General features: G+C 38.4%; 51 protein-coding genes and 4 tRNA genes (2 of these 55 cut by a window edge). 32 read left to right on the forward strand and 23 right to left on the reverse strand.

Annotation, left to right across the window (positions count from 1 at the left end):
* The 4 genes from AC0IWT_RS02205 to AC0IWT_RS02220 form a co-directional block, all read left to right on the forward strand.
* A protein-coding gene (locus AC0IWT_RS02205) for a family 20 glycosylhydrolase (RefSeq protein WP_471795797.1) crosses the window boundary here: on the forward strand, positions 1-2390 show its 3' portion. It extends 175 nt beyond the left edge of the window; the window shows 2390 of its 2565 coding nt (coding positions 176-2565); its start codon lies off the left edge, out of view; it ends in the stop codon at positions 2388-2390.
* 277 nt (positions 2391-2667) lie between these two features.
* Positions 2668-4545, forward strand: coding sequence for a beta-galactosidase (locus AC0IWT_RS02210; RefSeq protein ID WP_471795798.1), 1878 nt, complete (start codon positions 2668-2670; stop codon positions 4543-4545).
* A 293-nt stretch (positions 4546-4838) separates the two neighbouring features.
* Positions 4839-5675, forward strand: coding sequence for a helix-turn-helix domain-containing protein (locus AC0IWT_RS02215; RefSeq protein WP_471795799.1), 837 nt, complete (start codon positions 4839-4841; stop codon positions 5673-5675).
* A 44-nt stretch (positions 5676-5719) separates the two neighbouring features.
* Positions 5720-6868 carry an FAD-dependent monooxygenase gene (locus AC0IWT_RS02220; protein ID WP_471795800.1) on the forward strand — a complete coding sequence of 383 codons (1149 nt, stop codon included), beginning with the start codon at positions 5720-5722 and terminating at the stop codon, positions 6866-6868.
* Positions 6869-7175: 307 nt separating this feature from the next.
* Here the strand turns inward: AC0IWT_RS02220 and AC0IWT_RS02225 are convergent, their stop codons facing one another.
* Entirely contained in the window at positions 7176-9050 is a 1875-nt protein-coding gene (locus tag AC0IWT_RS02225) for a carboxypeptidase regulatory-like domain-containing protein (RefSeq protein WP_471795801.1), read from the reverse strand.
* Positions 9051-9276: 226 nt separating this feature from the next.
* Between AC0IWT_RS02225 and AC0IWT_RS02230 the strand changes: the two genes are divergently transcribed.
* Positions 9277-9570, forward strand: coding sequence for an EamA family transporter (locus AC0IWT_RS02230; RefSeq protein WP_471795802.1), 294 nt, complete (start codon positions 9277-9279; stop codon positions 9568-9570).
* Between the two features lie 583 nt (positions 9571-10153).
* Positions 10154-10891 carry a LytR/AlgR family response regulator transcription factor gene (locus AC0IWT_RS02235; RefSeq protein ID WP_471795803.1) on the forward strand — a complete coding sequence of 246 codons (738 nt, stop codon included), beginning with the start codon at positions 10154-10156 and terminating at the stop codon, positions 10889-10891.
* A gap of 15 nt (positions 10892-10906) precedes the next feature.
* Here the strand turns inward: AC0IWT_RS02235 and AC0IWT_RS02240 are convergent, their stop codons facing one another.
* Positions 10907-11056: a hypothetical protein gene (locus tag AC0IWT_RS02240; RefSeq protein ID WP_471795804.1), complete on the reverse strand. Its 150-nt coding sequence runs from the start codon at positions 11054-11056 to the stop codon at positions 10907-10909.
* Between the two features lie 99 nt (positions 11057-11155).
* Between AC0IWT_RS02240 and AC0IWT_RS02245 the strand changes: the two genes are divergently transcribed.
* The 7 genes from AC0IWT_RS02245 (at position 11156) to AC0IWT_RS02275 (ending at position 20575) form a co-directional block, all read left to right on the forward strand.
* The gene (locus tag AC0IWT_RS02245; protein WP_471795805.1) at positions 11156-12274 is read left to right on the forward strand and encodes a sensor histidine kinase; all 1119 of its coding nucleotides are present in this window, start codon (positions 11156-11158) and stop codon (positions 12272-12274) included.
* Between the two features lie 456 nt (positions 12275-12730).
* Positions 12731-14311: a cysteine peptidase family C39 domain-containing protein gene (locus AC0IWT_RS02250; RefSeq protein ID WP_471795806.1), complete on the forward strand. Its 1581-nt coding sequence runs from the start codon at positions 12731-12733 to the stop codon at positions 14309-14311.
* Positions 14312-14322: 11 nt separating this feature from the next.
* Positions 14323-15024, forward strand: coding sequence for a glycosyltransferase family 32 protein (locus AC0IWT_RS02255; RefSeq protein ID WP_471795807.1), 702 nt, complete (start codon positions 14323-14325; stop codon positions 15022-15024).
* A gap of 65 nt (positions 15025-15089) precedes the next feature.
* Complete coding sequence (locus AC0IWT_RS02260) at positions 15090-15329, forward strand: hypothetical protein (RefSeq protein ID WP_157274876.1); 240 nt, start codon at positions 15090-15092, stop codon at positions 15327-15329.
* Between the two features lie 62 nt (positions 15330-15391).
* Positions 15392-16834, forward strand: coding sequence for a TlpA family protein disulfide reductase (locus AC0IWT_RS02265; protein ID WP_471795808.1), 1443 nt, complete (start codon positions 15392-15394; stop codon positions 16832-16834).
* 208 nt (positions 16835-17042) lie between these two features.
* Positions 17043-19229, forward strand: coding sequence for a peptidase domain-containing ABC transporter (locus AC0IWT_RS02270; RefSeq protein ID WP_056870621.1), 2187 nt, complete (start codon positions 17043-17045; stop codon positions 19227-19229).
* A gap of 8 nt (positions 19230-19237) precedes the next feature.
* Complete coding sequence (locus tag AC0IWT_RS02275; RefSeq protein WP_471795809.1) at positions 19238-20575, forward strand: HlyD family secretion protein; 1338 nt, start codon at positions 19238-19240, stop codon at positions 20573-20575.
* A 206-nt stretch (positions 20576-20781) separates the two neighbouring features.
* On the opposite strand, the gene AC0IWT_RS02280 is transcribed toward AC0IWT_RS02275, so the two are convergent.
* Positions 20782-21210, reverse strand: coding sequence for a hypothetical protein (locus AC0IWT_RS02280; protein WP_056870619.1), 429 nt, complete (start codon positions 21208-21210; stop codon positions 20782-20784).
* A 635-nt stretch (positions 21211-21845) separates the two neighbouring features.
* Between AC0IWT_RS02280 and AC0IWT_RS02285 the strand changes: the two genes are divergently transcribed.
* A complete protein-coding gene (locus AC0IWT_RS02285; RefSeq protein ID WP_471795810.1) occupies positions 21846-22169 on the forward strand; it encodes a hypothetical protein in 324 nt (107 codons plus the stop codon).
* A gap of 33 nt (positions 22170-22202) precedes the next feature.
* Here the strand turns inward: AC0IWT_RS02285 and AC0IWT_RS02290 are convergent, their stop codons facing one another.
* Together AC0IWT_RS02290 and AC0IWT_RS02295 are read right to left on the reverse strand one after the other, a co-directional pair.
* Positions 22203-22496, reverse strand: coding sequence for a hypothetical protein (locus AC0IWT_RS02290; protein WP_471795811.1), 294 nt, complete (start codon positions 22494-22496; stop codon positions 22203-22205).
* A gap of 216 nt (positions 22497-22712) precedes the next feature.
* Complete coding sequence (locus AC0IWT_RS02295) at positions 22713-23105, reverse strand: hypothetical protein (protein ID WP_471795812.1); 393 nt, start codon at positions 23103-23105, stop codon at positions 22713-22715.
* Between the two features lie 559 nt (positions 23106-23664).
* Here AC0IWT_RS02295 and AC0IWT_RS02300 point away from each other — a divergent pair.
* Complete coding sequence (locus tag AC0IWT_RS02300; RefSeq protein ID WP_471795813.1) at positions 23665-23847, forward strand: hypothetical protein; 183 nt, start codon at positions 23665-23667, stop codon at positions 23845-23847.
* Between the two features lie 288 nt (positions 23848-24135).
* On the opposite strand, the gene AC0IWT_RS02305 is transcribed toward AC0IWT_RS02300, so the two are convergent.
* On the reverse strand, positions 24136-25098 hold the full coding sequence (locus AC0IWT_RS02305) for a GlxA family transcriptional regulator (RefSeq protein ID WP_471795814.1): 963 nt from the start codon (positions 25096-25098) through the stop codon (positions 24136-24138).
* 132 nt (positions 25099-25230) lie between these two features.
* Here AC0IWT_RS02305 and AC0IWT_RS02310 point away from each other — a divergent pair, with 132 nt between their 5' ends.
* The 5 genes from AC0IWT_RS02310 (at position 25231) to AC0IWT_RS02330 (ending at position 28246) form a co-directional block, all read left to right on the forward strand.
* Positions 25231-25725 (forward strand): DinB family protein, encoded by a 495-nt coding sequence (locus AC0IWT_RS02310; protein WP_471795815.1) that lies wholly within the window; start codon positions 25231-25233, stop codon positions 25723-25725.
* Positions 25726-25728: 3 nt separating this feature from the next.
* Positions 25729-26229: a DinB family protein gene (locus tag AC0IWT_RS02315; protein ID WP_471795816.1), complete on the forward strand. Its 501-nt coding sequence runs from the start codon at positions 25729-25731 to the stop codon at positions 26227-26229.
* Between the two features lie 89 nt (positions 26230-26318).
* Positions 26319-26696 carry a DoxX family membrane protein gene (locus AC0IWT_RS02320; RefSeq protein ID WP_471795817.1) on the forward strand — a complete coding sequence of 126 codons (378 nt, stop codon included), beginning with the start codon at positions 26319-26321 and terminating at the stop codon, positions 26694-26696.
* 90 nt (positions 26697-26786) lie between these two features.
* The gene (locus AC0IWT_RS02325) at positions 26787-27218 is read left to right on the forward strand and encodes a DUF2147 domain-containing protein (RefSeq protein ID WP_056870562.1); all 432 of its coding nucleotides are present in this window, start codon (positions 26787-26789) and stop codon (positions 27216-27218) included.
* An 11-nt stretch (positions 27219-27229) separates the two neighbouring features.
* On the forward strand, positions 27230-28246 hold the full coding sequence (locus AC0IWT_RS02330) for a WD40/YVTN/BNR-like repeat-containing protein (RefSeq protein ID WP_471795818.1): 1017 nt from the start codon (positions 27230-27232) through the stop codon (positions 28244-28246).
* An 18-nt stretch (positions 28247-28264) separates the two neighbouring features.
* Here the strand turns inward: AC0IWT_RS02330 and AC0IWT_RS02335 are convergent, their stop codons facing one another.
* Together AC0IWT_RS02335 and AC0IWT_RS02340 are read right to left on the reverse strand one after the other, a co-directional pair.
* A complete protein-coding gene (locus AC0IWT_RS02335; protein WP_471795819.1) occupies positions 28265-29845 on the reverse strand; it encodes a hypothetical protein in 1581 nt (526 codons plus the stop codon).
* Positions 29846-29860: 15 nt separating this feature from the next.
* Positions 29861-30712: a dienelactone hydrolase family protein gene (locus AC0IWT_RS02340; RefSeq protein ID WP_056870559.1), complete on the reverse strand. Its 852-nt coding sequence runs from the start codon at positions 30710-30712 to the stop codon at positions 29861-29863.
* A gap of 183 nt (positions 30713-30895) precedes the next feature.
* Between AC0IWT_RS02340 and AC0IWT_RS02345 the strand changes: the two genes are divergently transcribed.
* On the forward strand, positions 30896-31489 hold the full coding sequence (locus AC0IWT_RS02345) for a 2OG-Fe(II) oxygenase (RefSeq protein WP_471795820.1): 594 nt from the start codon (positions 30896-30898) through the stop codon (positions 31487-31489).
* On the opposite strand, the gene AC0IWT_RS02350 is transcribed toward AC0IWT_RS02345, so the two are convergent.
* The 8 genes from AC0IWT_RS02350 to AC0IWT_RS02385 form a co-directional block, all read right to left on the reverse strand.
* Positions 31486-32424, reverse strand: a complete 939-nt coding sequence (locus AC0IWT_RS02350) for a helix-turn-helix domain-containing protein (protein ID WP_471795821.1) — start codon at positions 32422-32424, stop codon at positions 31486-31488. The genes AC0IWT_RS02345 and AC0IWT_RS02350 overlap by 4 nt on opposite strands.
* Positions 32425-32448: 24 nt before the next feature.
* On the reverse strand, positions 32449-33546 hold the full coding sequence (locus tag AC0IWT_RS02355; RefSeq protein WP_471795822.1) for an efflux RND transporter periplasmic adaptor subunit: 1098 nt from the start codon (positions 33544-33546) through the stop codon (positions 32449-32451).
* A gap of 13 nt (positions 33547-33559) precedes the next feature.
* Complete coding sequence (locus AC0IWT_RS02360) at positions 33560-36844, reverse strand: efflux RND transporter permease subunit (protein WP_471795823.1); 3285 nt, start codon at positions 36842-36844, stop codon at positions 33560-33562.
* A gap of 12 nt (positions 36845-36856) precedes the next feature.
* Positions 36857-38245, reverse strand: a complete 1389-nt coding sequence (locus tag AC0IWT_RS02365) for a TolC family protein (protein WP_471795824.1) — start codon at positions 38243-38245, stop codon at positions 36857-36859.
* Between the two features lie 176 nt (positions 38246-38421).
* Positions 38422-38847, reverse strand: a complete 426-nt coding sequence (locus AC0IWT_RS02370; protein WP_471795825.1) for an SRPBCC family protein — start codon at positions 38845-38847, stop codon at positions 38422-38424.
* A gap of 84 nt (positions 38848-38931) precedes the next feature.
* A complete protein-coding gene (locus AC0IWT_RS02375; protein WP_471795826.1) occupies positions 38932-41520 on the reverse strand; it encodes a PAS domain S-box protein in 2589 nt (862 codons plus the stop codon).
* Between the two features lie 204 nt (positions 41521-41724).
* Positions 41725-41808, reverse strand: a tRNA-Leu gene (locus AC0IWT_RS02380).
* Between the two features lie 67 nt (positions 41809-41875).
* Positions 41876-41951: transfer RNA gene (locus AC0IWT_RS02385), tRNA-Gly, on the reverse strand.
* A 225-nt stretch (positions 41952-42176) separates the two neighbouring features.
* Between AC0IWT_RS02385 and glgP the strand changes: the two genes are divergently transcribed.
* From glgP to AC0IWT_RS02410, 5 genes are all read left to right on the forward strand, one after another.
* A complete protein-coding gene (gene glgP, locus AC0IWT_RS02390; RefSeq protein WP_471795827.1) occupies positions 42177-43823 on the forward strand; it encodes an alpha-glucan family phosphorylase in 1647 nt (548 codons plus the stop codon).
* Between the two features lie 610 nt (positions 43824-44433).
* Entirely contained in the window at positions 44434-44868 is a 435-nt protein-coding gene (locus tag AC0IWT_RS02395) for an RDD family protein (RefSeq protein WP_471795828.1), read from the forward strand.
* The gene (locus AC0IWT_RS02400; protein WP_471795829.1) at positions 44766-44996 is read left to right on the forward strand and encodes an RDD family protein; all 231 of its coding nucleotides are present in this window, start codon (positions 44766-44768) and stop codon (positions 44994-44996) included. The genes AC0IWT_RS02395 and AC0IWT_RS02400 overlap by 103 nt, the downstream gene beginning before the upstream one ends.
* Before the next feature lie 40 nt (positions 44997-45036).
* Positions 45037-45816: a hypothetical protein gene (locus AC0IWT_RS02405; RefSeq protein ID WP_471795830.1), complete on the forward strand. Its 780-nt coding sequence runs from the start codon at positions 45037-45039 to the stop codon at positions 45814-45816.
* A gap of 29 nt (positions 45817-45845) precedes the next feature.
* Entirely contained in the window at positions 45846-46487 is a 642-nt protein-coding gene (locus tag AC0IWT_RS02410) for a hypothetical protein (RefSeq protein ID WP_471795831.1), read from the forward strand.
* Here AC0IWT_RS02410 and AC0IWT_RS02415 read toward each other — a convergent pair.
* Positions 46479-46742, reverse strand: coding sequence for a hypothetical protein (locus AC0IWT_RS02415; protein ID WP_471795832.1), 264 nt, complete (start codon positions 46740-46742; stop codon positions 46479-46481). The two genes, AC0IWT_RS02410 and AC0IWT_RS02415, sit on opposite strands and share 9 nt — an antisense overlap.
* A gap of 250 nt (positions 46743-46992) precedes the next feature.
* Between AC0IWT_RS02415 and AC0IWT_RS02420 the strand changes: the two genes are divergently transcribed.
* The 4 genes from AC0IWT_RS02420 to AC0IWT_RS02435 all read left to right on the forward strand — a co-directional run bounded on the left by AC0IWT_RS02420 (position 46993) and on the right by AC0IWT_RS02435 (position 51271).
* Complete coding sequence (locus tag AC0IWT_RS02420) at positions 46993-47595, forward strand: hypothetical protein (RefSeq protein WP_471795833.1); 603 nt, start codon at positions 46993-46995, stop codon at positions 47593-47595.
* 40 nt (positions 47596-47635) lie between these two features.
* Positions 47636-48331: a DUF6630 family protein gene (locus AC0IWT_RS02425; protein WP_471795834.1), complete on the forward strand. Its 696-nt coding sequence runs from the start codon at positions 47636-47638 to the stop codon at positions 48329-48331.
* A gap of 292 nt (positions 48332-48623) precedes the next feature.
* Positions 48624-49364 carry a LytR/AlgR family response regulator transcription factor gene (locus AC0IWT_RS02430; protein ID WP_056870544.1) on the forward strand — a complete coding sequence of 247 codons (741 nt, stop codon included), beginning with the start codon at positions 48624-48626 and terminating at the stop codon, positions 49362-49364.
* Between the two features lie 71 nt (positions 49365-49435).
* Positions 49436-51271, forward strand: a complete 1836-nt coding sequence (locus AC0IWT_RS02435) for a sensor histidine kinase (protein ID WP_471795835.1) — start codon at positions 49436-49438, stop codon at positions 51269-51271.
* Positions 51272-51533: 262 nt separating this feature from the next.
* Here the strand turns inward: AC0IWT_RS02435 and AC0IWT_RS02440 are convergent.
* The 3 genes from AC0IWT_RS02440 to AC0IWT_RS02450 all read right to left on the reverse strand — a co-directional run bounded on the left by AC0IWT_RS02440 (position 51534) and on the right by AC0IWT_RS02450 (position 52320).
* Positions 51534-51617, reverse strand: a tRNA-Leu gene (locus tag AC0IWT_RS02440).
* Between the two features lie 49 nt (positions 51618-51666).
* Positions 51667-51739: transfer RNA gene (locus tag AC0IWT_RS02445), tRNA-Gly, on the reverse strand.
* A gap of 92 nt (positions 51740-51831) precedes the next feature.
* On the reverse strand, positions 51832-52320 hold the full coding sequence (locus AC0IWT_RS02450) for a regulatory protein RecX (protein WP_471795836.1): 489 nt from the start codon (positions 52318-52320) through the stop codon (positions 51832-51834).
* Positions 52321-52381: 61 nt separating this feature from the next.
* Here AC0IWT_RS02450 and AC0IWT_RS02455 point away from each other — a divergent pair, with 61 nt between their 5' ends.
* Together AC0IWT_RS02455 and AC0IWT_RS02460 are read left to right on the forward strand one after the other, a co-directional pair.
* The gene (locus tag AC0IWT_RS02455; protein ID WP_471795837.1) at positions 52382-54841 is read left to right on the forward strand and encodes a bifunctional UDP-N-acetylmuramoyl-tripeptide:D-alanyl-D-alanine ligase/alanine racemase; all 2460 of its coding nucleotides are present in this window, start codon (positions 52382-52384) and stop codon (positions 54839-54841) included.
* A gap of 167 nt (positions 54842-55008) precedes the next feature.
* Positions 55009-55599, forward strand: coding sequence for a DUF502 domain-containing protein (locus AC0IWT_RS02460; protein WP_471795838.1), 591 nt, complete (start codon positions 55009-55011; stop codon positions 55597-55599).
* 79 nt (positions 55600-55678) lie between these two features.
* Here AC0IWT_RS02460 and AC0IWT_RS02465 read toward each other — a convergent pair whose 3' ends face one another.
* The 3 genes from AC0IWT_RS02465 to AC0IWT_RS02475 form a co-directional block, all read right to left on the reverse strand.
* A complete protein-coding gene (locus AC0IWT_RS02465; RefSeq protein ID WP_471795839.1) occupies positions 55679-56176 on the reverse strand; it encodes a hypothetical protein in 498 nt (165 codons plus the stop codon).
* A gap of 355 nt (positions 56177-56531) precedes the next feature.
* On the reverse strand, positions 56532-57239 hold the full coding sequence (locus tag AC0IWT_RS02470) for an LOG family protein (RefSeq protein WP_056870537.1): 708 nt from the start codon (positions 57237-57239) through the stop codon (positions 56532-56534).
* 19 nt (positions 57240-57258) lie between these two features.
* Positions 57259-57671, reverse strand: partial view of a sodium:solute symporter gene (locus AC0IWT_RS02475; protein WP_471795840.1) — the final stretch only. It continues 1096 nt past the right edge of the window; the window shows 413 of its 1509 coding nt (coding positions 1097-1509); the start codon falls outside the window, past its right edge — the gene reads right to left on this strand; its stop codon occupies positions 57259-57261.

The following is a 57671-nucleotide window of genomic DNA, read 5'->3' on the forward strand; positions in this document are numbered from 1 at the left end:
TCACCGATGGTGGTGAATGGTCGGCTTTGTTCAGAAATATAAATGTTTTGAATTTTGGCATAAGTGGAGAAACCAGTGCAGGCATATTAAACCGCATGCCCGAAATTGCAAAGCGGCATCCACAGAAAATTTTTTTGATGATTGGAATTAACGATCTGGCGAAAGGAACATCCGTCGATAGCATTTACTTCAACATCTCGCTAATTGTTAAATACCTTAAAGAGAACACCTCCGGAACAAAAATTTTTATCCAAAGTCTACTTCCCGTGAATAATAGTTTTAAAACATTTACTGGTCATACAGATAAAGGAGATTCTGTAATTAAACTAAATCTCAAATTGCGTCAAGTTGCTGCGGAATCCGGATGTACATTTTTAAGCCTCTATCCCTATTTTACAGACGCGAAAGGTAAGCTGAAAGCTGAGTTTACCAACGATGGTTTGCATTTAATGGGTGAGGGTTATGCCATGTGGAAACATTTGATTTATCCATATCTGTTTGATTTGGAGCCGGAGGCCGCCTTAATTCCATTTCCAAGACAATTAACAAGAAAGAACGGTCAATTTCCGCTATATAAATTAAAATATATTCAATATCCGGCTGATTCACTCTTGGCGGAGGCAGAAGCGCTGAAAGAACAGTTGGGCAAAGCAGGACTGATTGTCCATCTGACTAGAAAGTTAGAAGCATCCGCGCAAGCTTACATACAACTGTTAATTGACGAGGGATATAGTGCCGACCCTGAAGCATACAGATTGCAGGCTTCGACTGAGCGGATTTCGATAACCGCGGCAGGCAAAGCAGGCCTATACTATGGCATCCAAACTTTAACCCAGCTGGCACGAGACGGTGAAGTTGTTCAGGCAGTAGATATTGAGGATTCACCCGCTTTCAAATGGCGCGGCTATATGGTTGATGTCGGTAGAAATTATCAGTCAATTGCTCTTTTAAAAACGCAGATTGATAAGATGGCTTTCTATAAGTTAAATGTTTTTCACCTGCATTTAACAGAAGATGTAGCATGGCGTCTCGAAATTAAGCGATATCCTGAGTTAACCCGTCCACAGTTCATGGAACGAAATAAAGGGATGTACTACACTCAAAGCGAAATCAAAGACCTTATCAATTACTGCAAAGCGAGGCATATACTTTTGGTACCAGAAATCGATATGCCCGGCCATAGTGCCGCCTTTTCAAGAGCCTTGAATATAAAGATGCAAAGTGATTCGGGTTTAGCTGTAACAAAAACTATGCTGAAGGAGATCTGCGATACCTACGATTTGCCATATATCCACATCGGCGCAGACGAAGTCAAAATTACCAATAACAACTTTCTTCCCGCCGTTTCGAACTTCCTCAGCTCGCGGAATAAAAAGATTATAGGATGGGAACCAGGGGGAAATTTTTCGCCCTCAACAATTCGTCAGCTTTGGATGGATGATGCAGCAGTGACATCTAATCAAAATAAAATTCAGTTCATAGACTCCCGTCATTTGTACCTAAATCACATGGACCCTTTGGAAAGTGTTGTAACTATCTTTGACAGGCAGCTCGCCGGAGTAGACAAAGGCAATCAACAAGCACTTGGTGCAACCCTTTGCCTCTGGCCAGACAGAGCTGTTGCTCAACAGGAAGACCTAATTACAATGAATGGTGTTTTTCCCGCAATGCTCGCTTTTGCGGAGCGCTGCTGGCTTGGGGGTGGATACAAGCAATGGGTCGCAAATGCTAATTTAAACGGCGAACAAGCCTTTAAACAGTTTAGTGAGTTTGAAGGTCGGCTAATGGACCACAAGAAAAGTTTTTTCAGTTCTTTGCCATTTCCTTACGTAAAACAGTCAGCAATTCAATGGCAGCTTTATGGCCCCTATAACAACGAGGGGCAGCTTAACAAGGAATTCGCTCCTGAACGCAGGGGGTTTAAGTCTAATATCCCACGTCAATCAGCTTATGGAGGAACAATTGTTTTACGTCACTGGTGGGCACCAAAAATTTTGGGCACATTGAAAGCTCCAAAAGAAAATACAACGTGGTATGCAAGTCGTAAAATTTGGTCGGACAGCGACCGAGTGGCAAATTTTTGGATCGGGTTTAATAATTTTTCAAGGTCGCAAGCCACAGATACACCGCCACTTGGCCACTGGGATAATCATCAGTCTCAATTATGGATTAACGGTGAATTAATTCCACCACCAATCTGGAGACATGCAGGACAAGAGGGAAACCTTGAAATGCCGCTAGCAGATGAGGGTTATGAATACAGAAACGCAACACCAGTAAAATTGCGCAAAGGCTGGAACTCAATACTTATAAAAGCACCAATAGGAAAATTTGCTGGTAAAAATTGGAATAATCCTGAGAAATGGATGTTTACTTGCGTTGAGTTGTAGGTCCTTTGAGCAGTTCAGATTGTAAGGTCCGGACAACAACTTTATAGTTTCATTCGATAAAACATTTAATTAGGATAAATTACGTCTGCGATTGGACTTAGAATCTCCCTTTGCACAACGGTCTAAACAATTGCCCGAAATGACCTTGGATAATTGCCATATTTAACAATGTTGTACTTTCCGGTAACGTTGGTGATAATGAATTTAAAATATTAACAAAGCTCTTCTGTCATCTGGGAAGTATGACAAATAAATTTTAATAATCAATATTTGATAGATGAAAAGAAAACAAATTTCAGACACTGGCGTCGCTTTATTTATTGTATTTCTGGGTTTCTGCATAAATGTTAAAGCACAAGCGGTGAAAAAACAGCAGTCACATGATTTCGAGATACGGGATGGTAATTTTATGTTGGACGGAAAGCCCATTCAAATTCATAGCGGCGAAATGCATTATGCCCGAATTCCAAAACCCTATTGGCGTAATCGTTTAAAAATGATGAAGGCAATGGGTTTAAACGCAGTGGCAACCTACGTCTTCTGGAATTACCATGAAACTGCCCCGGGAGTTTGGGATTTCAAATCAGATAATAAAAATATTGCTGAGTACATTAAAACTGCACAAGAAGAAGGGCTGTTTGTAATCCTTCGTCCAGGGCCTTATGTATGTGCAGAGTGGGAATTTGGCGGCTACCCTTGGTTTCTACAAAAAGTTCCCGGAATGCTTATCAGGGGAGATAACCAGCAATACCTTTCTGCTACTAAAGCCTATTTCACCGCCCTGTATGGTCAAGTCAAAAACCTTCTGGTTACTAATGGAGGTCCAATTATCATGGTTCAGGGCGAAAATGAATTTGGCTCATACGTTTCCCAAAGAAAGGACATCCCGCTAGAACAACATAAAAAGTACAGTGCCGCAGTATTTCAGCAGTTAAAAGATGTTGGCTTTAATGTCCCATTTTTCACCTCAGACGGTAGCTGGCTTTTTGAGGGTGGTGCGCTCGCTGGTGCGCTGCCAACGGCTAATGGCGAAGACGATGTCGCTAAATTGAAAGAAGTAGTAAACAAGTATAATGGAGGTAAGGGGCCATATATGGTGGCCGAATTTTACCCTGGCTGGTTAGATCACTGGGCTGAACCTTTTCAAAAAGTTTCTACAGAGAGCGTGATAAAGCAAACTCAAAGATATTTAGATGGAAAGGTGTCTTTCAATTATTACATGGTTCATGGTGGTACAAACTTTGGTTTTACATCCGGAGCGAATTATGATAACAAGCACGATATTCAGCCGGATTTAACAAGCTATGATTATGATGCGCCAATTAGCGAAGCAGGCTGGGCAACCGAAAAATATATCGCTTTGCGTAATTTGCTTAAAACGGCTGGAACACCCACAATGCCATCGAAAATACCTGTTATTGCCATTTCAAATATTGCTTTAACAAAAGCAGTAGATTTAGAAGATATTAAGAAAAAGATCAGGCCCGTTAATGACGAAAAGCCTTTAACGTTCGAGGAATTGAATCAAGGTAATGGTTATGTCTGGTACAGTAAGAAATTTAAGCAACCAATAAGTGGAAAGCTGGAATTAACTGGATTGCGGGATTATGCCATTGTTTATGTAAACGGCACCAAGGTTGCCGAACTAAACAGTTACTATCAAAAGTATAACTGTGACATTGATATCCCTTTTAATGCAACGCTTGATATTATTGTCGAAAATATGGGTAGAATAAATTATGGAGCGAAAATCGTCAACAGCACAAAAGGAATTATTTCTCCCGTTGTCATAAATGGTGAGACAATTACCGGAAACTGGGATATGTATAGGCTGCCGATGGATGTAGTACCTGATCTTAAGGTCGAAAAAAATTCAGCAGTTGCTGGTAGGCCGGCACTTTATCAGGGAAGCTTCACGCTGACAAAAACTGGAGATACCTTTTTAGATATGCGTGATTGGGGTAAGGGAACAGTTTTCGTCAATGGCGTAAATATTGGTCGATATTGGAGCGTTGGCCCACAACAAACCTTATATGTTCCAGGTTGCTGGTTGAAGCCAGGGAAGAACGACATCGTGATTTTTGAACAGAAGAACGGTGTAATGCATAAATCCATAAACTCTATTTTGGAACCTGTTTTGGATGAACTTCGTTAGAATATCAAATTTCTAAATTCAAACGGTGGGTTGATCACCTGCAGCTGGCTCACTTGTGTAAGCAGAAATAAACTTGTTGTAATTCTTTCACCGTTCGATACGATGAATGGACGGAAGGGATTGAGTAAATTTATTTGTTCGGTAGACACTTTTTATTGATTGCTGATCTGAGATCCAAAGTGACCCTTTTTGCTTCCTCTACAAATACAAGCAATTTTTCTGATGTATCTTTATAACTAGATTTGTGATCATGACTTATGCGAAAGAATAGAGCCAGAATACCCATTAATACAATGTTCAATACCTCGAATTCTGGTATTTCCGTCGACACCAACAGTATTGATAAGACTTACTTTGCGACGGCGCTTCAGGCCGAAGAAGCCTCACAGGCTCACCGGGATGAAGGTTACACTTTTCATATATTAGAAAGAGGCAAGGTTGTGATGGAAATCGATTTTAAAATCTATCATATTGCCGCGCCTGCGGTAGTGTATCTGCATCCGGACCAGGTGCATCGAATGTTGGATATCGATGATATCGTGGTAAGCTCACTATCTCTTACCAGCGAATGGCTCAATTCAGCGTATCTTATCTTGCTTGAGGAGCTTAACCCTGTCGCGCCATTCTCACTGAAAGCAGAAGTCAATCTGGTAATTGCGACCAGCTTTACCCTTTGCCTGAATTTTTATCGGCAAAAAAATAGTAAGCTGTATTATCCGCTCTTGCGGGACAGCAGTAATACGCTGGTTGGGTATCTGCTTTCGCAACTTTTAACCGTAAAAGGATCAGCAGAAAGTTTGTCTCGATTTGAGCTGGTGGCCAAGGATTTTAGGAAATTGCTTGATGAAAACTACCTCACGCTAAAACGGCCAAATGAGTATGCTGCGATGCTAAATATTTCTACCCCCTATCTGAATGAGTGCGTCAAGGGCAGTACGGGTTATCCGGTTTCTTACCATATTCAGGAGAAAATCATACTAGCGGCCAAAAGGCTGCTTTATCATACCGACAAGTCGGTAAAGGAAATTGCCTTTGAGCTGGGGTACGCTGATTACCCTTATTTTTCAAGATTGTTCTCCAAAGTAACGGGGACTTCGGCGAAAGCCTTTCGTAAGAAAAACCTCGATTAGTCCAATAATTACCCTGATTACTCATTTTTTTTAAATCTTAAGAAATGCACTTTGCGGCCTTATTAATGGAAAGAAAAATGGAATCAAATAAAAGAATATTGATCTCAGGTGCAAGCTTTGCCGGCCTCACCACGGCATATTGGATGAATGAATTGGGATACAAGGTGACTCTAGTCGAGCTGGGTGCTGAACTCAAAAAAGGAGGCACACCGGTGGATATCAAAGGTCAGACTGTAGATATAGTCAGAAGGATGGGCCTCTTTGAAGCAATAAAAAAACTGAGGATTGGACCAGAAAAATGGGAGTTTAAAAATGCTGATGATAAGACGGGCCATAGCATGGTGTTCAGGCAGCCTGGGGAAGAATTACCTGATGATGAGTTTGAGATCGAAAGAGATGAGTTGCTCTTTATGATGTATGAGCAGATAAAAAATGTTGTGGAATTCAGGTTCAATAACAGCATCGCTGCGCTCTGTGAAACGGAAAATAAGCTGGAGGTATCGTTTAAAGACGGCTCCAGCGATGACTATGAATATGTTTTTGGCTGTGATGGGATACACTCCGTGGTCAGGAAAATATGGTTTGGTCCGGAATCTGAGTATGCCCATTTTCTTGGGCAGTATTTTTCGATAGCGGTTGTGGACAAGCTGCTGGTCGAAAATGGTACTTATCAAATGTATGCCGAGCCCAACCGGGGCGCTGCACTCTATGCCCACAGTAATAAGACCGATGTCCTCTTTACCTTTAGGACAGCCCATGAGATCAGCTACGATTTTCGGGAGCAGTCGCGGTTGAAGGAAATTGTATCGCTGCAAATGCAGGGCATGGGCTGGCGTGCCGCTGAGCTTCAGAATGAGCTGCTAAACGGCTCTTCGTTCTACTTTGATAAGTTTGCTCAGATTAAAATGCCCTCCTGGACAAGGGGTAGGGTGGCACTGGTAGGCGATGCAGGTTACTGCGCATCTCCGGCAGCGGGGATGGGCGGCTCGCTGGCGATTATTGGTGCAACGGCGCTTGCTGATGCATTTGTGCTGTTTCCGGATGATTTTCAATCTGCTTTTGATCATTACAATATGGGTTTAAGACCCTTCATCGAAGAAGTGCAGGCGGAGGCGGTGCAGAATCTGGATAAGTTGCTACCAGCCACTGAGCAGGAGGTGATGGCAATGTGGGAAAACGGGATTTCTCTATAGATGTTTTTATGGGACACTCTGCAGCAATACGCGCAATTTACAGATGATGTTGCTTCCTATTAGATTATGTTATGATGAGCTTGGTGTAAAAAAGCAGATTTATAAGTCATTAATGGAGCCAAGATGGAGCATTACCGTGAAGTTGATGGATCTGTAGGTAAAGGTTTCGATATTATGGGTTAACTTTGGGTTTGGCTGCGCTCGCAAAAATTCCCTGATGAAATTTTTGAAGCCTCAGTCAATTCTGAGGCTTGTTATGGCTATGAATGGTTGAGATGTTTTCTCGAAGTCAATAATCTAAATAATTTTAGCGGGTGAAACTGGAACGGGGCTTCGCAACTGAAATTTTACTCGCCCCTTGCCAGTCTTCTGCCCAAAACATCTTTGCATCGAATTTGTAAATCCACCTGTTATTAAACACAACCAAATATTTGCCGTCTGTACTTGTTATGGGAAAAGAGGATACACCTTGCATGGCTTTAAACTTTAGCTTGGTGTTTCCCGTTTTGTAATCCAGGATTTGCAGGTTGTAATCGGCGTCGAAAATATACATCGTTTCATCTGCACCTTTGCGGTAAACAAAATCACCCAGACCTCCGTGAGGTAAATAGGATATTTTGCTTAAGTAACCTGTCGTGGGATTATGTACATATTGTTCATAGGTCTGCATATACCATATGTTAGCGTCGTTTTTATTACTCACCAGCATGCTCAACGCACCATGAACGGGCATCCCAATGGTTTTGGTAGAGAGGTCTTTCCCATCGATCAGGATTGTAGCGTTACTGGTATATTCCTTCATGTAGACTTTCGTTTGGTCCGCATTTGGAAATACTTTTCCATATTGATCGTTTTGTTTCCTTAATGGATGAGAGTACATTTTATCCCCTTTTGAGCTGTCGATTATTCGCCACGCCCAACCGCTGCTATAGTAGGATTGGGTAATCATCACTCCAATACCACTTTTGGTAAATACCAGGTCCCTAACTAGGTTCTCCGGCCGGACTTGCATATCTTCAGGTAGGGTATCCATTGGGATCGTTTTTATGATTTTACCGTTTGATGGATTCATGACATACAGATTTGGGGTGAGGTTGGCAATGTATATGAGTTTGTTATACGGGTTGAATACGATCTGCCGTACGGGGAAATCCATGGTGTATTGATTGCGGATGGAAAAGTCTTCTAAATTGAATTCATAGATCTTATTGCCGTCAAATGTGGATACCCATAGTGTCTTGTTGTCATCGGTTATGAAATAACTTTGTAAGTAGCTGTTGCTTTGCTCTGGGAATTCCATTTTACCGCTAAAATAATTGATGGTGAAATCGCTTCCAACGGTTTGTCCTTTACTGTCTGTTACTGAAATACTAAATGGGTAGGATCCGCCCAGGCGTCCGCAGGCATAGCTAAATTTGATCCCTTTGTTTCCTTCGATATACCGCCATTTCATTTCGGTTTGACATAGTTCGTATTTTGAGCGCAGGCTTATCAGGGAAATGGGTTTATTAAACATTACGGTGACTGAGTCCGACAGAGGCATTGTGGCTGTGGAGGAAACCAGTTGTATCCCAAAGTCCTGGATGATGGTTAGCTTGCGGGTAATTGTGCCGGAGCTGACTAATATTTCTGCTGTGCGAGTTGCTAAACCTTTGTTTTCAGCGATAAGTAAGGTAAGTTTTCCGGATCCGCCTCCTGTCGGGTTGATAAAAGTTACCCATTCGGAATTGCTGGCGGCCATCCAGGCACCATTGCCATTGATTGTGATGTCTAAATTTGAGGCTAGGTTGTTAACTTCACTCCTGTCGGTACTTATTTCTAAATTTGATTCGCCTTGCTTTAATTTGAAATCATATTTTGTGCTCATGTCTTTAGCAACTGCAACTGTTCCGTTTGAGGAAAGGTAGTGGTCTGCCGAAACGAGCAGGGTATAGCTACCAACCGGAATGTAATCAATGAAAAAACTTCCCTGGTCATCGGTAATCACTTTGACCTGGGGGCTGGTGTTTATCGTGACCGATGCATTCTTTATAATGTTTCCGTATTCATTGGTCACAACGCCGCTGAGCGAGCCCTTATTTACAGCTTGATCTTTTTTCTTGCATCCGGTGAAGAGTATTATGAGGATAACAAATAGGTTGAGGGTTATCCTGTGGGGAAGTCTTGAGTAAAGCGAAATCATGAGCGTTAATGTGTAGTTGCCCAAATATAATGAATAACGAATAGATAGCAAATGATCTAATTGAACTGTCGGTTAACTGCTGGGGACGGGAATACCTTGGAATGCACTGTCTTGAATAGCGCGTTTTCTTAACTTTTAAATCTAGAACACCAATAATAATGCGGTTCTGTTGCTAATGTTACAATCCATTTTGCCATTCTGTTGTTTCTAGTCAAAAAGAAATACTATGTGGATTATATGGGCGGTACTGGCCGCAATTTCGGCAGCACTGGTCATTGTGCTAACTAAGGCAGGTTTAAAAAGCGTCGACCCCAGTTTGGCCTTTGCCATTCAGGCGGTTTTGATACTTTTAATAACCTGGGGAGTCGTGGTTTATCAGGGTAATTTTAATTCATGGAAATCAATTGATCGAAATGCCTGGATTTTCTTAATTGCTGCAGGAATCTTTACTTCGCTATCTACGCTGTTCTCCTATAAGGCGCTATCAATAGGGACAGGGATTTTGAAATTTAAACCTTAGATTGTGAAAATGAATTTTTTCAGGATGCTTGACAGTCTCCATCCAGCAGGCGGATGGAAGCTCAGCATCTCCCCAAAGACAACTAAGACGTACCTTTCTGTCTTGTTGCACAATGAGGACAGGGAAGAAACCTTCCACCAATGGTTTTTTCGGGTCTGTGCATGCCTGTTTTGGTAGATGTCCATGCAGATCTAATCCCTATACAGGCTTTGCCTTACCTTAGAGGATTTACACTGTGACCAGTAAAAATGGATTATTGGTTCAATTGAAATTTTTAGCTTCAAGGCGTTCGTCAGGCAGGAAGCCTCGTGTCCGTTGGACACGAGGCTGGGCCGTTACACTTCAATGGTATGAAACTGCCTGATGCAAATTAAGGCTTAATACAATTATTGTCTTTAAGGCGAATTTGTCCTAGATGTAACAAAGGAAATAGATATGGTCAAGAAATGGCATTAAAACAGTACTATGTTATATAAAAAGTTGTTTTTCTGGGATGGTATCTCTTTTTTTTTATTAAGCTTAGATTATTTTCCTTTAAATAATCTAAATTTGAATTTTAAATTAATCAAATTTTCTAGCCGAAATGATAACGTGCGTTGTTATAGACGATGAACAGTCTTCAATAGATGATATTACTATTTTAATTGAAAATCTTCCAATGTTTAAAATAGTAAAATCATTTACAAATCCTTTAGAGGCTCTAAATTATTTTAAATCGAATGAGCTAGATTTAGTATTTATTGACGTGGATATGCCACTATTAAATGGCGTTGAATTATCTAAGTTGATTCGCTCTAAAACAAAAAAGCTTGTTTTCACAACTTCTCATTCCAAATATGCTCTTGATGCTTTTAAAGTGAGTGCTGACGATTTTTTACTAAAACCTTTTAGCTTTGCGGAAGTCTTGAAAACAACGGAAAAACTTTTTTCAGAATCGGCATTACACACGGCAGTTAAGGCAAAATCTCTGGATGATTTTCTATACATTAAAAACAAAGAGGCAAATTTAAAACTGATTAAAGTAGACTTTGATGATATCGTGGCGATTGAAAGTCTTTTGAATTATGTAAGAATACATACCCTGAAAAATAGACTTGTGACACATATTAGTCTTAAAGAGGCTAAGGAAGTCTTTCGAGACAGACCAGAATTTGTTCAACTTCACCGTAGTTTTATTATCTCTAAAAAGCACATTTCAATTATTGATGGAAATACGCTAACGATGAGTTCAGGGGCGAAATTTACGATTGGAGATAGTTACCGAGACATTTTAAGTGAGTTTGTGTCAAAAAAAATGTTTAAACCCATTTCGAAAAAATAGAAATGGGTTTAGACATCAGTGGTTTTGTAATAAGCCAGTTAAAGTACTTGTTAAGGTGCCCATCGTTGGGTCGCAGGCTGCGGTACTTTCAGTTGTGAATTTGCCTGCCGAACGCTTAGATTTGAATGTAAACATAACCCTTTTCTGAATTTTTATAAGTTTCATAACGTTTATTTTCCGAAACTTAAAAAGCGTCAAAATCAGAAAGAAAAAATTTGGATGGATAGGCTTAGAAATGATATGAAAGGGGGTATTTTTTAGATTATGAAGATACTTTTAGTTTTTTGGAAGGGATACAGGTTACATATATTATTGTGGGCGATTTACATCATTTATGAGTCGGTTTTAATTGGGGTTTTCTACCAGAAGTTTGGAAAATTTGAGAACTATGCATCCCACTTTAGCCTAAATATAGCCCTGTTTTATGTTCATTCTTGGGTTCTTAGTAAGGTTAAATTTTTAAAAAATAAAGATTATTTATTAATCTTACTGATTGCTGCAATCGAAATTGTTGCATATATTCCACTATTAGCTCAATTCAACCAATGGCTTACAGATTTCAACCAGCCCACACCTAGTAGCGCATTGGGTATTGACCACCGTTTTGTTTTAGGGGCGATTTATCGGTCGCTCTATTTTATTTTATTTTCAACAGGTTTTTGGTTTCTGAATCGATTTTTAAAAGAGAAGCAGCTAACTCAAAAATTGGAAAAAGCGCGTTTAGAAGCCATTATTGGACAGGAATCTACTAAAGCTGAACTAGCTATTGCTGAAAATGCATTTATAAGGGCTCAGATAAATCCGCATCTTTTATTCAACACGCTAAATTTTGTTCACAGAAGAATAAAGACAACTGACTCGGAAGCGGGTGAGCTGATCCTTTTATTGGCGATAATGATGCGGTACTCAATTGGACTAAATCAAACAGAACAAACTTCCCCACTTATCGATGAAATCCATCAAGTTGAAAATCTTATTAATTTATTCCAAATTAAGGAAAATTATTCTTTAAGCATTCATTTTGATCACCAAGAAAATTTGTTAAATCAACGAGTTATTCCACTAGCACTTTTAACGTTGAGCGAGAACGTTTTCAAACATGGTGTTTTGGATGACCATAGAAATCCTGCTAGCATTTCAATATCCTTAGTAAAAAACACCATAATAATAAAAACTATAAATAAGATTATAAAAAAATCTGATGCCCTGAGTACCAACACCGGGTTGAAGAATCTAAAATTTAGGCTTGTCCATGTATATGGTGATACATATAATTATTCACATTCAGAAATTGATGGCACATTTTATACAACACTTGAGCTTCCCACGATTGAAACCCCGCGAACTGACATTACGTCCTCTAAAATTGCTCAACAGTCCTAAAAGATTATTGAAAAATCCTTAACGCATATTCTGGTATAAAAAAATATCCGATGGCTGTTTTCAGTGGTTACTTAGCGGTTGTCATGAAACTACCACGAACGAACCTTTAGTTAAGTCTAATTTGCGTTTTTTCACACATCAAGGTAATCACAGAGATACCCGACATTTGTAAAAAAATTTCCGATCTGGGATTGATCCAGGAAGCTTAACGTTGCTTTTTCCTCAGGTTCGTTACCGCATAGTTGATACTCAATACTTGCATATCTCAATTACTATAACAAAATATCTCAATAATTATTTGGTGAAAAATAGTTAGAACGTCAACATCTATATTTTTAAGCTTAATCCCCAATAATAACCTTATCATAACATAAATCCTACTTTCTATATAAAATGCTATTATCTGTGTGGATTCGTTTCCACTTTAGCATAATAAAAATATAATTAAACGCTCAAATGATATCATCAAGGTTTTATTCAAATAACTCCACATGGGTAACATTCAGAATCTTACAAATTTTAAATATACAAGCAAATTCATTTACGGTTAAAAAGATCATCGAAAGTCACCCCGATTTTTCAAGTTTACTGTCGATAAGTGATACCCTCCAAGAATTTAAAGTTAAGAGTACAGCGTTTCTCGTAAAGAAAGAAGAATTTAACTCCAAAGGCTTATCTTTTCCTTTCATTGCTCATCTTCCGGAAAATGGAGGGGAATTTGTGATTGTAAACAAAATCGTTGACGAGAATGTTCATCTTGAAAATCAAAAAAATGGAAGATTTCAGATTTCCCAATTTGAATTTATTAATAAGTGGGAAGGAGTTTCTTTATATCCTACAATTTCAGAGAAAAGTGCAGAGAGAGATTATCGCGTTAACCAAGTGAAGAATTTATTCTATTACAGTAAGTTTGTTGGTTTGGTGATTCTGCTGACAAATATTTTTTATTTGCTTATAGCTGATAAATTTTTTTTTTACGATAATAATTTAGCCCTGGGATTAAAACTAGGAGGAATAGTAATTACTTCAGTTTTACTATTTAAAAGTGTATCCTTTAATAATCCATTTTTAAATATGGCTTGCGGTATTTTAAAAAATGGCAACTGTGATTCAGTTTTAACAAGCCCCGCTTCAAGGCTAACTTCTTGGCTATCTTGGAGTGAAGTAGGCTTTTATTATTTTTTTGGAACCTTTTTATGTCTGGTAATAAACCCTGAGCTGGAACTTATTGTTAAACTAATAAATTTGCTTAGTCTTCCCTACACAGTTTATTCGATCAGATATCAGTTTAAGAATAAGTCTTGGTGTATTTTATGCTGTGGGGTGCAAATCGTCCTTTGGCTCGAAGCGTGGAATTTCTCGTTTTCGAGCCATGCAGCTACTCAATTAAATCTAAGAATTTTTCTAGAAGTTCTTTGGTCATTCTCAATTCCTGTTGTTTGTTGGTCAGGACTTAAATTAATCTTTATCAGATCGCAAGAAATAGTTTCGTTAACAAAGCAACTTAATAAAATTAAGTTCAATACTCCACTATTTATTGATGCAATAAGTAAGGAACCTAAAAATGTAGTTGATCAAGCAATTTTCCCTATAGTTATCGGAAATCCAAAGGCGCAAACCACAGTAACAATCGTAAGCAATCCATACTGTCGACCTTGTGCAGAGGCTCACATCTGGCTCAGCAATTGGCTTGAAGGCAGAGATGATATTAAAATAGAGATCATTTTTGCGGTAACTGATAATAAAGATGATGTGAGGAATATTGTTGCAAAACATATGATTGCTTTGAGTCGAATGAAAGATCCAGAGGTGATGAGGCCCGCTATTGAAGAGTGGTATAAGAAACAAACTAACAATTATGAAAATTGGATAAACAGGTATCCGGTTAATTATGAATTAGACGCAAATGAAGTTATTAAAGCACATCGAAAATGGTGTAATAATGCGAATATTACTTCAACACCAACAATTTTAATAAACGGACAGAAGCTACCAGAACCCTTCATTTTAAGTGATATTAAGTATTTGATAAATTAAAATCTTCATTTATGTTACCAAAAATTGTACATCAGATCGTTGGGGAAAAAAAAAATTATGTTGTCCAAAGATGCTTAGCTTCATGGGAAGCACTGTTTGAGGAGGGTTTTGAGATAAAAATTTGGACAGATAAATCCATTGAAGTTTTTATCAAAAAGAACTTTCCTTTTGCACTTGAGTCGATAAAAAGGGCAAGAAACCATGCCGAAGCGTCTGATATTTTTAGGTATTTGGTTGTATTTCACTATGGTGGTCACTATGTCGATTGGGATATTCAGCTATTAAACAAAAGCTCATTCCTGGATTTGTGTGCTTCTAAACCAAACGGATATTTATTGGTTGATAACACTGACGGTAGTTTAGCCTCAGAATGTTTTGCAGCGTGTGCAGGAGAAGATTTCTTGTTTTATTTGGCAAAAGATATCGTTCAGCTTTTTGTAAATGGAGAGAGAGATCTCTTAAATACTCTAAATTATTCTGGTCCATTTCGTATGCGCGATGTTCTTCAGAAATATCAAAATTCGAGGCAGGATATCACTCCTATCAAGGACGTATTCTTGTACGACTACCATGAAATAAAAACGATGCCAGAAAGACTTGATATAAGGCCAATGATCCATTATTGGCTTCATTCGTGGCTTCCTGATAAAAACATTTGTACAAGTGCGGTCATGCCTGTTGCAACTAGGCATAATCAAATAACGAGCATGTAGTTAAAAATTCATGCGAACGCAACATAGCCCGTTCCGAAAAGGCTATTCAACCTAAAAAAAATGTTATGAAACTAAATGAAATTTCTCAAAGTCAAATCTTCTCCCGTGATGAATTAAAAGCTATAAGAGGTGGCGACGGTTACTATGGGGATGTAGATGGCTATATGGCTTGTCGTGATTCTAACCAAGACCTTCTAGCGGGAATTAATGTTACTAATTGCGACGTAGAAAATTGGGACTATTATTGCCAAAACTACGGTAGCTATGACAAGAATAAGTCGAATTGTAATGTGATCGGCTCTTAAAAAAAATGATGGCTCGGTTTCATACCAGAGTCATCATTATTTACTTTATTAAAATGAAACTAATGAAACTGGTTGTGAACAGACACATTTTATTTATAATAATAATGACACTTGCGATTGTGAACCACTCTATGGGGCAAGGAAACGTCACACTAAGTATTCAAGACAACGTCGAAGGCAAACTAAAAACATCGTTAAATTTTATTATAGAATCCAAGCTGTTTGAGCCACTTGTCGAAAAGCCATCAAAACTCAGCGCTTCTCTAAACGCAGTTGGAAATTTGAATATTACAGGGCTAAAAAAGGTAACAGTAGTCACATGCGCTTTATCAAATCAACTCCCTTTTCAAGTCTTGATGTCACCAGGAGATTCTTTAGGGCTGGTGATATCATCAAACGGTGATAGCAAAAATAGATTGAGTTTCACTTTTACAGGTAAAAATGCAATTCGTTACAATTTTAAATCTTTAAGAGATTCCTTATTGATGACTAAAAAATTGAAAAATGTCAATTCAGCAGAGGCTCTTTTTAAGGCAGTGGACAGTATCGATGCAAAAAATAACAAACTCATAGATACTTATTTCGAAATTGAAAAAGATCAATTTTTGTATGATTATTTATATGCCATTAATAAGGCCAGGGCTTTTGTTGTAATCTATAACGAAGCAAAAAACAACCGTATATCTTTCGAACCAAAAGATTTCAATATTATAAACAAATATTTCCCTAAAACCGAGAAGCATCTTGAAGAGTTACTTGTAACAACAAATGATTACGTATACTCAATGAAATTGGCCAGTCAGATTCTATCTGATCGGAAACCTAACGAAAACACACTTTTGAGAAAAACAAAGGTTATAGATTCAGCATTTCGATCACCGTTGAAAAATATTTTATTAGCCAACTCTTATTATAAATATTCAAATAGTTCCTCCTCTAATGAAAAAGATATTGAAATTGGAAATAACTGGTATCGAAAATATAAAGACAAACTTGGCGACAGTAGCTACAATAATTTTATAGATCAAGGATATTATATTGCTAATCTGATAAACAAAAACCTGCCGGATTCAATCTTAAATCTTAGTTTTTTTTCCAGTGAAAACAAACCCATCAAATTGAGGGAAATTTTATCTAAATATAACAATTCTGCGATAGTACTTGATCACTGGGCTACTTGGTGCGGCCCATGCATATTCGAGTTCAAGGCAGGAAACGAAAATGTCAGACAGGCACAGGTTAAGGGGGTAAAGTTCATCTATATATCTCTTGATTTGGATAGCAAGGTGTCTCAGATGAATAAGTTGATTAAAGAGTATGATTTGGATTCTTATCGGCTTGATAAAAAATCCACAAGTGCTTATTCAAAATATTTTAACATCGGGGAAATTCCGAGATATATTTCCCTCAACAGCCTTGGGGAAGTTAAGAACATAAATTTACCCCGGCCAAGTTCCCGTGAGTTTCCTCAGGCAATGAAAACATTATCTTCTGAAACTAAGTAAGCCTTGAAAAGCTTTTTTAAGGTAAATGGGTCTCAGCTAATTTAAGACAATAGATTTGAATTCCTCTATCGAACTTCCCTTATAATGAATTGAAAAAATATCTGATATGGTTGCTGCCATTGTTAACGATATTTTGATTCGATTAAGAAATTGGGAACAATCATTTATTGAGCTTTAACGATTAACCAATTACTACAAAAGACTAACAGTGAAAAAAATTCCCTTCTATAAACAGGCTAACCAAAAGGATTGTGGCCCGACTTGCTTAAAAATGATTTCAGCTTTTCATGGAAAAATAATTTCAACAGAAAAACTAAGGCAAGAATCTGGGATTAGCAGAGATGGAGTTTCTCTTTTGGGTATTAGTGAAGCAGCTGAAAAACTTGGTTTTAGAACAACAGGCGCTAAGATTACAGTTGCACAACTTAAGGAAATTGAGTTACCGGTCATACTCCATTGGCAACAAAGTCATTTTGTTGTATTGGAACGAATACAAAAAAATAATTTTATTATAATAGATCCGGCAAAAGGCAGGTTGCATTACAGTGAAACAGAATTTTTGAGTTACTGGATATCAATAAGCGGAAGTGTCTTCCAAGAGGGTATAGTCTTAACTTTGAGCCCAACACCTGATTTTTATAATCAGCCAAGTGAAGAAGTAAAACACTTGGAGCTAAGTTACCTTTTTAAATACTTACTGCAATATAGACAGCTCATTTTACAACTTTTTGCAGGACTAGCTATTGGCAGTCTATTACAACTTGTTCTTCCATTCTTAACCCAGTCTATCGTTGACATAGGAATTAATACGAGAGATATAAACTTTATATACATTATCCTAATTGCTCAAACAATGCTTTTCATGGGAAGGATGAGTGTTGATTTTTTGCGTTCATGGATACTCCTACATATTAGTGCCAGGCTCAACATCTCCATTTTAACAGATTTTCTCTTTAAGCTAATGAAATTACCAATAAGTTATTTTGATACTAAAATGACCGGAGATATAATGCAAAGAATGAATGATCAAAAGCGTATCGAAAGTTTTTTGACAGGCCCGACTTTAGGAATTCTCTTTTCGTTTCTCAATTTAATTGTTTTTACAGTTGTACTCGTCTATTATAATACTGACATATTTCTAATCTTCTTGTTAAGTAGTATACTATATAGCTTATGGATTCTTTTCTTTCTAAAGAAGAGACGAACTCTAGATTTTAAACGGTTTGATATTTCATCAAAAAACCAAAGTACTATTGTTCAACTTATTGCTGGTATGCAAGAAATTAAATTGAATAATTGTGAGCAACAGAAAAGATGGGAGTGGGAACGAATTCAAGCTAGGCTTTTCCGTTTCAATATTAAGACTCTCGCCTTGGGGCAATATCAACAAGCGGGAACATTTTTTATAAATGAAGGCAAAAACATTCTGATCACATTTTTAGTTGCAAAATCAGTAATTGATGGCGAATTAACACTTGGAGGGATGATGGCAGTCCAATATATCGTGGGCCAACTAAACAGCCCTATAGAACAGATGCTAACTTTCTTGCAGCAATTACAGGATGCCAAAATCTCTCTCGAACGCCTAAATGAAATCCGTGAAATGGATGATGAGGAATCATCCGACAAAACATTTAGCAAGACTTTACCAACGGACAAAACAATAAGTATAGATAATTTATCATTTACTTATCCTGGGACAGGAAATAGCCCTGTACTTTCAAACATTGATCTAAAGATCCCAGAAGGGAAAACGACCGCAATCGTAGGCATGAGCGGAAGTGGTAAGACTACACTCATAAAAATTTTGTTAAGATTCTACGAGCCGCAAATAGGCGAGATCAAAGTTGGGCAAAGCAATTTGTCAGGTATTAGTTATAAGTTTTGGAGAGGTAAATGTGGAATAGTAATGCAAGAAGGTTTCATCTTTTCTGATAATATCGCACGAAATATTGCTGTCGGAGATGAATATCCTGATTTATCTAAATTAACGCACGCCATAAAAGTTGCAAATATAACTGATTTCATCCAAAGCCTGCCGTTGGGCCTAAACACTATTATTGGCGCAGAGGGAAATGGTATAAGTCAGGGTCAAAAGCAAAGAATTTTGATTGCTAGATCGGTTTATAAGAATCCAGATTATATTTTTTTCGACGAAGCGACAAATGCACTAGACTCCAATAATGAATTGATTATCATGGAGAATTTACAGAGCTTTTTTTCCGGTAGAACTGTTGTCGTTGTTGCACATCGCTTAAGTACGGTAAAAAATGCTGATAATATTATTGTTTTAGATAAAGGTAGAATTATTGAACAGGGCTCACACATCGAGCTCACTGAAGCAAAAGGTAGTTATTTTAGATTAGTGAAAAATCAATTAGAGCTTGGCTCATAATTAGAATTATGGCATTTAATAGAAAGCCTGACAAGTTCAGCAACTTAATCGACGAAAGAGTTCAATACCCACTTGGCGAGAGCTTGGAATGGCGCCAAACCGAAGAACTGGAGGAAATTATTACCGCTGTTCCTAATTGGATATTAAGGCGCGGGATGATGCTTTTATTTACAGTTTTAGTCGGCTTTTTCATTCTTTCCTCAGTCATTCAATATCCTGATGTTATTAAAACAGACTTGGTTATCAACAGTTTAAATTCGCCTAAAACTGTATTGGCGCGACAAAATGGAAAGCTTGCACGACTCCTTGTCGTTGAGGGGCAAAACGTTAACGCTGACCAACCAATTGCCTATCTTGAAAGTATTGCCTCGCCAGTCGATGTATTTAGGCTGAATCAAATTCTTTTAGGTTTTGAATCAGCTTTGGAAAACTCAAAGGCGGATGAATTAATAATACCTGAAAATCTGAAATTAGGAGAGCTGCAAAGTAGTTTTCAAAACTTTTATAATCAATATTTGGAATACAAATCTACTCAAAGTGATGGCTACTATATTAACAGACTTAATTTTTTAAAGAAGGAATTAGAAGTGGTAAATTCACAAAAAAAACAAATTATTACCGAACAATCAATCCAAAAAAAGCAGTATCTGAATCAAAAAGAAGAATATGAAGCTTACTTAAAGCTTTATAACAACAGGGTAATTTCCAGAAGCGAATTCGTTCAACAGGAGAATAAATTTCTTGCCTCACAATACCCACTTCAACAAAGTGAAAATTCTTTGTTGAATAATGATGGAAGTTTGACAATTAAAAGAAAAGAATTATTGGAACTCCAACGTACTATTTCTGAAAACAAATCAAAATTCTTTCAGGCTCTCCATCAAATTCTCTCAGACGTTAACTTGTGGATTACTAGCCATGTGCTAACTGCTCCGGTAAAAGGCAAAATAAATTTTGCGGGCATCGTTCAGGAAAATCAAAATGTAACTGTAGGACAAGAATTATTTATCATCAACCCTGGCAATACAAATTTTTTTGGTATGATTCAAATTCCACAATATAGCATGGGGAAGATTAATAAGGGCGAAAAAACTTTGATTAAAATGAAAAGTTATCCCTATGAACAATATGGCATGATTAGAGGACATATTGATTACATCTCCGAAGTTGCTTATAAGGACAGCGTATTTCTAGCAAAGGTGTATTTTGAAGAATTCGAAAACAAAGATAAGAGTAGGAAAATTATACTAAAAAACGGCATGCACGCCGATGCCGAAATAATTACAGATAATAGCTCATTACTACGACGTTTCTACAGAAATCTCTTGAAAGTCATTAACAGATAGGTAGTATCATGTCCTAAAGTATTCTTAGATAACTGCGGTTCTGTAACTAATGCTCCAATCAGCATAGCAGAACATCAGATACTTACTAGCTACCAGTAAGCTAAAAGGATGTTAACAACAAGCGATTGTTTTTGCTAATCTTGGTCTAATGCTGTATGCGGTAATTATTGTGTAAAGCTCATAAATTGAAGCAATAATGTAAGTATCTATTCCCATAGTTTTTGGACAAATGGAATTGCAAATCCTATTGAAGTATAGAAAAAAAATTCTATCCAACCGTACCCGAAAAATATACCATTGAATTTAGTATGTGTGTAAATGTTATCACCCGTGAAAGTAGCCGAGTCATATTTATCAGTAAAATGAACAGACGGCCAAAAGGCGGGCGTATATTCATCACTTTTAAATAAATAAAATTTTCGCAATGTAAAGTGTTTGGTCTTCCAACCATTAATAATTTCAGTTTTTTCTGTTCTCCCAAAAATCATTTCACCTCGTATGTCAGCAAGATTTACTATTAGTGCTACAGAATTGATTATTAGCCAAATCTTTATTAATCTTTTCTGATTACTTGAATATGAAAATTTTTTCATGGTTAAAGCTAATAATAAAACAATAACAATAAGGTCACCCATTTGTTATGCGATTTATATTGGGAATAGCTCAATTTCGTCGTTTAGAACCATTCGGACTGGATTAAACCAATCTGGTTGACCCCGTTCCATCAGGCCTATAATGGCAAGATTATTTATTATTTTTAATTCAAGTTTTATTTCCGGCGGTACGAGGTTTGCGAGTTGCGGTTTGTCCAATTAATGATTGAAACAAATTTAATTTCTGGTGAGACGGGTCAATCAGGTGCAGTCTATTTTGCGCATTTGTAAATTTGCGAGTTGGGTCGAATATTTGGTTATCATCTTTACCAGAAAACCCAAACCGCTCTCATTCATATTTGCCAAGTTTTTGTGTTCTAAATTTTTAGTACAACGGTTGCGACTTTTCCGAAAAACTAAATTTTTATATAAATCCCTTGCTCTTTAAGTCATCGACAATTGGCCCAAGAACCTGTAAGAAAGCACTTAAGTGTTCAAAGTATTCCTCCGAGAGGGTACTTTTAGTTTTAAAGCCCTGTAAATTAAATACTTACAGGGCTTTATTTTTTACCAACATACTGTTTTACATACGTTTTACTATGAACAAATCTCACATATTGTATGATAGATTTTTGAGGTCCCTTCCTAAGGATAAGTCCCCACCTGACAAGAGCGGAATGAATGCAATTGATTTGAATTACCTCGCTGGCAAAGGTCTCATTGATATAAACTTGAAATTTGAAGCACTTACCAGGTTAACAGATTTAGGGATAGTATTTATTGCAGAAGGTGGTTTTAGAGCACTTTTTTGGAAAAAAGTTTGGCGTATTGTTGCCTTTTCAATTCCAGTTATCATCTCGATTGTCGCTACAACGATATCGTTGGCAACATTAGTCGATGCAAGACATGCACAAGATGCTAATAAAGAAAAATTCAATAAACTAAACCAAAGAATTGATATTCTTAATAAGCAACTAAAGAAGAAGTCATGTGCATATTAGCCCTTCAATCGCTAATTTGAATTTAGTCAGTTGCTAGTAACTTGGGGTTACTTGGTTAATTACTTTCGCCCAATTCCTTTTAACACTTCCGCTCGGGTAGAGAGTTGATAAATTCAAAAGGTCAGGCCTGTAATAAAGTTTCTTTCCATTTATTGTATAAGCGCTAATAATTCCGGCCTTCCTGTAATTTCTGCCAGTTCGGGCAGTAAGGCCAGTTATATTTTGAAACTCATTTAGAGGTACAAAATTATTTTTTATAGTTTTCAACTGCTGTTCAAGTTCGATAATTTTAGCCACAAATGCAGCGGCTTTTTTCGTTGTTCCCATTCTCAAATGTCGCAATTTGCGGAAAGTGCTTTTGATATAATTACTTATGTTTCAGTGAAAATAAAAAGGCATCACAAATTTGAAGGGCTAGTTAATGCATCCGGCGACGGTTATTCATCTATGTTTATATTAGTCATAAGAGAACGATATAATACTTATGGCTCATTCATTGATGCCTGGTTTTCAAACCAATAAATCTACTGGTCAGTAATGTGACTAAGGTTGCTTCTTATAAAATGGACCAATATCAACATATGGCTCTATGACTCCGTTGCGATATGGGCTAAACATTATAACTTTTTCATCATCTCCGCCAAAACTATTTCGATAACCATATTTATACCACGGGTCAAATAGAATCTCACATGTATTTTTACCTGGTAAGAAACGCCACTTTCCTGAGTGACTTTTGGTTTTTCCATTTTTATCGACGTAATGATGTGAAAACGATCCGTCTTTTTTCAAATCAATATAAATTTTGGCACCGTCAGTCATATCTGCTAAATACCTCCCATATTCCGGGGGATCACAATTTTGGTTACATGAAAAGAAAGCTAATACACATGCGAAAAGCAAAATCTTAAATAAGTTGAGTTGATGTTTTTTCATTTGACTATTGTAAAACATTTATGTAAAATATCAAGTCTTGTTTGATTGTCGATAACAGGGGATGTGGTGGTTGTCCGGTAACCCTATCAATATTGTTTCCGGTATGGGCCATCAAGGATGTTAGAGTCGTAGCGTTTGATACAGTAACTTGCAGCCAGCCATCTTGACTAGTAGGCATGAATATGATAGGTGCAACCCGAATAAACAGCCTAGTCAAGTCTGCATTTGCATGAGCCCAAAACGAATTCCAATATCCCGCATGAATATATTTACAATAAACTGTATATTCTACTATTCTAATATAGGTTAAAAAGAATAAATATTGCTTTAAATCACCTAAATGAAGGAGTTTATCTAATATTAAACAATGTTTTAATACATATTTATGTACTCTCCTCTCGAGTACTTCTAAAAATCTACAGCCCTGTAAACTCACAATTTACAGGCTTTTTTGCTTAAAAAAATAAGTTCGAAATTTCATCTTCAAGCATCGAAGGTTTTTACGTCACTCAAACTAATTGGCCTTTAAGTTGTTAACTTAACAAGCAATAATATTGTTATGATTAATATTTCGAAAAACACAAATACGTATGTGCTGGAAGCTGTGAAGAAAGGAGATTATATTTGCCTTGACAACGGTAAGAGAGGAGAAGTTGTAGATATTCAGATATTGAAACACAATACGCAGAATGAATATTTCTATAAAATAAAAAACGACGGGGTAATCTTAGTTATAAAATAACCAGTCAGATTTGTTAGGCGAAAACAGGAAAAGACATAAGCAATAAAAAATTCTAAAATTTATCGTAGTCGCGTGGCATTGGTTCTGCTGAATAATAGCAATAAACCATTGCGCAAATTGAAATAAAATAGAAAGAACCAAGAATTAGAAATAATGTGCTCATAATATAACTATTTGGTTAAAATACTATAACGTTAAGTTAATCAGAATTATTTTGTTAATGAGCATTAATTTCTAATGTACCACAATGATTACACAAAATGGAAAGAAATATCGTACAGTAAGTACCTACCTGGCCTGAAACTTATCTCGATATTGTGAAGGAGTCATTCCAACAGTTTTCCTAAAAATCTTCCTAAATGCCTTCGGATCGTTATAGCCAGAATTATAAATTACTTCAGTCATCTGTTGTGCGGTTTGCTCTAATAGTTTTTTCGCGGCTTCAATCCTGGTTTGTTGCAGATATTCAATTGGGGTTATACCAATAACCTGTTTAAAACGCCTTACAATATTTCTCCGACTAGAAGGTATATCTTTAATCATTTCTTCAATCGTTGCTACATCCTGATAATTGCTTTCAATTTTCTGCTGTGCTGATGCCACAAGCTCGTCATTATGATGCCTAGTTGGTTGAAAAGAACTGAAGTAAGATTGGTTATGTCTGTCCATATCAATAGCAAAAACTTTCGCTGTTTTAATCGCTAAATCTTTTCCACAATGTATCTGCAACAAGTACAGTAACAGGTGAAACGTTGACGTTGCGCCACCACTGGTAAACAATCTGCCGTCTTGGGTAACCGTTTTATCAGGTTTTAAGCGTACAGCCGGAAATGCCGATGCGAAAGCGTTGCAGGCATCAACATGTGTCGTGGCGGCTTTACCGTCGAGTAGGCCGGTTGCACCTAATAAAAATGCACCAGTACAAAAAGTCGCCACTTCTGCGCCGGCATTATATTGTTTAATTATCCATGGTATAAAGCGTTGGTTGGCACCAATTGTATCCTTTATATTGTCTGTTGTGAATGATGGAATTAGCACTAAGTCATAGCACTCGCCATCGTTGATAGTTGAAGCATTATAATTGCCAAAGAAGCTATCCAAGCCTTTTTCTGCTGTCAGTAGACAGATATCAAAGGCCGATTGCGAATTATTTGTCGCCTGAAATTTATTTGCACTGTCGAAAACTTCCAAAATGGCAGCAACACTTAAAAGCTTGTAATGTTGAGGAATTATTATGGCAATTTTAATCATCCGGTTAGATTTAGTATCGTAAATATAATAATAATTGTCTTAAACGCCCCCTAAGGTTGACTTTTACGACAACCACTAGAGGCATTTTTACTGCTAACTTTAATCTCAGTTAAGCGAACAAGAATAATAGAAATGGAAAACAATCCTACGAGTAGTAAAATGTACGGCCTTATTGTGCTGCATGAAATGCATACAGACTTTTTGTTCCGGGCCCTGGAAGGAATTAGCGAAGAGGATGCTGAGCAAAGGTTGGATACTAAAGCAAATCATATTGCCTGGATAACGGGAAGCATTGTTTACGGTAGATTCCAGTTGGCAAAAATGTTGGGTGTTAACGCAGAAGCGGCGACCGGAGCATTTTTTGAAAACAATAAAGGAATTATTGCTGAGGCAAGATATCCCTCTATTGCAGATTTTGAAAATGATTGGAGAAAAATCTCACCCGTATTGCTGGAAGCCCTGACTAACGCGACTGATGCACAACTGAATGGGCCCTTCGAAATGCCGGAAATGGAAATGACAGTTTTCGATTTCGTTTCTTTCACAACCTACCGGGAGGCGAGTTGCATAGGGCAGATAGCATTATGGCGCAGGCTATTAGGATATCCGGCAATGAATTATATGTAGTGTATGGAAAAATTATTTGAGGAAACGAAACAAACATTTGCCGATTTTCAGACTTTGTTTGCAAAATTTCGGGAAAGCCAGGTTAATCAGGTTCCTTTTGTTGGTAGCTGGACGGCCGGACAACTTGTTGAACATGTTAATTTATCAAATGCAGGTTTTGCAGAGGTTATGAATGGCGAAACAGAAAATACATTTCGAAAACCAGATGAAAAAGTTGAGGACATAAAGCGTGTCCTTTTAGATTTTGATTTAAAGTTAAACGCTCCAGATTTTATTGTTCCACCGGAAAAAGAATACGATAGAATTGTTCAGCTTGATAGACTTGCAGAAATTGAATCGGGTATTCTAAAAGTAGTGTCAACGCTCGATTTATCAGCAACATGCAAAGCTTTCGAACTACCGCAAATGGGCTATCTCACAAGGCTTGAAGCAATTTATTTTGTACTATTCCATACACAGCGGCATACAATGCAACTGGCAACCATATTTAGTAAGCTTGCATAAAAAAATAGCCATCAGCGAAAAAATAATTGGGTGCATTAGAAAAAAACAATCCTTTTATTATTTTTAAATAACCAAATCAATCGTAAATTATGAAAATCGCAACTATTATTGTCCGGGTATTACTTGGCGCAATGTATCTTTTCGCATCTGTCAGCTACTTTCTAAAGTACATGCCAGAAAAACCGGTAATGTCGCCTGAACAGATGACATTTATGGCAGGCGTTTCAGCTTCTGTTTATTTAATGCCGCTGATTAAAGTTACAGAACTAATATGTGGCATTTTACTTTTAATCGGCAGAACGGCACCGCTTGCTGCTCTGGTTATTTTCCCCGTTACATTGAACATATTCTTTTATCACCTTTATCTGGGACCGCAACAGCTACCTATGGTTGCCGTTATGCTAATTTTTAATTTGTTTCTATTTTATGCCTACCGTAAAAGGTATCTTCCGATAGTTTCGGTTTAAAATTGGAGGTCGCTGTCATTTTTTCTATTTATTATGTTTGCATAGAAAATGCAAATTGCTATCTTTAAAAACACTAAATAGAAATCGATTATGAGAAAATTTCAAGTTTTACTGCTGCTATTTGCAGCTATAAGTTTTAACGCAATTGCTCAAAGTAAGGATGCTGTCGTTGGGAAATGGTTAAATCCTTCCGGAGAAGGGCAAATAGAAATTTATAAAAAAGGCGATAAATATTTCGGCAAGCTGGCCTGGTTAAAAGAACCAAATATCAATGGCAAACCTAAAACAGATGTTAAAAACCCAACCGCAAGTTTACAAAACCGGCCTTTACTAAATTTGGAAATTTTGAAGGATTTTGTATACGAAGATGGCAAATGGACAGATGGAACTATTTATGATCCAAAAAGTGGAAAAACTTACAGCTGTAATATCTCGCTCAAAGGCAACGATGTAATGAATGTTAGAGGTTACATCGGAATTTCGCTCTTGGGTCGTTCAGAAAGCTTTAGAAGGGTTAAATAAATTATTCTAATATGAAGAAATTATTATGGTGCCTGATTATGGCACCTTTTTTTTGTACTGGCCAAACCCAAACTTTTAGTGTTTTAAACGAAAATTCCAAAACCAGTTTACGGGGCTTGAGTGTAGTTGATAATCGCGTTACCTGGGTGAGCGGCAGTAATGGCGCTGTGGGAAAAACGGTAGACGGTGGTGTAACCTGGCAATGGATAAAACCAAAAGGTTACGAGAAACTAGATTTTCGAGATATCGAAGCCTTTAACGAGAAGGAGGCAATTATTGTTAATGCAGGCTCACCTGCTTATGTATTAAAAACTGTTGATGGTGGTGAACACTGGATTGAAACCTATAAAAACACCGACACAGCCATTTTTTTGGACGGTTTAGGATTTTGGGATAAAAATAAAGCGATAATTTTTGGCGACCCCATTAACAACCAAATGAAGCTTTTGAAAAGTGTAGATGCGGGAAAAAGCTGGCAGGATATTTCTTCCGATCTTCAGATTCCGCTCGCAAAAGGGGAGGCGGCCTTTGCTGCCAGTGGAACCACGATTAAAACTTTACCGGGAGGAAAAACATGGATTGCGAGTGGTGGAACCAAATCAAATATTTATTTCTCGGCAGACTACGGAACTTCCTGGCAACGATTTAAATGTCCGATTTTACAGGGCGAGAACAGTACAGGTCCGTTTTCTATTGATTTCTACGATGCCAAAAATGGTGTGGTTGTTGGTGGTAATTATGTAAAGGATAAAGAAAACAGCAACAACGTGTTGATTACTAACGACGGAAGTAAAAACTGGCTAGAGCCGAAGATTCCCGTTGCAGGATATCGCTCAGGAGTTGCATACATCAATAAGAACACTTTAGTTGCGACAGGAACTTCAGGCACAGATATTTCTATCGATGGTGGTAACACCTGGAAACACATCTCGGACGTTAGTTTTAACTCCGTTCAGAAAGCAAAAAAAGGCAATATGATTGTACTCGCCGGCAATAAAGGATTTATCTACAAACTTGAAATAAAGTAAGGGTTTTAAGGCCCTTACTTATATTTTTTCCACAAAAACCGGTGTTTCCGAAACTTCTACCTGAAGTTTTCCATTGGTAACGTTTACGGTTTTATGTGCCATTTCATCTTTTCCAACTTGCAGGGTATGAATAACTGCTTGCGTAGCCGAGCCCAAATCCAGTTGATAGGTTGAAGTTCTACCTTTCTGGTCTGGAATGGTTAACACATAAATTTCTTTTTTATCAAGCTTATACAAATCAACTATAGGCTGATTGCTTATTGTAGCCGAATAAAAATAGTTTCCAATAAGTTGTTTTGTTTGAAGCATGTAATCTGCCGATGGTCTTTTAGATAAATCATCATTGTGAAATCCTGAAGAACTATATTGCGTAGGATTATTAACACCTCCGGCGTCGTCAAGCATATAGAATATACATCTCGAGATACCATGTCTGGCGTATAAAAGTGAAGTCCTTAAATTCCAGTCTGCCTGTGTAATAAACGAAGTTTTCGATCCAATTGCAATTGCAGACTGAGGGGTTTTACCAACGTCGTAACCGGTTTCCGTAACCCATACTTCCAATCCGGGAGCGTTTTCCTTTGCCATTTTTATAAACTTATCAGCAACAGAACCAATTTCCGAAAGCTCCGGGGCTACGCCCGTTGTAGCGTTTCCGCCATTTAAAAAAGCATCGTTTGCGTACAAGTGGTAATTAATAACATCAAAACACAAATCAACAGTTCCATCGGCCTTTAAACCTCTGTTTTTTCTACACCATTCAACCATTTTAGCAACAAACTCGGGTTTGGCATCTCCCAGTCCGGCCATAACTACCTTCATGTTTGGGTCAGCCGTTTTTACGCCAACGTTTTTACCCATTTTTCCTTTGTTGCCATCGTAAAAAGCCGATAAGTTTGCCGCATATTCTTCAGCACTTTGTTGTGCCTTTTTCCCTGCCCACCATTTATCAGGCTCATTATTACATTCAACATATTTTACAAGGTCTAAGCCAATTTTTACTGAATTTAAATCATCTGCGTTCCATCTTGGCGCCGTATTAACCGAAACTAAAGCTGGATCTACATTTCGGTTAGAACCATATCTGGCTGCAAACTGAAAGCCCATTTTTGCCTGCTTAATGTACGATTCAGGATTACTTTTATCGGCTCCGAAATTAACCGGAGTATTATCTCCGCCCCGCTGGTCGGCCGGATAAGTATTCATAAGCCATGGTGGAATATTTTTGATACAAACCAGCAGGCCGAGGTTGTCTGCTTTCAACCTGCTGTATATCACGTCATAATAAGAGCCGCCAGAGTGCGTGGGATTAAAGGTGTATTTACCTTCGGTCGATTCCATTCGTTCCCAATCTAGGTAATGTCTTATCCCTCCGAAACAATTTATTGTTGCCATCCTAACCTCACTAATTCGATTAGACTGGTTTGGCTCTGTAAAGTCCCACTCAAAAGCATTAACACCCAAATAGTTTTTAAACGCAATATTGGACGTTACTTTACCCGGGTTTTGAGTAAGTTCAATTTCCTCTGCTGTTTTTGGGCCTTTTGAACAGGAGCAAAGAAGCAGAAAAATGACGATCGTACTAAGGCTTTTTCTCATTGTATTGTTGCTGTGTTAGGCGAGTTTACTTTTAAATAATTCCATTGTTCGTTGCCAGGCGAGTTTTGCTGCAGCCTCATTGTAGCGGGTGGGCGATGTGTTATTGTTAAAAGCGTGGTTTACACCGTCATATATAAAAATTTTATAATCAATGTTTGCAGCTTTTAATGCGGCTTCGTAAGCCGGAATCCCAGCATTTATGCGCTCGTCCAATCCGCCATAGTGCATCATTACGCTCGCTTTTATTTTGGGTACGTCAGCCGCTGGGGGTTGTGCGCCATAATAGGCGACAGATGCCTGCAGTTTTGGGTCATTTACAGCCAGTTTATTGGCCATGCCGCCACCCCAGCAAAAGCCCATGCAACCAACTTTTCCATTGCCACCTTTAATTTTACGGAGGTACTCCAATCCCTTCAAATAGTTCTGTAGGTTTTTTTCCGGATCCAGTTTTCCGATCAATTCCCTTCCTTTATCTTCATCGGTCGGCGTGCCGCCCAGTGGTGATAGCGCATCTACACCAAGTGCAATAAAGCCTTCAGCAGCAACGCGTTTAGTTACATCAATAATATGTGGATTTAGGCCTCTATTCTCATGAATTACCAAAACCGCACCCAAGGCTTTTTTACCTTTTGGTTTCGCTAAAATCGCTTTCATTTCGCCCTCAACACCAGGATATGTTATTTCTTCTGATGTGATTTCATCACTTAAAAACTCAGCAGCAGCTACGTAATTATTTTCCAGCAAAGGCAAAACTGTTAACGCTAAGGCTGTACTTCCAGTCAGTATTGCGAGCTTTTTCATAAACTCTTTGCGGCTAAGCTGGCTATGTGTGTACTTATCGTACAGGTTGATGATTTTTTGATTCATGAGGGATGAGATTTATCGTAGCAGCTAAGATAACATTCTGAATCTGGAATTGAAACAATGTTAAAGTGCTAATATCCCGAGGTTTCTAAATTCATTTAATGCATTGAAAAGAAAGCTTTTATCCAATAAATAAGTCTACCTTGTAACAGGTATTGCAAACGGCAAAACCTTAATCCAAAACGATTGGAAAAAATCTTTAATAAACTCATTGATACTTTTATTGAAAACGAAATCGGCATAGCTGATGACTTTATAACTGCAAAACTCGCCGCTCATCTGAGAAATAATATATCAGAACTGTATAAAAATGAACAGTTCTTATCAGCAGGAACCGGAAATAGTATGGTCGTAAATCAGGACAAACTCGTTCGAAGTGATGTAATTTACTGGCTAGACCGAGAACATAATAATCAATATGAAAATGATTTTTTTGATTTGATGGATAGCTTTATCTTACACTTAAATCAAACTTGCTACACGGGCATTAACGGTTATGAATTTCATTATACGCTATATGAGGAGGGTAGTTTCTATAAAAAACATTTAGATCAGTTTAAAAATAACGGCAGCCGGAAATATTCTATGGTTATGTACTTAAACGTTGACTGGAAACCCGGCGATGGGGGAGAACTTTGCATCTACCAAGATGGGGTTGCCCGTAATATCAGCCCGGAAAACGGGAAAAGCGTTTTTTTTAAAAGCGATGTTCTGGAACATGAAGTTTTAGCAACAAACGTTGCAAGACTTTCTATAACCGGTTGGCTGAAAGTAGATTAGTTTCTGAAAGCTTTAGGGGAACGACCCATTTGCCGTTTAAAAAAAATGTTGAAGTTAGCAGGATACTCAAAGCCAAGGCAATAACCAATTTGAGCAATATTCCATTCGGTGTGTCTTAAAAGGGCAATTGCTTCCGTAGTTATTCTTTTCGCGATATGATGCGACGTAGTTTTGCCGGTAACTTCTTTTACCGCATGGTTTAAGTGGTTTACATGAACCAAAAGCCTGTAAGCAAAATCGTGGGCTGTTCTTAATTCTAAAACGTGTTCGGTAGAACCGATTGGAAACTGGCGTTCTAAAAGCTCGATGAACTGTGTTGTTAAGCGTGCAGATGCATTATTTAGCTTAAAAACCTTATCTTCAGGAATAACTTTTAGGGCTTCATGGGCGATAAGCTGCACATAGTTTCGCAATAAGTCATATTTATAAACATAATCACCATCCATTTCCGAAATCATTTTTGAAAAGATCCTTTTGATAAATTCTTCTTTTTCCGCATCGATGTGAATTACTGGATTGTCATTTATCTTAAGCAATAGCGATTCCCTCAAACTTTCGTTTCTGTTATGGATAAAGTTTTCTGTGAAGAGGCAAAAGTAGCCGTTCGGCGTTGGAGATGTGCTTTCCCAGGCATAAGGTACATTCGGATTGGTGAAGAGAAGTGCTCTTTCCTTAATTTCAATCCGTTTATCTGAATAATGTAAGATGCCGTTGCCAATGATTAAAGAAATTTTATAGAAATCGCGTCTGCTGAAAGCCGAGGGCGTATTTGTACAAACTACAGCTCGGTTAAAAACGTTGAAGTGGCCAATATCATTAACTAAGCCTAAACTCGGTGTCGGGATTTCCGGGCGTGTTATCTTAAGCCTGTTGTAAAAATCCTGCAGCGTTTCTGGTGATGTTAAAGTGCTTGCGTTATCGGTTTTCGCTAACATGTCTTCATTTTCTTATTTTCAAATTTAAGGTTTAATCGTCATACCCTCGTGCATTTCTTCAGTTGGTGCTGCTACCAGTTTATCGCCTTCTGCCAAATCGCCAAAAATCTCAACCTTATCATCGGTTTCCCTGCCTTTTTTAATCGCGACTTTCACCGCCTTATTTTGCTCAACTTTTAAAACATAGTAGCCCTCGCTTGTGTCCAACAACGCTTTTTTCGGGATAATAAAGGTGCTGGCATTGGCTGGCAACGGGATGTTTATCTCTGCAACCATACCCGGTAACAGCACTTTAGAAGAATTTGGAACATCCATTTCTATCCGTTCAGAACGCAAACGCAAATCAAGGGCACCAGATAATCGCTTAACTTTCGCCTTAAATGCCTGACTAGGAAGTGATTTTACCGTAAAGCTTACTTCATCGCCCTGTTTTAAATAGCCTATATAAACTTCGGGTATCGAAACCGCAAGGCGCAAATTTTTCTGATCTTGAAGTGTTAGTAGCGGTAATTCAGACCCTTTACCCGATGGACCAACATATGCGCCGAGGTTTACGTTTCTTGCTGAAATAATTCCTGAGAAAGGTGCCCTGATCTCGAGATACCCTTGGATGGCACCAACCTCCCGGTACGAAGCCTTTGCAGCTTCAAACTGCGCCATATCAGAATTTCTCTTTGCCAGCGCCTGTTCCAAGTCGTTTTTAGAGATTGTTCCTGGCGTTTTACTCGTTTCGTACAAACGGTTGTAATTGGCTTTACTTGCGGCATAAATTGCTTCCTGCGATTTCAACCGCGATTGCGCTGCAGCAACCTGCGAACCCATTTCCGGTGCTTCCAAAGTCATTAAAAGCTGGCCTTTCTTTACTTCTGAGCCGATATCTACCTTTAAGGTTTTTACAAAACTGCTGACCTTTGCATACAAATCTACCTGTTGCAACGCAATCAGTTCGCCCGGCAAATTCAATGCTGTTGATAATCTATCTTTTTTCAGCCCGAAAGTTGCAATGGTAGCTTCCTGTTGTTTTTCAGGGCGTTTCTTTTCAGCATTGCTGCAACTGTAAATCAGGCTTAGCATTAAAAAGCCAGTACCTAAAACGGCCGCTAAGAATATGTTTGTTTTCATGTATTGTTTGCTGTTATGCGTTTTTTTCTAAACCTTTTATATAATGTACACTGTCTTTGTCTTCAGGATCTAAAGACATGGAATCGGTAGTTTGTTTGCCCTGAACCCATGCAAATACCAATGGCAATATTATCAAAACTGCAAATGTTGAAGCCAGTAAGCCACCAATTACAGCCCTGCCAAGTGGAGAAACTGCTCCGCCACCTTCACCATGTCCGATGGCCATTGGTAACATACCGGCAATCATTGCAATGCTCGTCATAATGATTGGCCTTAACCGCAAGGCTGCCGCCTCCCTTGCAGATTGCAAAGCATTTCCGTTGTGTTTCCTTAACTGTTCGGCATTGGTAATTAGTAATACCGCATTAGCAATAGAAACGCCTACCGACATAATAATGCCCATATAAGATTGTAGATTAAGCGTAGAACCCGTTATAGTAAGCAATAATAGGGAGCCTAAAATGACAGCAGGAACGGTAGCTAAAATAACTAAAGGGACTTTGAAAGACTGGAAATTGGCTGCCAGCATTAAAAAGATCACCACGATGGCGACCAGCAATCCCGATTGTAAACTATCAAGTGTTTCGGTAAGCACTTTACTCAAGCCAATGGCCGAAACATTTAAACCGCGGGGCAATTCCCCAACATCTTTTATGGCTTTCTCAACATCTTTAGAGGCTGTTCCTAAATCTGTGTGGTAAAGGTTGGCCGTTACCGATAGGAAGGGCATTGCGCCAACATTGTCGTTTTCACCATAAGTTGTATCGGGAGTAATTTTAGCAACATCACTTAAAACAGGTCTGGCGGAGTTTTTCAACAGTGGAATTTCGCCAATATCGTCTCTGGTCGTCATCTGATTTAATGGTACCTGAACCTGAACACTGTAAGGCAATGCTGCCTTTTCGTCGAGCCAAATGTTTTTATCTGTGTAACGCGATGATGATGTTGACGCGATAAGCGAACGGGAAATATCAGCCATGTCTACGCCGATTTGTGCTGCTCTTGTCCGGTCTATATCAATATTTAACGATGGATATTTAATGGGTTGGGCAATTTGAACGTCACGCATGTAGGGTATTTCCTTTAACTCTGCCAGGATTTTATTCGCGTACTTTTCATTTAATTTTTTGTTTTTCCCTGCAATGCGAACTTCAACGGGCGTTGGCGAACCCTGGCTCAAAACCTTGTCCGTTAACTCAATTGGCTCAAATGAGAGCTTAACGTCTGGCAAAACGTTTTTAATTTTCGTCCTGAAAGCATCTTTGAAACCATCCATATCGCCTTCAAAATCTTTTAAACTCACCTGGAAAACAGCTTCGTGCGGGCCTGTCATAAACAAATATATTGGATTAACCGAAAACTGGGCCGGGTGTTGGCCCACGTAAACTGATGAAATGCCCACATGTTCAGGGCCAACCATTTTTTTAAGCTCCGCTAATACTGTATTCGCTTTTTCTTCGGTACGCTCCAGCCGGGTTCCATCGGGTGCACGTAACCTTAATTGAAACTGACTTGAGTTTACCCTCGGCAAAACATCTCGCCCAATGTTAAATAATAACAGTGCAGCTAAGCCAATAATTGCGAAAAGATAGATTAATACAACGGATTTTCGATGTGGAAATATACTGTCGAGAAAACGCATAAAACGATTTCTGAATTTATCAAAAAAACCTATTTTACCATCGTTTTCAAAGTCTTCACGGTCGGCTAAAATCTTTTTTTGGTTGAGGGTATCTCGTTCAGATTCAAGTGAAAGTCCGCTCGCTACAAAGTCTGCTTCATCGTGGGTAATCCCATGGTGGTTTTGAGTTCCTTTTGCCGGATGCGCTTTCATTAGCCAGTTTGCCATTATCGGCACAAAGGTTTGAGACAACAGGAAAGAAACAATCATAGAGAAACCGATTGCCAGCGCCAGCGGCAAAAACAAAGCGCCGGGTATTCCTGTCATGGTAAATGCCGGTGCAAAAACGGCCAAAATGCAAAATAGAATTAACAATTTTGGGAAGGCAATTTCTTTACAGGCATCCCAAATGGCCAGGGCTTTTGGTTTTCCCATGTCAAAATGCTGGTGAATGTTCTCAATTGTTACCGTAGATTCATCAACTAAAATCCCGATGGCTAAGGCTAGCCCGCTCAAGGTCATTATGTTAATGGTTTGGCCAAAAAGCTTTAAAAACAAAACACCTGCAATAATCGAGGTTGGAATCGTTAAAATAACAATTAGGGCAGCACGTTTATCTCCAAGAAAAAGCAAAACCATCAGGCCCGTTAAAATAGCGCCAATCGCACCTTCACTTATCAAACTCTTTACCGCGTTAATTACATATACTGATTGGTCAAATTCGTAAGAAAGTTTTACATCTTCCGGTAGTGAAGACTGGATATTTGGTAGGTTCTTCTTAAGGTTTTTCACCACATCCCAGGTAGAGGCATCACCAGATTTTGCGATACTTAAATACACGGAACGCTTTCCGTTTATAAGCGCATAACCGGCAACTAAGTCGGCACCGTCTTTAACGGTTGCCACATCGCGAAGCTGTAAATTTTGAACTGCGCCTTTAAACAACGGTATGTTTTCAAAATCCTTAACCTTTTTTATGGTGTAGTTCGTTGGTGTGATGTAGTTTTTATCGCCGATTCTGATGTTACCTGACGGTGCTGTTTGATTGTTTAACCGAATGGCTTCAACAACCTGATCTACAGTTAGGTTGTGCGAACGTAGAAGTGAAGGATTAACGTTGATTTCGATGGTTCTGGGGCTGCCACCAAATGGGGCAGGTGAGAGCAATCCCGGAATTGCAGAGAAACCGGGCCTGATGTACGTGTTGGCTAAATCCTGTAATTCGTTGTTTGTACGGGTAGGGCTGCTTAAAACAAGCTGACCAACAGGAAGTGAAGAAGCATCAAACCGGATCACGAATGGAGGCTGCGAACCGGGCGGAAAAATTGCCTGTGCCCTTGTGGATAGCGCACTTAGTTCTGCAGCGGCTTGCGCCATATTCGTGCCTTCATAATAAGTCAGTTTCATCAGCATTAAACCTTGTGTGTTTTTGGTTTCGATACTTTTTATACCATTGGCGAACAACAAGATATTAACGTATTGCTTGCCGAAATAAGCCTCCATTTGGTTTGGCGTGTAGCCACCGAAAGGGTGGGCAATGTAGATAACCGGCAAATTCATCTGAGGCAGAATGTCAACTTTGATTTGGTTGATTGCGCCAATACCGAAGAAAAACAAGCCTGCTACTAAAACAAGTATTGAAATTGGTTTGCGTAATGCGAAACGTATTAGGTTCATTGTAGTGGCTGGTTAAAACTCGTTGATAAATAATTCGAAATTTCCTAAAGCGGCAGATTTCAGGAGCAGTGCCTGCCAAACATTTGTGTAGGCAATGTCTCTATCGGTTTCGGCCCGGTTAAGCGCAAAAAGTGTCTGCGCTAAATCGACAAGGTTGGTAAGGCCGTTTTTATAAAGCACATTCTTTTGTAAATAAGCATCTGATGCGGCTTTAACCTGGATGGGCGCTTCTCTGTAGTTATCTAACGCATTCGATAACTTAGACTCGGCCAAGGCAAGTTGCGCCTTTAATTGCTGGTCTGCAAGGTCGTACTCATCCTTTAGTGCTTCACTTGTAAATTGCTGCGCCCTAACCTGCGGATGATTTCTAAGTAGCGTTGTCAAATTCCAGGTCATTCCTATTCCAATCAAATAGTTTGCACGGGATGGATTTATGCCATCAAAGTAGCTTGTTGAATATGCTGTTTGATTTAAAAGATAGTTAGAACTGAAACCAGACCCTCGACCCTGCATTACCCCGAAAAACGAGAATACCGGATAATATAATTTTTTGAAATAATCTACCTGCCGGTTGCTAACATCGATTCTATTTTGATAAAATTTAAGTACAGGGTGATTTGTATCAATATTACCTGAAAGTAGGTTGGCGGGTATTTTCGTTATTGCAGCGGTATCGATTACATAATTAGTTGCAGTTGCACCCATCAAAACGCCCAACCGGTTTGCCTGTTCCTGCTCAACGTCTTTAGCCCGGGTTAATGCAATCTTTGCACTCGAAACCTCTGCTTTTGCGAACGAGGAATCTACGCCGGCGATTAAGCCATTCTTCGCCCTTATAATTGCAATATTTTGAAAGGTGAGTGCCCTTGATAAATTTTTTTCCTGCGATTTTGTTAAACGTTGAGAAGCAAGCAAATTGAGGTAGGCTGCGGTGACCCTGATTTCGTGCTGAAATTTTTCTTGTTCCAAGTCACTTTTATCCCGCTGAAAAACTGCATCCGCAACCTGAATACGTTGTCTAATCCGCCCAAAAGTAAAGAAATCCCAGTTTATGTTTGCAAGGTACAAGGCGCCAAAAGCGGCATTCCAGTTTTGTTTTTCCAGCGCAGGTCCTGAGGAGGCTGTCCCCAATCCTCCCAAACCATATTGCGGACCATTTTGCCCGTTAATTGTTCCATAATCTTGCTGGGCACTTATGGTAAAGTTTGGTAAATATTCTCGTCTGGTTTGTTTAATAATAGAATTTGATGCGTTTGCATAATTATTCTTTGCTTTGATGGTGCCATAATTTGCTAAAGCCGTGGCAAGCGCTTCTTTTAGTGTTAAAACCTGGGCATTAACGTTGTATGCATTCAAGAATATCAATAATAAACCAAAGTAAGGAATGAACTTTCGAGGCATAGTGTGAATTTTACACCGCAAATGTAAATTATGATTGCAATATCGAAGTATTTAAAGCAAATCAATTGTTATGCAAATCAAATAATATTGTAATTGTTACTTAATATCGGTGAAATGCATTCATAATAAAAAATCCCCTGATTTCTCAGGGGATTTTCGTTCGATATTAAAATTAGCTAGTTATCTTCAGCTAATTTCTTAAAGTTATCCAGCATTGCCTGCCAACCACCACGCTGCATTTCCAGGGGGTTCGTAGTCTCAGGATCAAAGGTTTCGGCAATCCGCGTTTGCTCGCCATCCGCTTCAAAAACAATTTTTACTTGCCTTCCATCAGCCAATACATACTGAATTAATTTATGTTCTTCAACCGTTGTATATGTTCCACCGAATTCAAAACTCATGCTGCCATCGCGTGCGGCCATTGTTGTTGAAAAATTTCCACCCACCCGCAGGTCATTTGCCGCATTTGGCGCATGCCATTCCGGAGATGCGAATGCCCAGTTTTTTATGTGTTCAGGGTTGTTCCAATATTCCCACACCTTTTCTACAGGTGCATTTATTGCTGCTTCTATGGTTATTGGTGTTAGGTTTTCTGTTGCCATATCTCATTTATTTTTTCAATAAAGATATTTTAAGATTTTAGAATTCAAAAAGGGGAAACGGGACAAATTTAAGGGCAATTGAAACTAACCGGCTACAGGAATTTCAAAGTAGAAGGTAGAGCCTTTACGTACTTCACTTTCAACACCAATAATTCCGTCGTGTCTGGCAATAATCTCGGCGCTGAGATAAAGGCCTATGCCAAAGCCGGAAACCGTATGGTTTTTCCCCACACGATAATATCTGTCGAATAGTTTGTTTAAATCTTCCGAATCTATTCCAATTCCATAATCTGTAACACTTACAAATGCATTACCATTTTTTAGATGGCACTCAATATCTATTTTAGTGCCTGCAGAAGAATATTTTACAGCATTGCTTAACAAATTAGATATTACGCTCCCAATCTTATCCCGATCTGCCTTAACGGTTATCGCTTCGGCTATGTTTAGCACAAGCTCGTGCGAGAATTGAACAAGATCGCTTTCATCTATCAGCTCCTGCAGCAGCTCATCTAGTTGAAAATCGGTTTTTTCGATCTGTAATTTCCCCGATTCCAAACGGGAAACGTTTAAGAAGCCGTTTATCATCGTTGTCATTTTCTTCACCTGGTTGTAAGCACGATTTAGGGCATGCAGCGTATAAGTATCTTCGTTCTTTTTGGCTCTGGCTTGTAAAACCTGTATAAAGCCACTAATTGCGGTTAGTGGTGTTTTTAATTCATGACTAACCATGCCAATGAAATCGTTTTTACGGAGTTCGTCTTTCTTAAGTTCGGTAATGTCGAAGCTCGAACTGATATAGCCTGTAAAAGTTCCATCTGCGTGGAAACGCGGTGTTCCTTTCGCCAGCAGCCAGGTATACTCGCCGTCTTTGCCAAGGATTCTAAATTCTCCGGTAAATGGCTCCTGCTTATCAAATGCAGATAGATAAATATTAACATATCTGTCTTTATCTTCCGGATGAATAAGATCCGACCAACCAAACTCCCGCAACTCATCCATTACGCGTCCGGTTAAGCGGGTCCACGCGTTGTTAAAGTAAATCGCATTCCCTGTAACATCGCCAACGGCTATAAAAACATCTGTTGCTTCGGCCATAGTGCGGAAACGGTCTTCACTCTCTTCCAAAACCAGGCGGTGTTCAACCTCTTCAGTAATGTCCATTATAACGCCTAAAAAACGGGCAGGCCTAAGTTTGGTTTCGCCTACACTTTTGCCAACAACTCTAATCCATTTTGTTTTATTTGTATTAGGTTGAATGATTGGGTATTGAACGTCAAACGGTTTTTGGGTGGCCAGTGCTTTAAGTCTGGCCCTTTCTATAATCTGCAAATATTCTGGCACAACGGTAGCCGTGACGTCCGCCCATGAAATTTCTCCACTTAAAGGCAAGCCATAAAATTCTCTTGCTTTATTGGAGATATCGAACTTACCACTACCTGGCACAACGTTATAAATTCCGAGGTTGCCCGAGTCTAGCGCCAAACGTAAACTTTCTTCTGTTTCCGCAAGCTCTTCATTTTTAATGAATAAACTTTCCTGAGCCTCCTGCAACTCTTCATTTGTTGTTGCCAACTCTTCATTAGTGGCAGATAATTCTTCGTTTGATGCGGCAAGTTCTTCGGTTGTTGCCTGCAATTCGGCCTGGCTTTCCTCCAGGCGTTTCAAATTCTCAACCTGATCGGTTATATCGATAACAGAGGCTAAAATGTACTCAACTTCGCCATCATTACCAAAAATCGGATCGTAAGAGAAGTCTACATATATCAGTTTCAATTCGCCTGTGGGAAGTACAATCTCCACAGAAACCTGCGGCATTGCCACCCTTTTGCCAGTGCTAAAAACATCAGCTAATAATTGCGGAAACTGCTGGTTTTGTAGTTCCGGAAAAACGTCGGTCAGTTTTTTTCCGTTAACACTGGTTAAATCCCGCTGCCAGATTTGTAGCATTTTCGGGTTAGGCAGTTCGATAATCAGTTCGGTACCCTTAAGCAACGTCATGGCAATATTTGCCGTCGCAATTATATTTTGGAGAAGAATTTTACTGGCCTCTAAATCCTTCGTCCGTTCGTCAATTCTTCGTTCGAGATCTAAATTTAAGCTTTGAAGTTCCTTTCTCGAACCTGCCAGGGCTTCATTAGTAGATCGTAGATCCTCTAAATTAGCCTGAAGCTCTTCGTTAGATGCTGCGAGCTCTTCATGGGTTTCAGAAAGCTTTCTGTTTAAAAGCTGTTCACGTTCGATATAATTATCAAACTCTTTATTTTTTTGTACCTGATCTGTGATGTTCTGGGTGATGACATGGAGTGATTGCCTTTTGCCATCTTCATCTTTAATTGGCTCAATTTCAACCTGCCACCAACTTTCTTCCATAACTGTAGCATCCTCTGATTGGATATCGTAACGAAGCGGTGGGAGTTCAATTTTCTGACCTGTTTCTATGGCCTTCGTCAAGCCATTCATTAGGATATCAGGGCCATCATTTTTTTCGTTCTTAGGAAATGCCGTCCAAACAGATTCGCCAATAACATTGCGATGATTGAGATGTGTGGTCGTTTTGAAAGTGTCGTTATAGGCGGCAATTGTAAAATCGGGAATATCGGTATGAAGGATTATTCTTGGAACATTATCATTAAAAAGGGCTTTAAATAATGGCGACTTTAGAAAATTCATTCAGGCGTTTGAAGTTTTTTAAACGAATATAACAAGCTAGCTTAATTTTTTGTTTTCTGATCAGCAATTATTTGCTTTAAACATTTTAGTTGTGCGAAGTTGTTTCGTGTACGATTAACGTTCTGTCCAATCAAATCTTTCATCATAAATTGCGGTATAAAACAAAAGCCTTCAGAAATGAAGGCTTATTATGCTTTTTTGAAGTACTCGGGGCGGGAATCGAACCCGCACGCCTTTGAAAGCACAGGATTTTAAGTCCTGCGTGTCTACCAGTTCCACCACCCGAGCATTAATTAAGTCTTAAAAAAAGGCTTAGTTAATGTGTAAAATAAATGCCTTCTGGTAGGAAGGCATCTGGAGCGAAAGACGAGATTCGAACTCGCGACCCCGACCTTGGCAAGGTCGTGCTCTACCAACTGAGCTACTTTCGCGTAATAATACAATCGCTGTATTCCCTTTGGGGTTGCAAATATAGAAAATTTAGTTTTGTTTCAAAAATAATTTGAAATAATTACGAAAACTGCGTATGGAAACTTAATGTAGCTACCAACATTATTAAAAATGTAAATCGTATGTTTATAACAATAACTTTTGAAAACTTTGTAACGCTTATGCTGTTCTAAAGTCTTGTTTATTTAAACCTTAATTATCGCAATATGACCCAAGCCGAAATCTTCGGATATACGCCCGAACAACAATTTAATAAATCAGTTGCCTATTTTTCAATGGAATTCGCGATAGATCAATCGCTAAAAATTTACAGTGGCGGACTCGGTTTTTTGTCAGGTTCTCACCTCAGAAGCGCCTTCGAACTTAAACAAAACTTGCTTGGAATTGGCATTTTATGGAAATATGGCTATTACGACCAGGTTAAAGATAAGGATGGTAAAATGGTGCCCACTTTTATACAAAAAGATTATTCTTTCTTGAAAGATACCGGCATTGTATTTTCAGTGCCAGTTCATAGCGCTATGGTAAAAGTAAAAGCATATTTGCTACAACCAGAAACTTTCGGTTCGGCACCTCTCTTTTTATTGAGTACCGACTTAGAAGAAAACGATGAAGTGAGCAAAAGCATTACCCATAGATTATATGACCCGAACGAAGCAACGCGGGTTGCACAATCAATAATTCTTGGTATCGGCGGCGGCATGCTTCTCGATGAGCTAAACATTAATCCGGATTTTTACCACATGAATGAAGGACACGCGGTACCACTAAATTTTTACCTGTATTCGAAGTTTAAAAGTCTTGAGGAAATTAAAAAACGCGTTATTTTCACAACCCATACGCCCGAACTTGCTGGTAACGAAGAGCATGATTACAAACTCTTGAAGGATATGTCTTTCTTTTATCACCTGCAAGATCATGAAGTTAAGTTTATTCTTGGTTTAGAGGGTGATAAATTTAACTATACGCTGGCTGCGTTGAAGTGCTCGAAAAAAGCTAACGGTGTTTCTAAGCTTCATGGCGAAGTGGCAAGAGAAATGTGGGGTAGTTATGCTGGTATTTGCGAAATTACCTCCATCACGAACGCTCAAAACTACAAATACTGGCAGGATTCTGTTCTGGATGAGAAATTCAAGGCCAAAGATGGCGCTGGAATAAAAACACGAAAAAAAGAACTGAAAAAGCAGCTTTTTAGAGAAGTTGCAAATCAAACCGGGAAAATATTTGATGAAAACGTTTTAACGATTGTATGGGCGAGACGATTTGCTGCCTACAAACGAGCAGACTTGTTAATGTTTAATTGGGAACGCTTTTTAAAATTAATGGGCAATACCGAAATGCCTGTACAGGTAATCTGGGCCGGAAAGCCATACCCTGAAGATACAAAAGCCAATGAAATTTTTAATGAGATAATCGTGAAAACAAAATCGCTGGCAAATTGTGCGGTGCTTGTAGGCTACGAACTTGGTTTATCTGCCTTGCTGAAAAAAGGATCGGATGTTTGGTTGAATAATCCGAAAATGTACCGAGAAGCGTCGGGAACGAGTGGCATGACAGCCGCAATAAACGCATCAGTAAATCTTTCAATTCCTGATGGGTGGATACCTGAATTTGCCCTTGATGATGAAAACTGTTTCATTATTGAACCTGCAGCTAAAGGTTTGGCAGAACACGACACGGACGCTCAGGAAAATGAAAACCTGATGGATGTTATCGAAACAAAAGTTTTAACAACTTATTACAACAACCCTGAAAAATGGAACGAAATGGTTCTAAAAGCTTTTAAGGATGTTGTGCCAGCATTTGAATCAGCCAGAATGGCTAAAGAGTACTACGAAAAAATGTATGTGTAAACTATCAATTCTTTAAAACAATCGCAAAGGTGGAACAGGTTTCCACCTTTTGCTTATCCATTCGGATAACAAAAAGCTAATGGGCTGCAGTATACGCAAAGACATTGAACGTCTGAATTAGCATTTTTTTATTTCCCTTTCTTGCGAATTGGTCTTTGCGGTCAGCCATTAAATCTATGTGGTTTTTTCCAATAGCCCCGGGGTGAAGCGATACCCTGCAGGGTTGAAGAATGAAACCCGAAGCGTTTAGCGGAACACGGGAACCTACGGAAGTTATAGAACTGCCGTTGCGCTACGAAAAATAATATCAGTAAATGTTTATAAAACCTTGCGAATAATAACCGGAAGGCTACGAATTGTAATTAAGCGCAAAAAAAAAGGAAAAAATTTATAATTTGAATTTTTTGTGCGGTTGATGTGAAGTTTCAATTAAGAGAATTTTATGATATTAACGTTGCATTGAACAATTGCTCGGAGCGGGAATAAAAAATAAAAGCGCTATGAAAGCAAGATTTTACACTGAAATAAATATTTTATGTTAGTCATTTTTGGAACTAAGGTTATCGGAAAAACATTAAGGTCAGGCACGTTCGTTTGTCCGCGGTGCAATATGGAAAGAACTTACTTGTTAAAACAGAATAAAAAATATTTTTCGGTGTTTTTTATCCCACTGATACCACTAAATAATGTTGGAGACACTTTGGAATGTACATTTTGTAAAACTGCTTATGTGCCCAATGCCAGCTTTTTAGGCAATACATATACTTCTTCAACTGCTGATATTGACAGCTTATCGAAACCACTTGCCGCTGTTGGCAAACGGTTAGGCGCATACATCATTGATATGATTTTTTTAATCATTTTAAATTTTCCACTTGCCTTTGTGGTTAAGTATTTGCCTGATTTGTTTCATAGTAAGTTTTACCTGGTGTTTTTTCCGGTTTGGGTGATTTACTTTTTTATAATGGAGTTGTTTTCAAAGGTACCATTGGCAAAAAACTTCTGGCCATACAAACCGTTTCGGATGATGACGAAAAGCCCATAACCGCAGTTCGTTATTTATTGAGAGGTTTTGTTAAAGCGATTCCGTTAATAAATGTTGTGCTTCTTTTTAACGACAAACATAAAGGTTGTCACGATTTTGTGGCGGGTACAATTGTTGTAGAAAAATAACTCTGAATAGGAGGCAAGGCAATTAATTAACTCGGTTGGTATGTTGGAGGTTGGCTTCACTACAGCTTATGATGATTTGAGCGGACGAATAACCTTGATTATGAACGACGAACAAAAACACCAAATAATGGGCGCAAACGTTTTTTTTACATCGAATTTTAGAGTTTTACTAAGTATAATCCTGATTGTGTTTGCCGCAAAAACTTCCGGCCAGACGTTAACTGATTTTAAAGCGCCAGCCGGGTTTAAAAAAGTACTAGAAACTCATGGCGATTTGGACAAAGATGGCGTAGAAGAAGTTGCATTTGCTTACAATTCTACTAAAAAAGACAGCACTGGTTTTAAAAGAGTCCTTTACATCTGCAAAACCATTAACGGATCATTAAAGCTTTGGAAACAAAATAATTCGGTGTTGTGGAACAGTAGCGATTGTGGTTTTTGTTTCGAAAATGGCGTAACGCTTGCGCTAAAAATTAAAAATAACACATTAATTGTGGAGCAAACATACTGGCACAATTCCCGCCACACAAGCATGTTTCGAAATGTTTTTCGCTATCAAAACAGCGATTGGTTTTTAATCGGCTCCACTTATAACGACCGTTACAACTGCGGCTTCGACCACACATACGACATCAATTTTTCTACAAAGAATGTACATATAGATTACGACGGAGAAGACTGCGACGATGGGACGCCTCAATTTCCAAAATCGACAAAGAACTTTAAATACCCCTTCAAGGCGATTCCGAAAATGGATGGTTTTATTGCGGGCAAAGTGGAGCTAAAAATTCCAAATTCGAAGCAATATTTTTATTACTAAATTCGAAGCAGAAACCTCAGCAAACTGATATGAAAAAAATATTCTTTGGCTTGATTATGATTTTGTTTGCATTGGCGTGTAACAACAAGTCGAACAAAAATGAAACCCCGAAAGATTCGGTTGCGAATGCCATTAAGACGAGCAATGCCGATAGCACCATTGTAATGCCGGTACCGGTAGCTCAGCCTGTAGATACAAGTCAAACAAGCAGTGCAGCAACAGAAGAAAAAGAGATTAACTATAGCGATAGCATCAACTTTGAAAAGTTCCACACCGATATTTCTAAGTCGCACATTACGCCAGCTCCAATAGATTGGTCGAGTTATCCCGGTGCCCGGGATTTTAAAACCCGCATTACCGAATCCTACAAAACCACCGAGGTGAGTTTTGCAGGCCATTATGTGCTATCCACGTTTGGCTGCGGGGCTAGCTGCGTTATGGGTTTCATGGTTGACATTAGAGATGGTAAAATTTACGATTTACCACTAGGTGAAGAAAACTCCTGCCTTTTTGCAGAAGATGCGGTGCTTTGTAAAAGTTCGAGCAGGCTGTTCGTTTCCGGGGTTTGTAAAGAAAATCATGACGATAAACAGGTTTATTACAAAGCCTACCTCTGGAATGAAGATAAAAAGGAATTTGCGCCAATAAAGGCAGATGACTTTTTAAATTAAAAATAAAGCAAAGTCTTCAGGTTTTGGAAAACGAGGGTTTGCCATTTCATCGGTTCCATAAGCCCTGCTATCCGTTACAATTTTTTTGTGCTTTCGGTAAGTTTTGCCGTTAACAGTAATATTGTGCCAATTAAAAGGCACATGCTTCTGGCCAATAAAAAAGATTTTCACTGCTATCAGGTTTAGAAAATGAGGCATTTTGCTACGAATCGTAAATGGAAGCCAGCGAATTGTAATTGAGAATGCCTTTTTCAACTTGAAGAGGTTTATTTGCGATTTATTACAAAACATGCACACCAGGCTAAAACCCATTTTAATCTTAAGTTCCGTTTTCTTTTGCAATGTTGCGTTTGCCGAATCGAAAAAAAGTTAAAGGTTTTAAGCTTGGTGCTGTAAGTTATACACTTTATGCGCACATGAAGCAGCAAGAACATCTAATGCCAAACCCGTTGCCAAGCGAATCGACATTAAAGCTGCGCACTTCATTAATTTGAACGAGACTGAGATGGAAACGTATTCAACCCAAGGAAAAGAGAAACCAACTAGAGCACATTTCTTAACAATAGTATGCATGTTGGCAGTTTTCCCATTTTTTGTAAACTGCCGCTCAAACCACAATGGCTATGAGGGCGACTTAGTTCCTATAAAAGCCGAAACCGATAAAATTGCAGGTTACCTGCAAATTGTAGAACTGATTATTAAAAACAACAACAGGATAAAAGATGAAATAAAACATCCGGAAAAGTATGAAGACAAGGACTACAGTGATTTCAAAAGCTTTAAACACAGGAAATACAGCATTATCGATAGCCTGAACCAGCTTTCAGATACATTAAAACTACGCTTTAATACGGTGGTAGAGCATGGATTGCAGATAGAAGGCAAAGATATAACCATCACCTTTACCTCTTCTGCTGGCGATTACTACATGCGAAGTAATAAAAAGGATAGTGATGCTTGTTGCACGCTTTTTAAGCATTATATTATTTATAGTACCAAAGCCATGGAAGTATTTAAAATTGAAAATGATGATGACGATACGCCGAACGCAGTATATAAAATCAAAGATCGATATTACTACTGCATTAGTTCGCGACTGGAATATTGATTTGAACGACAACCACCAGAAATTATACTAACTGCAAACAATGAAGAAAGTAATCTACAACGCAATTTTAATAGCCATAATTTTGGTAACCATTTATCAAATTATTTGTCTTCCATTCACCTTTTATATATGGGGAATTGGCATGCTCATTTTTTGGATTTGGGTTAAGCGGGATATCACTGAGCTTATCGGGTGGTTATTCGAAAAGAAAAAAACAACCGAAATGCCATTTGAAGAAAAACGCGTCATCAACATGCCAGATTTTGAAATACAAAGAAGGTCTTATATCGAACTGGTTAAACACTGTTGCCCAACACAAACTCAGCAAAAATTAATGCCTTTTTTTGAAAATTTAACCGACTATCAAGGGAATTACAATTATGGCACAACACTAAATTATGTAATTGACTGCTCGACGGAGAAAAGTTTAGGTTTTATAGAACGATTAGACTGGAAACAGGAAGTTGGAGACTTAATCCTGATTCTCGACGATATATTGAACAAAAACTATAATGGGTTAAAAGTTGATTTCCCAAAAGAAATAGGCGGAAACACAACCTTATTTCTTGAAGACGTATTTGGAACTTACAACAAATGCTTAAATGAACACGGAATGCAGATGGGTTTTATAGATACGCAGTCTGACGAATACGTGTTTTTTGTGCATAAAGTGTTGGATAGGGATGAGGTTGCAAAACTCATAAATCTTATCGGTTATAACTATTTCGAAAAATAAATTGGCGTCTGGCGGCTATTTCATCGGCCAAATCTAAGCTTCCGTTTTATGATCCCGGCTGTTTGGTTTTTGTCAGGCTTTTAGTTTTGCCCGGTTTTTGCATTATGGTTGCAAAATTTACCAAGCACTAGAAAGTTCCCCGGCTAAATTTGGAGCATAAAAAAGCATTTTAAAAAAAGCCCGGCCTGCTAATTTAATAAAGTAAGGTTTTACAAGAGACAATATTTCATAGGAACAAAGAGCGTGTGCAGCAATATGCAGCTGTTAAATGCCTTATCATTTTCATTAATCAATGCTAACAATTGCCATTATCGAAGATGAAGTAGCCATCAGAAAAGAGATAACCTGGTTACTGGAAAGAGCGCCTGATGTTAAAATTGTTGGGTACAGCACCAACGTTAAGGACGCTATCAAACTCATCGACCTGCAAAAACCCGATATCATTCTCATGGATATTCAACTCATCGATGGTACTGCTTTCGATATTTTAAATGGGTTGAAAGACATTCCTGAAAACATTATTTTTATAACTGCTTACAATCAATTTGCCATAAAGGCAATAAAATTTGGTGCGCTCGATTACCTTTTAAAGCCTGTTGATGCTGATGAACTTAGCGATGCCCTGGAACGATATCGAAAAAAGAGAGATAAGAATCGTTACTGGAACGAGCGCCTGGCGATTGCCCAACAATCTATTATTGAGGAAAATTTACCCCAAAATATTGTGCTGCACACCATCAGTCAAACCCATATTATTTTAGTAAAAGATATTATTTATTGTAAGGGCGACGGTCCTTACACTTTTTTCTACCTGGAAAATGGAAAAAATCTCTTGGTTTCAAAACCTTTAAAACATTATCAGGAAATATTGGGATCACCCTTTTTTTTGCGCACCCATCAATCGTATTTGGTAAATAAAAACTATATAAATAAAATTTCTAAATCGGAGTATCTGGTACTGAAAAACGATGAAGAAATTCCTGTTTCCTCCCGCAGAAGGAACTATGTTCTGAATGCTTTATCTGCTCCTTAATGAATTTTCGAATACTACTCTTCAGTTGTATGTTTCTTTTTGTCTGTTCTTGCAAGCAGCGATTATCGAAATTGGAAAGCGATAAATTACTTGCTTACAACAAGGCAATTGATGAACTCGCGACAAAACCAACCTATCCAAATAATGCCGATAGTATTTTAAATGCCTGGAAAGTATTTAATAGAGATGCAGTAGTGTTGGCAGATACCAATTTAAACGCCAGTGTAAAATATAACCTGGGCAGAATGTATGCTCAGAAAAATGTTGATAGCTCGAAATTTTACTTGCAACAAGGACTAGAGCTGGTAGAGCAGGGCAGGGATTTTTTGGCTGTAAAAGCCCGAATTTACACGGGTATGGGCAACCTTGCCTACAGCGAAACGCTCGAACATCAGGCAAACTACTACTATAACAAAGCTGCGATTATCGTACTCGCAGATAGTACAGTGAAACTGAGTGATATGTCGAAAGCAATCATGTTATTGTCTGCATCGCAAAGCAATAAAAATTTGCAGCAATACAGTCTCGCGTACAAAATGGATTTAGCTGCCTTAAAGCTGATGCCGAAATTACCGCCAAACTCGGTCAATCAACAGCGAGTATTGGTGCAGTTGATAATCGATATTTACAAATCCAATTTGCCCGATAAAGATGTTGAAGGATACCTTAAAAAACTAGAAAGATTGCAGGCCACCTATCCTGACGATTTTAACCCCAGGTTTTTGTACGATTGTGAATTGTTCTATTTCGATAAGCATAAAAACGCTGATAGTGTTTTGAAATATGCTTTGCTCAACACGAAGGTTGATGAAAAGATGTATGATGAAAATAGATTGGACGAAACATCGATGAGCAACCTTTATATTTCTTACGTTAACATTCTTATAAATTACACCAGGTTGAAGGACTTTGCCAGGGCAGCTGTTTACAAGAAGAAAACAGATGATTTGCTTAAGCAAAGCAGCAGATTTTTAAAATACGAAGACTTAATAAGAGGATATCAAGCACGCTCAGACTATTATGCTGCTGTCGGACAAAAGGGCAAAGCGCTTGACGCGGCCAACGAGGCAATCAAACTTCAAAAGGAAAATTTTGGGCGTGAAAACACACAGGCGCTTGCGGAAATGAATGCACTTTACCAAATACAGGTCAAAGATAAATCTATTAGTACGCTCAATAAAGATATCAAGCTAAATAACTTAAAACTCGAGCGAAACCGACTTGTTTTGCTCATCACCGCTTTAATTGTTTTGTTGTTGCTTATTTTCATCATCCTGTACTACAGCATTTACAAACAACATAAACTTAAACAAGAAAAAGAAAAAGTACAATTGCAACAGCAATTACTGCGAACGCAAATGGAGCCGCATTTCATTTTCAATACGCTCTCTGCCTTGCAGAGTTTCATTCGCCTGGAAGAGAAAGATAAAGCCATTAAATACCTGCACCAATTCAGTCGCTTATTACGGAGCAGCCTGGAGTTAAGCCGCGAAAAATTAGTGCCTTTAAGCGACGAAATTGAAACCTTGGAAAACTACCTCAGTTTACAACAGATGCGATACAATAATGCATTTCAGTTTTCCTTGCAAACTCCAAATGAAGATTTAGATGCCATAATGTTGCCGCCCATGCTGGTACAGCCTTTCGTAGAAAATTCAATTTTGCACGGCATAAACTTAAGCCAAAATAATGGTTTCATTCAGGTGAATTTTGTTTTGACAGACCAAATTTTAAAGGTTGAAATTACGGACAGCGGGCAATTCCTAAGCGAAAATAAGGTGCAAAGCCATCATTCACTTTCGAGTATTATTTGTGAAGAAAGGTTGCAATTGCTAGGGAAGGAGCGTAATCAAAATGCAGGTGTTACTTATGCTAAAAATCGCAACGGCGGAACGTTGGTACCTTAAACATTCCAACCAGCCCAATAGTGTAGAAATTTTTTATGGACTAATTATCAGTATTTTAAATTAACGTGTTTCAGTTTGTTGTCAAGCATTTAAATAAATCTTTGGTGATTTAGCTTATCTTTTTAGCTTCGAGTACCGTTTCTTGCAGGCTTTCTAGTGCCGGTTAAATCTCAAAATAGGGCGAAACATGTTATTGCTGAACCAGTTTCCAAATAAAAAAGCCATCTGCGAAGATGGCTTTAATTCGATTATTTTTTTGAAGTACTCGGGGCGGGAATCGAACCCGCACGCCTTTGAAAGCACAGGATTTTAAGTCCTGCGTGTCTACCAGTTCCACCACCCGAGCAGGTGATTAGCCTTTTAAAATAAATGCTTTCTGGTAGGAAAGCATTTAGAGCGAAAGACGAGATTCGAACTCGCGACCCCGACCTTGGCAAGGTCGTGCTCTACCAACTGAGCTACTTTCGCATTTACAAAACAGTATCCCGTTTCGTTTTGGTGATGCAAATATAGACAGATTTATATTTCTGTCAAGAGATTTTTTATTAAAAATTTAATATTTAGTTTAAATTGCTGGCTTTCAGTGCAAGTAAAATCAAATCATTTTCAAATCCTCTTCCCTGGAGATAGGTCATTAGCTTCATTTTTCGTTTTATCGCGTTTGATTCCCCTAAGGTGTTTGCTTTTTTTACCGCTAAATTTTCCAAAGTTCGCATGTAATCATCATCGTCCAAACTGTAAAGTGCTTTTTGTAAAAGTTTATCAGGAACCCCCTTCAACTTTAAGCCTTGTTTAATTTTTATTCTTCCCCATTTTTTGATGTTAAATTTCCCCGAAGCATACGCTTTGGCAAACCGTTCTTCGTTTAAAAAATTGTTTAAAATTAATTCAGTCAAAATTTCCTCCAGTTCATCGCCCCGCATTCCCCATTCTACCAATTTATAGCGAACTTCCTTTTGCGAACGTTCCTGGTAAACGCAAAAACTTTCGGCCTTGGCGAGTGCCTGTTTTTTGTCTAATATTATACCTTCTTGTTTACCAGTTTTCATAATTATTTACTGAAATTCGTAAAAATAAGAACGATAACTGTATTTTTCTGAATTTAATAACATGAACGACCCAAGTTATACAATTTCCAAAATTGCTGAAATATTAAATGCTGATGCCAGAATAATTGATACACAGGCAATTATCCAATACCTTATAATTGATAGCCGTTCGGTTGCGGTTCCCGGGAATTCGTTGTTTTTTGCCTTGTCTTCGCACCGCGATGGACATGAATTCATTAGAGACGCTTATAATAAAGACATTAGAAATTTTGTAATTACGAAAGAAAAGTATGTGCAAGAATATTCGGATTGCAATTTTATTGTTGTTGCCAATGCGCTGTCTGCGTTACAAAAACTGGCAATAGCACACCGAAGTCATTTCGACCTAAAAACGATAGGAATTACAGGTAGCAATGGGAAAACAATTGTTAAAGAATGGTTGTACCAACTTTTGGCAGCTGATTACAATATTGTTCGCAGTCCGAAAAGCTACAACTCTCAAATTGGCGTAGCGCTCTCGGTTTGGCAAATTGAAGCAGTTAATACACTCGGGATTTTTGAGGCCGGAATTTCCGCGGTTGATGAGATGGAAATTCTTGCCGATATCATTCAGCCTCAAATTGGCATTTTTACCAATATTGGCGAGGCACATGCAGAAGGTTTCAGTTCGAAGCGAGAAAAACTGAAAGAGAAGTTGAAATTATTTAAGGATACAGAACTATTCATTTATTCTCCTGATTATGTTGGCGAAGTGAGTTTTAGAGATTTACCCGGCAAAACGAAATTTAGCTGGAGCAGTAAGCAGCCTGCCGATTTACGGATCGTTGCTGTGGAACCCATCGAAGGAAATTGTTATTTACGGGCAATTTACAAGGATAGAGAAATAGAATGTATGCTCCCTTTTAAAGATAAGGCATCAATTGAAAACGGCATGATTTGTTGGGCAACATTGCTGGCTCTTGGATATTCTGCAGAACAGGCAGATTTGCGCCTGGAGAAATTAAGCCACGTAAGTATGCGTTTAGAGCTTAAAACCGGCATTAACCAGTGTTCCATTATCGATGATTCTTATAGCGCAGACATTTCTTCTCTTGCAATTGCTTTGGATTTCCTGAACCAGCAGAATCAACATCCCAAGAAAACCGTAATCTTATCCGAATTATTTGAAACCGGTCAGGATGATTTCGACTTATACACAGAAATCGCTGATTTGCTGGCACAGAAAAAGGTAAACCGATTGATAGGAATTGGACCTCATATTGCCAGATATGCCGAACTTTTTCAAGTCGAAACGGAGTTTTTTGAAGATACGCTAGCATTTATAGAAGCCTTTCCTGGCATGCAGTTTAGCCATGAAACCATTCTGGTAAAGGGTGCACGACGATTTGAATTTGGCCGGATCAGTAAACTTTTGACGCAAAAAGTTCATGATACAGTTTTGGAAATCGATTTAAATGCAATGGTTGGCAACCTGCAATTTTACCGCTCAAAAGTTAAACCCGGTGTGAAAATTATGGCTATGGTAAAAGCCTTTTCTTACGGAAGCGGTAGTTTTGAAATCGCCAATTTATTACAGTTTCATAAAGTTGATTACCTGGCGGTTGCTTATGCAGATGAAGGTATCGCATTACGTAAAGCAGGAATCACCTTGCCAATTATGGTAATGAGCCCGGAAGAGTCGGCTTTTGAAGCGATTATTAAACACAACCTCGAGCCCGAAATTTACAGTCTGGAAATATTGAACAGTTTCCTAAATTCACTTTCAGATTACGACTTTGATTACCCGATACACATCAAAATTGATAGTGGAATGCATCGTTTAGGTTTTGATAAAAAAGATGTCGAGCACTTATCAGCTATGCTAAAAGATTCACAGCGTGTAAGCGTGCAAAGTATTTTCTCCCATCTGGTTGCCAGTGCAGAGGCCGAGCATGATGGTTTTACACAAGCGCAGATAGATAAATTTAGCGCCATTGCTACGGAACTAATCGCTGTCTTGACTTACAAGCCTTTGCTGCACATTGCCAATACTTCGGGTATTAGCCGCTGGCCCGATGCGCAAATGGATATGGTACGATTGGGAATCGGTTTATATGGTTTCGATTCTGCCCTTGCAAACAATCGTGGCTTGCAAACTACTATGGTGTTAAAAACTACGGTTACGCAGGTTAAAACCCTCGATGCAGGGGAAACCGTTGGTTACAGCAGGAAAGGCGTGCTGCCGAACGGAGGTAAAATTGCTACTGTAAAAATTGGATATGCTGATGGATATAGCCGTGCTTTTGGCAATGGTATCGGTAAAATGCTTATCAACGGCAATTTAGTTGCAACAATTGGCTCGATTTGTATGGATATGACCATGCTCGATGTTTCCGGAGTTGACGTTAAGCCGGGTGATGAAGCAATTGTTTTTAACCGCGAGCATGACATTATGGAACTCGCTAAACAAGTGAACACAATCCCTTACGAAATTCTTACCAATATATCTCAAAGGGTAAAACGGGTCTATTTTTACGAATAAATTGGCTTTATTTTTTGTGATTAAGTCATTGGGTTCAATAGGTTTTCGCCAGATATGGTCATTTTTGATAGGATATCGGTTAATAATTAAGCTTTAAGTTATTAAGGTTGCCGGCCATTGCACCAATGGCTAATGAACTATTGAACATTTTTGAATAAGTTTGCAGCATGAACAAAGTAGGGAAAGCCATTTTAAACTATCTTATCAAAGGTTTATTAATCGTTGTGCCTATCGCTGTGAGTATTTTCATTGTGGTTTGGGCTGTAACAACAGTTGATAGCTGGCTCAATGTTAACAACATTCTCGGCGTAAACCCCCGCACGGGCGAGAGCAGAAACATTCCTGGCTTAGGCTTGCTTACTGTTTTAACAATTATTTTACTCGCCGGAATCTTTGTTACAAATTTGGTAACAGAGCCAATGTACAATTGGTTTCAACGCATGATGCACCGTTTGCCTCTGCTAAACTTCATCTATTCTTCGATAAAGGATTTGACTGAGGCTTTCGTTGGCGATGAGAAAAAATTTAATCATCCGGTGCTTGTAGAAGTGGAGGGCGGGTTGCGAAAGATTGGTTTTCTTACTCAAAATGATTTGCGGAAAATAGATTTGGCTGATGAGGTTGCTGTCTACTTTCCACTGTCTTATTCGTTTGCCGGCCAGTTATGCATCGTGAAAAGGGAAAAGGTGAAAGATTTGAATATCAGTGCCGCCGATGCAATGAAACTGGTTGTGAGTGGTGGTGTGAGTGGACTGTGATATTGCCGGAAGTTACTTCTTGATAATAGAATAAGAAATCAATTTAGATAATCTAAAGTATTGACTATCAATACCATGTCTAAACCAGAATATTTCTGGTAAACGACATCAAAATTAAAAGGATTACCAAAGCATATAAAATCCTTGAGTAATATTCGCGTATAAAGAGGCCCGTAAAAATTAGAATTTCATCGTCCATATTTGCGTGAATGAGACCGCTGTTAGTTGATGAATTATAAATAATTTGCTTGTCTTTGTGGTTATTTATTGTCCACCGGCTTAGCCAGCTATTCTGAAAGCTCCAATCGAATACTTCGCCAGAGGTAAAAAGTATTTTAGCTTTAAAACCTACCCAGTCATACCGGATAATAGCCAACACTTCATTTTTGTTGTTTAGAATCTTGGTTTCAGGATTGGAATAACCTTCACTTTTTAAAAGATAGATACCTTGTTGCGTTGTTGCTATAGCCGAGTTTTTAAGCGAACTAAAATTGAGGGAAAATTTCAGCAATGCGTTGCCAAATACCTGATAATTGCTATCAAATAAGCCTTTTCTCCAATTTAAAGTTTGCTCCATATTTTTTGGATTTTTATAATTTAACAATCATGCGATGTCGCGATTAGCATTCTTGGTACGAGAGCAGCAACAAGTTCAGCGGGTATTTTGTTGTAATTTTTTTATTAAAGCTGGCAAAATTAGCATCCTGCCGTCGTATCAAGGCACTTTTTTTGCTGGATCAGTTTCGCCATTCTAATTACGTTAATACTTAGATAACGGTTTCTAAAACTTGTTACATATAAATTATGAGGTATAAAAAAAGCGTTTGTAAAACAAACGCTTAAGCAATTATTAATTTTTGAAGGATTACATGCCGGATGACCTTTAAGCTCTAAATTTTTCGCAATCCTTATAGCTCTTCAAACAATCTAATCTAAAAATTCGGTTTCAATACATACTTATCATAGAATCTAAAAATATGCTCAGCAGCTTCTTCAGCAGTATCTACCAATCGGAAAAGATTTAAATCTTCTTCATGAATGTTGTGTTCTGCCTGCAACATCGTCCCTTTAATCCAATCGATTAATCCGCTCCAGTAATCTTTACCTAGCAATACGATTGGAAAACGGGCAATTTTGCCGGTCTGAATCAAAGTCAAAGCCTCAAAAAGCTCATCCATTGTTCCGAAACCGCCGGGTAAAACCACAAAACCCTGACTATACTTCATAAACATCACCTTGCGTACAAAAAAGTAGTCGAACTCGAGCAACTTGTTATGGTCTATATATTTGTTGTGGAATTGCTCAAATGGCAACTCAATGTTTAAGCCAACCGATTTACCGCCATTTGTATGTGCACCTTTATTACCAGCTTCCATAATGCCGGGGCCTCCACCAGTAATTACGCCATAGCCGCGGTCAGTTAATAGTTTGCCACATTGTTCTGCAAGTTGGTAATATCTGTTTGTTTGTGCCGTTCGGGCAGAACCGTAAATCGTAACACAAGGGCCAATTTTGGCAAGTTTCTCAAAACCATCCACAAACTCAGCCATTATTTTAAATATCTGCCAGGAATCCGTTACCTTAATTTCCTGCCAATCTTTATTTTCAAAAGCACTTCTAATTTTTTCTTCACTCGTCATATAATCTGTATACTAAATATTAAAACCTGGTTTGCGCATCAGTTTTTTTGCTGATGAAAAGCAAGCCGATAAATGTGATTAAACCGTTTATTAAAATCAGTTCTACACTAAATACGTAACCCCCCAATAATTCTTTTGAGGAGCTAGAAAGCAAGTAACATAAAAAAGGCGATAATATGCAAACTATCGGCACTAATTTGTCATGCAAGCCGCGTTTTTTTACAAACAGTCCAAAACTATAAAGTCCTAAAAGCGGGCCGTAGGTATAAGAGGCTATGGTAAAAATTAAACTCACAACCGATGAACTATTCAATGCATTAATAACGATTATAACCAGGAACATTAAAATTGAGAATGCAATATGAACCGTATGCCTTTTCTTAACCGCACTTCCATCATTCTGTTTATCGGCTTTGGCCATCCCTAAAAAAT

The sequence above is a fragment of the Pedobacter sp. AC464 genome (assembly GCF_979253075.1).

Coding starts and splice junctions, on each gene's coding strand:
- AC0IWT_RS02210 (WP_471795798.1), top strand. CDS start 2,668: ATGAAAAGAAAACAAATTTCAGACACTGGCGTCGCTTTATTTATTGTA.
- AC0IWT_RS02215 (WP_471795799.1), top strand. CDS start 4,839: ATGTTCAATACCTCGAATTCTGGTATTTCCGTCGACACCAACAGTATT.
- AC0IWT_RS02220 (WP_471795800.1), top strand. CDS start 5,720: ATGCACTTTGCGGCCTTATTAATGGAAAGAAAAATGGAATCAAATAAA.
- AC0IWT_RS02225 (WP_471795801.1), bottom strand. CDS start 9,050: ATGATTTCGCTTTACTCAAGACTTCCCCACAGGATAACCCTCAACCTA.
- AC0IWT_RS02230 (WP_471795802.1), top strand. CDS start 9,277: ATGTGGATTATATGGGCGGTACTGGCCGCAATTTCGGCAGCACTGGTC.
- AC0IWT_RS02235 (WP_471795803.1), top strand. CDS start 10,154: ATGATAACGTGCGTTGTTATAGACGATGAACAGTCTTCAATAGATGAT.
- AC0IWT_RS02240 (WP_471795804.1), bottom strand. CDS start 11,056: ATGAAACTTATAAAAATTCAGAAAAGGGTTATGTTTACATTCAAATCT.
- AC0IWT_RS02245 (WP_471795805.1), top strand. CDS start 11,156: ATGAAGATACTTTTAGTTTTTTGGAAGGGATACAGGTTACATATATTA.
- AC0IWT_RS02250 (WP_471795806.1), top strand. CDS start 12,731: ATGATATCATCAAGGTTTTATTCAAATAACTCCACATGGGTAACATTC.
- AC0IWT_RS02255 (WP_471795807.1), top strand. CDS start 14,323: ATGTTACCAAAAATTGTACATCAGATCGTTGGGGAAAAAAAAAATTAT.
- AC0IWT_RS02260 (WP_157274876.1), top strand. CDS start 15,090: ATGAAACTAAATGAAATTTCTCAAAGTCAAATCTTCTCCCGTGATGAA.
- AC0IWT_RS02265 (WP_471795808.1), top strand. CDS start 15,392: ATGAAACTGGTTGTGAACAGACACATTTTATTTATAATAATAATGACA.
- AC0IWT_RS02275 (WP_471795809.1), top strand. CDS start 19,238: ATGGCATTTAATAGAAAGCCTGACAAGTTCAGCAACTTAATCGACGAA.
- AC0IWT_RS02280 (WP_056870619.1), bottom strand. CDS start 21,210: ATGGGTGACCTTATTGTTATTGTTTTATTATTAGCTTTAACCATGAAA.
- AC0IWT_RS02285 (WP_471795810.1), top strand. CDS start 21,846: ATGAATGCAATTGATTTGAATTACCTCGCTGGCAAAGGTCTCATTGAT.
- AC0IWT_RS02290 (WP_471795811.1), bottom strand. CDS start 22,496: ATGGGAACAACGAAAAAAGCCGCTGCATTTGTGGCTAAAATTATCGAA.
- AC0IWT_RS02295 (WP_471795812.1), bottom strand. CDS start 23,105: ATGAAAAAACATCAACTCAACTTATTTAAGATTTTGCTTTTCGCATGT.
- AC0IWT_RS02300 (WP_471795813.1), top strand. CDS start 23,665: ATGATTAATATTTCGAAAAACACAAATACGTATGTGCTGGAAGCTGTG.
- AC0IWT_RS02305 (WP_471795814.1), bottom strand. CDS start 25,098: ATGATTAAAATTGCCATAATAATTCCTCAACATTACAAGCTTTTAAGT.
- AC0IWT_RS02310 (WP_471795815.1), top strand. CDS start 25,231: ATGGAAAACAATCCTACGAGTAGTAAAATGTACGGCCTTATTGTGCTG.
- AC0IWT_RS02315 (WP_471795816.1), top strand. CDS start 25,729: ATGGAAAAATTATTTGAGGAAACGAAACAAACATTTGCCGATTTTCAG.
- AC0IWT_RS02320 (WP_471795817.1), top strand. CDS start 26,319: ATGAAAATCGCAACTATTATTGTCCGGGTATTACTTGGCGCAATGTAT.
- AC0IWT_RS02325 (WP_056870562.1), top strand. CDS start 26,787: ATGAGAAAATTTCAAGTTTTACTGCTGCTATTTGCAGCTATAAGTTTT.
- AC0IWT_RS02330 (WP_471795818.1), top strand. CDS start 27,230: ATGAAGAAATTATTATGGTGCCTGATTATGGCACCTTTTTTTTGTACT.
- AC0IWT_RS02335 (WP_471795819.1), bottom strand. CDS start 29,845: ATGAGAAAAAGCCTTAGTACGATCGTCATTTTTCTGCTTCTTTGCTCC.
- AC0IWT_RS02340 (WP_056870559.1), bottom strand. CDS start 30,712: ATGAATCAAAAAATCATCAACCTGTACGATAAGTACACACATAGCCAG.
- AC0IWT_RS02350 (WP_471795821.1), bottom strand. CDS start 32,424: ATGTTAGCGAAAACCGATAACGCAAGCACTTTAACATCACCAGAAACG.
- AC0IWT_RS02355 (WP_471795822.1), bottom strand. CDS start 33,546: ATGAAAACAAACATATTCTTAGCGGCCGTTTTAGGTACTGGCTTTTTA.
- AC0IWT_RS02360 (WP_471795823.1), bottom strand. CDS start 36,844: ATGAACCTAATACGTTTCGCATTACGCAAACCAATTTCAATACTTGTT.
- AC0IWT_RS02365 (WP_471795824.1), bottom strand. CDS start 38,245: ATGCCTCGAAAGTTCATTCCTTACTTTGGTTTATTATTGATATTCTTG.
- AC0IWT_RS02370 (WP_471795825.1), bottom strand. CDS start 38,847: ATGGCAACAGAAAACCTAACACCAATAACCATAGAAGCAGCAATAAAT.
- AC0IWT_RS02375 (WP_471795826.1), bottom strand. CDS start 41,520: ATGAATTTTCTAAAGTCGCCATTATTTAAAGCCCTTTTTAATGATAAT.
- glgP (WP_471795827.1), top strand. CDS start 42,177: ATGACCCAAGCCGAAATCTTCGGATATACGCCCGAACAACAATTTAAT.
- AC0IWT_RS02395 (WP_471795828.1), top strand. CDS start 44,434: ATGGAAAGAACTTACTTGTTAAAACAGAATAAAAAATATTTTTCGGTG.
- AC0IWT_RS02405 (WP_471795830.1), top strand. CDS start 45,037: ATGTTGGAGGTTGGCTTCACTACAGCTTATGATGATTTGAGCGGACGA.
- AC0IWT_RS02410 (WP_471795831.1), top strand. CDS start 45,846: ATGAAAAAAATATTCTTTGGCTTGATTATGATTTTGTTTGCATTGGCG.
- AC0IWT_RS02420 (WP_471795833.1), top strand. CDS start 46,993: ATGGAAACGTATTCAACCCAAGGAAAAGAGAAACCAACTAGAGCACAT.
- AC0IWT_RS02425 (WP_471795834.1), top strand. CDS start 47,636: ATGAAGAAAGTAATCTACAACGCAATTTTAATAGCCATAATTTTGGTA.
- AC0IWT_RS02430 (WP_056870544.1), top strand. CDS start 48,624: ATGCTAACAATTGCCATTATCGAAGATGAAGTAGCCATCAGAAAAGAG.
- AC0IWT_RS02450 (WP_471795836.1), bottom strand. CDS start 52,320: ATGAAAACTGGTAAACAAGAAGGTATAATATTAGACAAAAAACAGGCA.
- AC0IWT_RS02455 (WP_471795837.1), top strand. CDS start 52,382: ATGAACGACCCAAGTTATACAATTTCCAAAATTGCTGAAATATTAAAT.
- AC0IWT_RS02460 (WP_471795838.1), top strand. CDS start 55,009: ATGAACAAAGTAGGGAAAGCCATTTTAAACTATCTTATCAAAGGTTTA.
- AC0IWT_RS02465 (WP_471795839.1), bottom strand. CDS start 56,176: ATGGAGCAAACTTTAAATTGGAGAAAAGGCTTATTTGATAGCAATTAT.
- AC0IWT_RS02470 (WP_056870537.1), bottom strand. CDS start 57,239: ATGACGAGTGAAGAAAAAATTAGAAGTGCTTTTGAAAATAAAGATTGG.